At 45.8% G+C, this 57671-nt stretch carries 44 protein-coding genes and 1 rRNA gene (1 of these 45 running past the window's edge); 18 read left to right on the plus strand and 27 right to left on the minus strand.

Translation table 11 applies throughout. The annotated features are described in order from the left end of the window. A 16S ribosomal RNA gene (locus ACFSUS_RS25265) occupies positions 1 to 122 on the minus strand; the annotation flags it as partial. A 337-nt stretch (positions 123 to 459) separates the two neighbouring features. Continuing rightward, positions 460 to 2091 carry an L-glutamate gamma-semialdehyde dehydrogenase gene (gene pruA / locus ACFSUS_RS25270; protein ID WP_381527148.1) on the minus strand — a complete coding sequence of 544 codons (1632 nt, stop codon included), beginning with the start codon at positions 2089 to 2091 and terminating at the stop codon, positions 460 to 462. Between the two features lie 224 nt (positions 2092 to 2315). Here pruA and thrC point away from each other — a divergent pair, with 224 nt between their 5' ends. Beyond that, complete coding sequence (gene thrC / locus ACFSUS_RS25275) at positions 2316 to 3626, plus strand: threonine synthase (RefSeq protein ID WP_381527150.1); 1311 nt, start codon at positions 2316 to 2318, stop codon at positions 3624 to 3626. 71 nt (positions 3627 to 3697) lie between these two features. Here thrC and ACFSUS_RS25280 read toward each other — a convergent pair whose 3' ends face one another. The 5 genes from ACFSUS_RS25280 to ACFSUS_RS25300 form a co-directional block, all read right to left on the minus strand. Further along, positions 3698 to 5452 (minus strand): tetratricopeptide repeat protein, encoded by a 1755-nt coding sequence (locus tag ACFSUS_RS25280; protein ID WP_381527152.1) that lies wholly within the window; start codon positions 5450 to 5452, stop codon positions 3698 to 3700. Positions 5453 to 5987: 535 nt separating this feature from the next. Further along, positions 5988 to 6869, minus strand: coding sequence for a class I SAM-dependent methyltransferase (locus ACFSUS_RS25285; protein ID WP_381527154.1), 882 nt, complete (start codon positions 6867 to 6869; stop codon positions 5988 to 5990). Between the two features lie 76 nt (positions 6870 to 6945). Continuing rightward, complete coding sequence (gene mnmG / locus ACFSUS_RS25290; RefSeq protein WP_381527156.1) at positions 6946 to 8805, minus strand: tRNA uridine-5-carboxymethylaminomethyl(34) synthesis enzyme MnmG; 1860 nt, start codon at positions 8803 to 8805, stop codon at positions 6946 to 6948. Positions 8806 to 8952: 147 nt separating this feature from the next. Continuing rightward, the gene (locus ACFSUS_RS25295) at positions 8953 to 12255 is read right to left on the minus strand and encodes a DUF4175 family protein (protein ID WP_381527157.1); all 3303 of its coding nucleotides are present in this window, start codon (positions 12253 to 12255) and stop codon (positions 8953 to 8955) included. Between the two features lie 19 nt (positions 12256 to 12274). Then, on the minus strand, positions 12275 to 12619 hold the full coding sequence (locus tag ACFSUS_RS25300) for a hypothetical protein (RefSeq protein ID WP_381527159.1): 345 nt from the start codon (positions 12617 to 12619) through the stop codon (positions 12275 to 12277). A gap of 66 nt (positions 12620 to 12685) precedes the next feature. Between ACFSUS_RS25300 and ACFSUS_RS25305 the strand changes: the two genes are divergently transcribed. Further along, complete coding sequence (locus ACFSUS_RS25305; protein WP_381527160.1) at positions 12686 to 13393, plus strand: ComF family protein; 708 nt, start codon at positions 12686 to 12688, stop codon at positions 13391 to 13393. Positions 13394 to 13486: 93 nt separating this feature from the next. On the opposite strand, the gene ACFSUS_RS25310 is transcribed toward ACFSUS_RS25305, so the two are convergent. From ACFSUS_RS25310 to pdhA, 8 genes are all read right to left on the minus strand, one after another. Beyond that, positions 13487 to 14770: an SUMF1/EgtB/PvdO family nonheme iron enzyme gene (locus ACFSUS_RS25310; protein WP_381527161.1), complete on the minus strand. Its 1284-nt coding sequence runs from the start codon at positions 14768 to 14770 to the stop codon at positions 13487 to 13489. A gap of 39 nt (positions 14771 to 14809) precedes the next feature. Continuing rightward, positions 14810 to 18178, minus strand: a complete 3369-nt coding sequence (gene mfd / locus ACFSUS_RS25315) for a transcription-repair coupling factor (RefSeq protein WP_381527163.1) — start codon at positions 18176 to 18178, stop codon at positions 14810 to 14812. A gap of 105 nt (positions 18179 to 18283) precedes the next feature. Then, positions 18284 to 18733 (minus strand): barstar family protein, encoded by a 450-nt coding sequence (locus tag ACFSUS_RS25320; RefSeq protein WP_381527165.1) that lies wholly within the window; start codon positions 18731 to 18733, stop codon positions 18284 to 18286. Then, positions 18730 to 19281 carry a ribonuclease domain-containing protein gene (locus tag ACFSUS_RS25325; protein ID WP_381527167.1) on the minus strand — a complete coding sequence of 184 codons (552 nt, stop codon included), beginning with the start codon at positions 19279 to 19281 and terminating at the stop codon, positions 18730 to 18732. Before ACFSUS_RS25325 ends, ACFSUS_RS25320 begins: the two co-directional genes overlap by 4 nt. A 36-nt stretch (positions 19282 to 19317) precedes the next feature. Further along, positions 19318 to 19614 carry a muconolactone Delta-isomerase family protein gene (locus ACFSUS_RS25330; protein WP_381527169.1) on the minus strand — a complete coding sequence of 99 codons (297 nt, stop codon included), beginning with the start codon at positions 19612 to 19614 and terminating at the stop codon, positions 19318 to 19320. Between the two features lie 33 nt (positions 19615 to 19647). Further along, complete coding sequence (locus ACFSUS_RS25335; RefSeq protein WP_381527171.1) at positions 19648 to 20298, minus strand: alpha/beta hydrolase; 651 nt, start codon at positions 20296 to 20298, stop codon at positions 19648 to 19650. A gap of 78 nt (positions 20299 to 20376) precedes the next feature. Beyond that, on the minus strand, positions 20377 to 21315 hold the full coding sequence (locus ACFSUS_RS25340; RefSeq protein ID WP_381527174.1) for a ring-cleaving dioxygenase: 939 nt from the start codon (positions 21313 to 21315) through the stop codon (positions 20377 to 20379). A 150-nt stretch (positions 21316 to 21465) separates the two neighbouring features. After that, the gene (pdhA, locus tag ACFSUS_RS25345) at positions 21466 to 22524 is read right to left on the minus strand and encodes a pyruvate dehydrogenase (acetyl-transferring) E1 component subunit alpha (protein WP_381527176.1); all 1059 of its coding nucleotides are present in this window, start codon (positions 22522 to 22524) and stop codon (positions 21466 to 21468) included. 244 nt (positions 22525 to 22768) lie between these two features. On the opposite strand from pdhA, the gene recF reads away from it, so the two are divergent. From recF to ACFSUS_RS25400, 11 genes are all read left to right on the plus strand, one after another. Then, on the plus strand, positions 22769 to 23887 hold the full coding sequence (gene recF / locus ACFSUS_RS25350) for a DNA replication/repair protein RecF (protein ID WP_381527178.1): 1119 nt from the start codon (positions 22769 to 22771) through the stop codon (positions 23885 to 23887). 118 nt (positions 23888 to 24005) lie between these two features. Continuing rightward, positions 24006 to 24761: a TetR/AcrR family transcriptional regulator gene (locus ACFSUS_RS25355; RefSeq protein WP_381527180.1), complete on the plus strand. Its 756-nt coding sequence runs from the start codon at positions 24006 to 24008 to the stop codon at positions 24759 to 24761. 16 nt (positions 24762 to 24777) lie between these two features. Further along, positions 24778 to 26436 (plus strand): TolC family protein, encoded by a 1659-nt coding sequence (locus tag ACFSUS_RS25360; RefSeq protein WP_381527182.1) that lies wholly within the window; start codon positions 24778 to 24780, stop codon positions 26434 to 26436. 25 nt (positions 26437 to 26461) lie between these two features. After that, positions 26462 to 27592, plus strand: a complete 1131-nt coding sequence (locus ACFSUS_RS25365; protein WP_381527184.1) for an efflux RND transporter periplasmic adaptor subunit — start codon at positions 26462 to 26464, stop codon at positions 27590 to 27592. A 106-nt stretch (positions 27593 to 27698) separates the two neighbouring features. Beyond that, positions 27699 to 31139, plus strand: a complete 3441-nt coding sequence (locus ACFSUS_RS25370) for an efflux RND transporter permease subunit (RefSeq protein WP_381527186.1) — start codon at positions 27699 to 27701, stop codon at positions 31137 to 31139. A 93-nt stretch (positions 31140 to 31232) separates the two neighbouring features. Continuing rightward, positions 31233 to 31649 (plus strand): element excision factor XisH family protein, encoded by a 417-nt coding sequence (locus ACFSUS_RS25375; RefSeq protein ID WP_381527188.1) that lies wholly within the window; start codon positions 31233 to 31235, stop codon positions 31647 to 31649. A gap of 5 nt (positions 31650 to 31654) precedes the next feature. Continuing rightward, positions 31655 to 31999: a XisI protein gene (locus ACFSUS_RS25380; protein WP_381527190.1), complete on the plus strand. Its 345-nt coding sequence runs from the start codon at positions 31655 to 31657 to the stop codon at positions 31997 to 31999. A 252-nt stretch (positions 32000 to 32251) separates the two neighbouring features. Further along, on the plus strand, positions 32252 to 33532 hold the full coding sequence (locus tag ACFSUS_RS25385; RefSeq protein WP_381527192.1) for a metallophosphoesterase: 1281 nt from the start codon (positions 32252 to 32254) through the stop codon (positions 33530 to 33532). 115 nt (positions 33533 to 33647) lie between these two features. Further along, positions 33648 to 34502 (plus strand): dienelactone hydrolase family protein, encoded by an 855-nt coding sequence (locus tag ACFSUS_RS25390; RefSeq protein ID WP_381527194.1) that lies wholly within the window; start codon positions 33648 to 33650, stop codon positions 34500 to 34502. 137 nt (positions 34503 to 34639) lie between these two features. Continuing rightward, on the plus strand, positions 34640 to 34957 hold the full coding sequence (locus tag ACFSUS_RS25395) for a hypothetical protein (RefSeq protein WP_381527196.1): 318 nt from the start codon (positions 34640 to 34642) through the stop codon (positions 34955 to 34957). Positions 34958 to 35026: 69 nt separating this feature from the next. Further along, positions 35027 to 35494, plus strand: coding sequence for a YDG/SRA domain-containing protein (locus tag ACFSUS_RS25400; RefSeq protein ID WP_381527198.1), 468 nt, complete (start codon positions 35027 to 35029; stop codon positions 35492 to 35494). Positions 35495 to 35562: 68 nt separating this feature from the next. Here the strand turns inward: ACFSUS_RS25400 and ACFSUS_RS25405 are convergent, their stop codons facing one another. Beyond that, positions 35563 to 35976 carry a gamma-glutamylcyclotransferase family protein gene (locus tag ACFSUS_RS25405; protein ID WP_381527200.1) on the minus strand — a complete coding sequence of 138 codons (414 nt, stop codon included), beginning with the start codon at positions 35974 to 35976 and terminating at the stop codon, positions 35563 to 35565. A gap of 80 nt (positions 35977 to 36056) precedes the next feature. Between ACFSUS_RS25405 and ACFSUS_RS25410 the strand changes: the two genes are divergently transcribed. After that, a complete protein-coding gene (locus tag ACFSUS_RS25410; RefSeq protein ID WP_381527202.1) occupies positions 36057 to 36263 on the plus strand; it encodes a hypothetical protein in 207 nt (68 codons plus the stop codon). Positions 36264 to 36514: 251 nt separating this feature from the next. Beyond that, positions 36515 to 38329 (plus strand): translational GTPase TypA, encoded by a 1815-nt coding sequence (gene typA, locus ACFSUS_RS25415; protein ID WP_381527204.1) that lies wholly within the window; start codon positions 36515 to 36517, stop codon positions 38327 to 38329. A gap of 33 nt (positions 38330 to 38362) precedes the next feature. Here typA and ACFSUS_RS25420 read toward each other — a convergent pair whose 3' ends face one another. The 9 genes from ACFSUS_RS25420 to ACFSUS_RS25460 form a co-directional block, all read right to left on the minus strand. Beyond that, the gene (locus ACFSUS_RS25420) at positions 38363 to 38968 is read right to left on the minus strand and encodes a hypothetical protein (RefSeq protein WP_381527206.1); all 606 of its coding nucleotides are present in this window, start codon (positions 38966 to 38968) and stop codon (positions 38363 to 38365) included. A gap of 12 nt (positions 38969 to 38980) precedes the next feature. Continuing rightward, on the minus strand, positions 38981 to 40282 hold the full coding sequence (locus tag ACFSUS_RS25425) for an LVIVD repeat-containing protein (RefSeq protein ID WP_381527208.1): 1302 nt from the start codon (positions 40280 to 40282) through the stop codon (positions 38981 to 38983). A 130-nt stretch (positions 40283 to 40412) separates the two neighbouring features. Then, a complete protein-coding gene (locus tag ACFSUS_RS25430; RefSeq protein ID WP_381527209.1) occupies positions 40413 to 40622 on the minus strand; it encodes a hypothetical protein in 210 nt (69 codons plus the stop codon). 703 nt (positions 40623 to 41325) lie between these two features. Beyond that, positions 41326 to 41754, minus strand: coding sequence for a hypothetical protein (locus tag ACFSUS_RS25435; RefSeq protein ID WP_381527210.1), 429 nt, complete (start codon positions 41752 to 41754; stop codon positions 41326 to 41328). Positions 41755 to 41756: 2 nt separating this feature from the next. Then, the gene (locus ACFSUS_RS25440) at positions 41757 to 42212 is read right to left on the minus strand and encodes an META domain-containing protein (RefSeq protein WP_381527212.1); all 456 of its coding nucleotides are present in this window, start codon (positions 42210 to 42212) and stop codon (positions 41757 to 41759) included. A 2-nt stretch (positions 42213 to 42214) separates the two neighbouring features. Next, complete coding sequence (locus ACFSUS_RS25445; protein ID WP_381527214.1) at positions 42215 to 42661, minus strand: META domain-containing protein; 447 nt, start codon at positions 42659 to 42661, stop codon at positions 42215 to 42217. After that, complete coding sequence (locus ACFSUS_RS25450) at positions 42658 to 43899, minus strand: serpin family protein (RefSeq protein WP_381527216.1); 1242 nt, start codon at positions 43897 to 43899, stop codon at positions 42658 to 42660. The genes ACFSUS_RS25445 and ACFSUS_RS25450 overlap by 4 nt, the downstream gene beginning before the upstream one ends. 213 nt (positions 43900 to 44112) lie before the next feature. Beyond that, complete coding sequence (locus tag ACFSUS_RS25455; RefSeq protein WP_381527218.1) at positions 44113 to 45711, minus strand: hypothetical protein; 1599 nt, start codon at positions 45709 to 45711, stop codon at positions 44113 to 44115. Beyond that, complete coding sequence (locus ACFSUS_RS25460; protein WP_381527220.1) at positions 45704 to 46279, minus strand: RNA polymerase sigma factor; 576 nt, start codon at positions 46277 to 46279, stop codon at positions 45704 to 45706. The genes ACFSUS_RS25455 and ACFSUS_RS25460 overlap by 8 nt, the downstream gene beginning before the upstream one ends. A gap of 134 nt (positions 46280 to 46413) precedes the next feature. Between ACFSUS_RS25460 and ACFSUS_RS25465 the strand changes: the two genes are divergently transcribed. From ACFSUS_RS25465 to ACFSUS_RS25475, 3 genes are all read left to right on the plus strand, one after another. After that, positions 46414 to 47271 carry a sugar phosphate isomerase/epimerase family protein gene (locus tag ACFSUS_RS25465; protein WP_381527222.1) on the plus strand — a complete coding sequence of 286 codons (858 nt, stop codon included), beginning with the start codon at positions 46414 to 46416 and terminating at the stop codon, positions 47269 to 47271. A 4-nt stretch (positions 47272 to 47275) separates the two neighbouring features. Continuing rightward, entirely contained in the window at positions 47276 to 50350 is a 3075-nt protein-coding gene (locus tag ACFSUS_RS25470; RefSeq protein WP_381527224.1) for a PVC-type heme-binding CxxCH protein, read from the plus strand. A 123-nt stretch (positions 50351 to 50473) separates the two neighbouring features. After that, entirely contained in the window at positions 50474 to 56923 is a 6450-nt protein-coding gene (locus ACFSUS_RS25475) for an alpha-2-macroglobulin family protein (protein ID WP_381527227.1), read from the plus strand. Here ACFSUS_RS25475 and ACFSUS_RS25480 read toward each other — a convergent pair. Beyond that, a complete protein-coding gene (locus ACFSUS_RS25480) occupies positions 56920 to 57294 on the minus strand; it encodes a Rid family detoxifying hydrolase (RefSeq protein WP_381527229.1) in 375 nt (124 codons plus the stop codon). The genes ACFSUS_RS25475 and ACFSUS_RS25480 overlap by 4 nt on opposite strands. Before the next feature lie 88 nt (positions 57295 to 57382). Continuing rightward, positions 57383 to 57671: the 3' portion of a phage holin family protein gene (locus ACFSUS_RS25485; RefSeq protein ID WP_381527231.1), read on the minus strand. Its footprint extends 47 nt past the window's final position; 289 of the gene's 336 nt are visible here — the last part of the coding sequence; its start codon lies off the right edge, out of view; the stop codon is at positions 57383 to 57385.

The following is a 57671-nucleotide window of genomic DNA, read 5'->3' on the forward strand; positions in this document are numbered from 1 at the left end:
TTGTGGGCAGGTTGCTTACGCGTTACGCACCCGTTTGCCACTGCTCTTGCGAGCCGTTCGACTTGCATGTATTAGGCCTGCCGCTAGCGTTCATCCTGAGCCAGGATCAAACTCTCCATCGTAAATAGTTGTGTGATAAGTAAACCTATCACTGTGTCATTAGCCTTAATTAGTGCTAATCTACTTGATGTCAATACGTCAAAGAACTGAATCTCTTTCGAGATAGAGACCAACCTTTGTTGGCCTTATGTATTTGGGAGTGCAAAGGTACTCTTTAATTTCTGTTTAGTCAAGATAAAACTGAAAAATAATTTTTCGATGTATTTATCTAATTTCAGCCCTAATCAACTGATAATAAGCTTGTTTGTTACCACTACAAGCCCTTCTACCGTGTTTGGGAGTGCAAAGGTATGAGCCTATTTTGCTTTATGCAAGTCTACATTATAAAAAATTCAAAAATTATTTCTCTTCCATGAATGGGTAGCTGATATGTTTAGGCGCCACGAATGTTTCTTTAATAGTACGTGCTGATACCCAACGCAATAAATTAAGAGCTGACCCTGCCTTATCGTTTGTACCAGATGTACGTGCTCCGCCAAATGGTTGTTGGCCTACCACTGCGCCTGTAGGCTTGTCATTTATATAAAAGTTACCAGCAGCGTTTTCTAAAGCTTTTGCTGCTTGTCCGATAATGTATCTATCTTTTGCAAAAATAGATCCTGTTAGTGCGTAAGGGGACGTCTTGTCAACAAGTTGAAGCATTGCGGAAAACTCTGATGGCTCGTAGATGTATACTGTTAATACTGGCCCAAAAATTTCCTCACACATGGTTTTGTATTGAGGGTTTGTCACTCTTAATACCGTTGGTTCTATAAAATAACCCTTAGAGCTATCATGATTTCCGCCAGCTATAATCTCCACCTCATTACTTTGTTTAGCCTCGTCTATATATGTTGCAATTTTATTGAAGGCTCTCTCGTCAATCACAGCGTTTATGAAATTGGTGAAGTCCTCTACATCGCCCATTTTTATCTCACTTAGGAACTGCTTTATTTTAGCTTCGATTTCGGGCCATAGAGTTGATGGTATGTAAGCTCTTGAAGCTGCTGAACACTTTTGCCCTTGATACTCGAACGCTCCTCTGACTAAACCCGTAGCAACTTCGTCAGCGTTTGCGGATTCATGTACTAAGACAAAGTCTTTGCCACCCGTTTCTCCAACAATTCGAGGGTAACTTTTGTATTTATGAATATTAGCACCGATCGCTCCCCAAATTTTTTGAAAAACGCCCGTACTGCCAGTAAAGTGGATACCAGCGAAGTCGGGGTGGTTGAAGATTATTTCACCCGCTACTGGTCCATCTACATATATTAAATTGATTACACCATCAGGTAAACCAGCTTCTTTCAATACTTCCATGGTCACTTTAGCCGCCAATACTTGTGTGTATGCAGGTTTCCAAACGACTGTATTACCCATCATAGCTGCTGACGTTGGCAAGTTGGCAGCAATAGCAGTAAAGTTGAACGGGGTTAAAGCAAAGACAAATCCTTCGAGTGGCCGATATTCTGTTCGGTTCCAAACACCGGCAGCAGAATTAGGTTGTTGTCCGTAGATATCAGTTGCGTAATGGACATTGAATCGTAGGAAATCGATCAATTCGCAGGCAGCATCAATCTCCGCCTGGTATGCATTTTTTGATTGCCCAAGCATTGTGGACGCATTGATACGAGCTCGATAAGGGCCAGCAATTAACTCAGCAGCCTTCAAAAATATACTAGCTCGGTGCTCCCAAGGCAAGTTTGCCCAAGCTTCTTTTGCAGCTAGAGCTGCATCAATTGCTTGCGTAACGTGAGTAGTGTCTCCTTCATAAAAGTACCCCAACGTGTGTTGGTGATCATGAGGTGGGGTTACACGCATTTTTCGATCAGTACGGACTTCTTGCCCTCCTATATACATGGGTATGTCCGTTTCTTGCGAGCGAAATTCTGCTAAGGCTTGTTTAAGAGCCTTACGTTCAGGAGACCCAGAGCGATACTCTTTTACTGGTTCATTTGCTGGAGTAGGTACGTTAAATTGTCCAAAAGACATAGTTTGTTGAATTTCAATTGCGGAAAATTAATACCAACTCTTTTTAAGTGGCACTTTATCTTCAACAATTACGGATTTGATGAAGTGCCAAATTTTGTTAATTTATCATTAGCATCTGCCATTGTTAGTATAAAATAGACTTCACTTCTTACTTTTCTCTGTACTCCACTCGTTTTCATTGCATTGATTTACCGTACTTTGTGATCTTATTATTTTGCGTGAACATGCGTTTTTATAGCACGAATAATTCGCAGGTAACTGTATCTGCTGAACAAGCTCTTTTCCACAGCATGCCTGCTGATAAAGGGTTATACATGCCAACGCCTTTACCCTATCTGGGGGTAACATTCTTTCAAAATATTGCTAGTGAGTCGCTGGCCGATATTGGTTTTGCCTTAAGTCAGGCCTTGTTCGGTGATGAAATTGGTAAAGCTGACCTTGAAGATATTACACACAATGCTTTTTCATTTGACACACCAGTTGTTGAGTTAGAACCAGGAAAACTAAGTGTGTTAGAGCTTTTTCACGGTCCATCCCTTGCCTTTAAAGATGTTGGAGCGCGTTATATGGCTGCTCTGATGTCTTATTACTCGAAACGCAAAGACAAGGAAGTAAATATTCTTGTCGCCACTTCAGGCGATACAGGTGGAGCTGTAGCAATGGGGTTTCACAATGTTCCTGGTGTCCGGGTCTCTATTTTATATCCAAGCGGACGTGTTAGTGACTTACAAGAGAAACAATTGACTACTCTTGGTGGCAACGTGCAAGCGTTTGAGGTGGATGGTTCATTCGATGACTGTCAAGCCATTGTGAAACAAGCATTTATGGATGATGAGCTAAATGCAAATCTGTCTTTATCCTCAGCTAATTCTATAAATATATTTCGGCTCATACCGCAAGGTTTCTATTACGTTAGCGCTTATGGCCAAGTTAAAAAGTACAATAGGCCAATTGTCTTTTCTACACCAAGCGGCAATTTTGGCAATTTGAGTGCTGGTGTAATGGTTCAGCAGATGGGTTTACCGGTAGATCACTTTGTGGCAGCAACGAATCTTAACTACGTTGTTCCTTCATACATAAAAACTGGTATCTATTCCCCTCAGTCTTCAGTCGCGACGATTTCTAATGCAATGGATGTTGGCAGCCCTAGCAATTTCATCCGCTTGGCTCATTTATATGGAGACAATTACGACCGTTTTAAAAATAATATTAGTGGTTACTTCTATGATGATGAAGAAACTCGTGCCGGCATGAAACACTTCTTTAATATGTATAACTACGTATCTTGTCCACATACTGCTATTGGAATGATGGGTTTAGAGGCTTACATACGTGATACCAAACGGGACGTGGTAGGTATTGCACTGGCAACGGCTCATCCTTCAAAATTTAAGTCACTGGTAGAAGAAGTGTTGGAACGTCCAGTAGATGTACCAGAACGCTTGGCTGTTTTAGCAGATCTATCTAAAAGGAGCATACGTATCCCAGCGCAGTATGAAGTTTTTAAAGAATCGTTTTTGCATACTGTCCTGTAATATTTTTCTCAATAAGAAAGGGCTAAACCTACGTAGGTTTAGCCCTTTCTTATTGAGAAGAACCAAAGATCTTAATTTATAGTGTCTCCGCGTAACGCTCTAAAACGTTTTCGAGCTTCAGCGCCATAGATACTACCAGGATATTGGGTTAGTACTTTCTGATACGCTTCCATTGCTGCTTGTTTATCCTTTAATCGTTCTTCGTAGATTTTGCCTTGTGTAAATAACGCGTCATCCCCTAATATGTCGTTTGGATACGTAGTGATTATTTTCTTTAAGTCTTCAAGCGCTTCAGATTCTTTTCCCTGTTTCATGTATGTGTTAGCGCGTAACCACAATACCTCATCAGCTAAGCTGTGGTCAGCATACTTTGTCCACATTTGATTTAACTTATCCACAGCCTCATCCGTTTTGTTCTGGAAAAGTAACAAGTCTACAGCGGCATATTCCCGCATTGCGGCTTCAGTGCTATCCATTCCAGTGTTATCCACAATTAATAAGCTAAGCTGTTCAGCATCGTTAGCAATTTCACGAGAAGTGGCTAGCTTTAAGACATCCAAAATATCTTTCGAAACAGCAAAATCACCTTTGTAATAATGAAGTTTAGCGTTTTTGAGCTTTGCTTCATAGCCTAATAGTTCTTCTTTTTGGGATTTTTCAACTTGAGAATACAGTAGTGTCGATTCCCAAGGCTCCCCTTTTAGTAGGTATATATCGCCTTTATCGAGTTTACAACGATCTACAAAATTTTTGTCTGTTTTACCAAGGTCGATCGCCAGATCTAATACGGTTAAGGCTGTGTCCTTGCTATCGAGGTAGTTCCCATACAAATTAGCTGTGCTTCGCAAAGCCTCCAGTGTTTTGGCATTTGTACCAATTTCTTGAAGCATTCGCTGATAGTCGCTTATTAACTTACGTATTTCAGTTTTATCAACTGGATATGTGTTCTTTACTTGCTCCTCACGAGCGTTGATAACAAGCCGGCGTGCGAATGGATAAAGTTGTCCTTGTGGATAATTTGTGGTTATGTATTCGAATGCCTCTGCTGCGGTTTTGTATTCTTTATTGTTCAGGGCTAGCATCCCTAAATCATATACTTTCCCACCGTTCAACTTCAGTCTTTTATCAGTTGCCTTTTCTTGAAGTAACGCTCGACTGAATTTTTGTTTTTGTACAAAATACCATATTAACAGCTCATTGTAAGCCAGTTCATTCGGTTCTAGTTGAATTTTGCTATACAAAGCTTTTTCAACCAGCGGTTCTTCTTTTGTATTAATGAATCCTTGTAAGGACGCCAGCACCATTTCTTTCTTATCGGCCTGCTTACCGGTTGTTAATATTTCATCGATCGCTTTCTCGGTTTGACCTGTCGACCTGTACAACGTCATTAAATCTTCGCTGTAAGCCGCTGGCTCCTTTCCAACCTCTCGGGCCGTCTCCAATGATTTAATCGCCCAGCGGGCCTCTCCTGACTCAGAAAAGGCCTTGGCAATCTTTTCAAGTCTTGCTGTTGACGATTTACTCGATTGAATCGCTGCATTGTATTGTGCAGCCGATTGTATAGTGTCACCTTTCTGAGCGGCAAGCTGCCCAATCAACAGATCGTAATAGAATCGGTTTTGCTCATCACTACGCTGCTGCTTTCGCAGATATTTCAAAGCGTCTTCATCTTTATCAACTTTCTGCAAGCTTATCACATATTTTGACAAACGTGGCCAGGTCACCTCCGTTTTCAAAAGCTTAGCATACTCGTTAGCCGCTTTTTCAAACTCCCCCGCTTTATAGTACTCTTCAGCTAAGGTTGCTTCGCTTTGTGTCCAGGCCATTTTAGGCGATAACATCAACAACCCAACAATGATGATTAACCTTATTAACATTTTATATTAAGATCTTTTAAAAGAAACGTTATTATAACCATTAGCCTTGTGGATATGTGTACAAATAAGTTGTCCACTACTATTTCACCACTGTGTGGATAAAGATACCGTTTTTATTTACATCTGATCTGTACTTATCCACTTACAAATGTCTCATTTAAAAGTAAATAACATTTTATCCACAGTTTGTAAGTTTGTTATTTGTGGATTTGTGCACAAAGTTTGTCCACTAAACCAACTGGGGAAATTGTCTAGCGTAGCGGGTTGATATGTTGCTGTTTCTCCACAATACTGACGCCTTCATAATAGATTGTGGATTAACTCAGCACTAGTGCACTATGAATTAGCCCTTTATAGACACGTTATCCACCAGTATGTTAGGTTTATTCACATACTTATCTACACTAAACTTTCACTTTTTTAATTTAGAATAGACCTTTATTTAACTACAGACAAGTTGATCTTGTAAAGCTGTGTTTACATATCAACATTGCTTGAATATATAGATTAGACTCGAGTAATGGCCAGTTTGTTTTGCATAGTTGTTTGACGTCAAACCTACTCGAACACTTTTCAAATAATCTGTTTCACCCGATATATACTGGGTACTCAGCATAGCAATGTAAAAAGCATCGAATACCATTGGGCGTTTATCTATCAACTTTAGATTGTGCTTCTGAAACAGTTGTTGTATTGTTGAAGGAGTAAAATGATGTAAATGACGTGGTACATCGTATGCGGCCCAATATTGTTTGAAGAATTGTGCATCATAAGAGTCAGAATTTGGAACTGCTATCAGTAACGTTCCTCGGCTATCTAACAGCTCATGCAATTTGGAGACGGCTTCATTCAAGTCGGCAATATGTTCAAGAACGTGCCAAAGTGTAATTACATCAAATTTATTTGTATCCGAAAAATCGCTTAATCTCTGCTTTATTACTATCTGTAATTTATCGGCAGAGATTCTCCTGGCATCGTCATCCGGTTCCATGCCCATTACTTGCCACCCACCGCTTTTACAAATTTGTAAAAACGCGCCTGTGCCACATCCTACATCAAGTAAGCTACCAGCATTACCATTAAGCCGATTTATTAAATTTAGTTTTGAGCGTAGTGTGTAATTACGAACAGCTCTGTAAGCTACATTAATAAGGCCACTGCCTGAATCGTTATGGGATATATACTGGTCTGATTTATAATACGAACCTATGGATGAAGGGTCTGGTCTTGGATTCGTAAAACGAAAGCTGCAGGATTCGCATTGTTGTATTGTGAATTCTTGGCTGCTCACCAGATAATCTTTGCAAGTCATATAAGGCCTGAAGAGGTCCTTACCACAGACAGGACATTGAATTACGGTTTCCAATGGTATTAAATTGGTTTTATAAAAAAATGGTCCTAGCTGAAATATATACTTTCAGCTAGGACTTGATACACTCGTTTTACCGGCCCATATACACCAATAATATTGAAACATCCGAAGGACTCACTCCGCTAATTCGTGATGCTTGACCAATCGTTGATGGACGTAGACGCTTCAATTTTTCCTTTCCTTCAAATGATAATGCTTTAAGCTGGTCATAATCGAAGGTTGGGTTAATTGTTAGGCTTTCCCACTTATCTAGCTTTTGTGCATTTATTCTTTCGCGATTTAAATAGTCCTCATACTTAATTTCAACTACTGTTTGCTCGACAACCTCTTTTGTTACTACTGGTATCTCTGGAAACATTTGTAAAAGCTCTTCAACACTCCCGAATTCGATTTCAGGGCGTTTGAGTAGAGTATAGAGACTACTTTTTTCACGTAATGGTGCACTTTTCTTCGATTCAAGCCAAGTATTTACATCGTTAGGCTTCAGTTTCGCTGCGCGTATGTTATCAGTCAATTGCGCTACCTGTTCTCTTTTCTGAGTCATAGCATCATACCGTTCCTGCGAAGCCAGACCAATTGCGTAGCCTTTTTCCGTTAATCTTAGATCTGCGTTATCTTGTCGAAGAAGTGTTCGGTATTCAGCTCTGGATGTGAACATACGATAAGGCTCTTCAGTCCCCTTAGTTATTAAGTCATCAATCAAGACGCCAATATATCCCTCCGAACGTTTGATGATGAACTCAGCTTCTTCCTGAACATTACGATGCGCATTTATGCCGGCCATCAGACCTTGGCAAGCAGCTTCTTCATAGCCAGTAGTTCCATTTATCTGGCCAGCAAAAAACAGATTTTTGATCAGCTGAGTCTCTAAAGTTGGCTTTAATTGTGTTGGTGGAAAGTAGTCGTACTCAACTGCATACCCTGGTCTGAACATTCTGACATGTTCAAAGCCTGGGATTTTACGCATCGCATCGTATTGCACATTCTCGGGCAAGGAGGTGGAGAAACCGTTTACGTACACTTCTACTGTATCCCAGCCTTCGGGTTCGACAAATATTTGATGCCTGTCTTTGTCCGCAAAACGATTGATTTTGTCTTCAATTGAGGGGCAATACCTAGGGCCTAGCCCTTTGATTCTGCCCGTAAACATTGGAGACTTTTCGAAACCTGTCTTCAACTCATCGTGCACAGACTGGTTTGTATACGTTATCCAGCAACTACGCTGTTTATTTAGTTTGGGCGTGTTCAAGTAAGAAAATTTCCCGGGATCTTCATCGCCAAGTTGTTCTTCCATCAAATTGTAGTTCAAGCTTCTACCGTCTACTCGTGGCGGAGTGCCTGTTTTCATACGGCCTGATTCAAAGCCTAAGCTTACTAATTGTTCAGTAAGTCCACTTGAAGCTCGTTCGGCTGTACGACCTCCTCCGAAAACTTTTTCGCCAATAAACATTTGTCCGTTTAGAAACGTACCATTTGTTAAGACGACGGCGTTGGCTTTAAACTCAATACCCAAGCTAGTTTTTACGCCTGTTATACTACCTTGTTTGACTAATACCTCAGTTACGTTGTCTTGCCAAAAATCAATATTTGTGTTTTCTTCTAGTGCTTTTCGCCATTCCCAAGCAAACATATTACGGTCGCTCTGACAACGAGGGCTCCACATAGCGGGCCCTTTCGACCGGTTAAGCATCCGGAATTGAATCATGCTCTTATCACTGACGATTCCTGACATGCCACCCAGCGCATCAATTTCACGAACAATTTGGCCCTTGGCTACCCCTCCCATAGCTGGATTACACGACATCTGAGCTATGGTCTGCATGTTCATTGTAATTAGTAGTACCTGTGAACCCATTGTAGCAGCCGCATTTGCAGCTTCACAACCTGCATGCCCAGCACCTACAACTATTACATCATACGAAGAATACATCTCTGTTGAATTTATAAAAATGTTTCACGTGGAAACTTTTCACAAAGTTGATAAAAGTGATAACAACGTTTACCATCAATAATAGTTGAGCAACAAAAAACCGCCTACCTTCGTGCCAGGTAAGCGGTAATAATGATAAATCTATATTTACTTACTCACCTTCTGTAAATATTGATTAGCTTCTTTCTTATAAAACAAATTGTAGTTAGGCGTAACTGACCGTAAAACTTCAACTTGCTTTGTCTTATTTTGAAGACTAGTGGAGTCGAAAAAAGAAGGTGTACTACGTTTCGTTGACTTAGCAGTTTCAGCTTGCCGCTTTGGATCTTCTTCCTGCTGCTTCAATGCTTTCTCCGATTCAAGCAAACGAGTTAATATTTCATTTTGCCGATTGATAGTGTTCGGATTAACACGCTTGTTAACTAAGTCAGTTTCGGTTTCATCCATTTTTTCCATAAGGTCCTGAACCTGCTTTTGCTGTTGCTTACCTGCTTCAGTACCTTTTGCGTTTTCTTCTAGCTTCTTCAGCATGTTACGGATCATAGCTTGTTCCGCAGCCATTTGAGATAACTCTTCAGAAAGTCCCCTACCCGACTTACCTCCTTTTTGCATTTCTTTCATCCGGGCATTAAGCTGCTTCTGCATTTCGCCCATTCCACTGGGATTGTTACCTTTCTTACTACCTTGTCCTTGTCCAGGCATGGCCATGGCGTTCATCTGCTGTTGCATATTCTTTAGAACATCGCTAAGCATAAGAGCAAGGTTATTTATAGAAGTCATAGCAAACTGTTGTTTAGAGGCAGCCATGCTTAATCTTCGATCCTTAAGTTGTTGAACACTTTCATCCATGTATGACTTCATATTCGTCAACTCCCGAGTTACGAAAGATTGAATTTGAACGACACGGCTGGCTAATGCATTTAAACTGTCTTCTATAATTTTTGCATCATCCTGTAACTTGAGCTGCTCTTGAGAAAGCTTCGTTACTCGAGGGTCTTGAAGACTCATACCTCGAAAATCTTTCATAACGCGTTCTTGTCCGAACGATAAAGTAATTAAGTTTTCGAGTATATTACGCAGATCATCCATGTTTTCCTGCATCTCTTGCATTTCAGATGACTGCATAGACTCCTTCATTGACTTACTCATAGCGCGCATAGATTTGGCCGCTTTGCTTTGAGACGATGAAGCTTTCTTTCCTTGGTTCTGCTTCATCTGTTTCATGGCTTCTTCCATTTGCTTTTCAATCTCCTTTTGCTCTTGTTCAGTAGATTCAGGCTTGTTCAAATCATCTTTCTCTGCCTGCTTCTCAATCTCTTTGAGTTGTTCTTCTGTGTTCTTAAAATCTTCCTGTGACTTTTCCTGTTGCTTTTGCTGCTCTTCAGTAGTCTCATTCTTCTTAGCGCTTTCTTCTGCCTGCTTGTCAAGTTGTTCAGCTTGCTTCTCTAAGTTTTCAGCCACGTTATTTACCTTTTGCTCAAGCTGCATTTGTTTGAAAAGCTTTAAAGCTCGGTCTAGATCACGTTCCATATTACGTTCCTTACGGCTCAAACGATCTAGCATGTCCGATGCCTTTTCATCCTGTTTGCGTTCTAGTAACTGCTTTAGCTGTTCATAAAGCTGCTTCGATTCAGGGTCAAGAAGTTCGTTGAAAAGCTTCTGAAGCTGCTCCATTTTATCTTGAAGCGCCTGGTTTTTCTCGGCAAAACGCTGTTGGGTATCGTTAGTTTTTTGGAACTGCTCCTGTAACTTCTGCACTTCTTTCATTAGCTCTTCGCGTTTTTGAAGAACATCCTGGAGCTGTTTCTTATCCTGAAAGTCAGACGATTTTTTAGTACGCATCCGATCTTCCATCGTGTTCAATTCTTTTTTGATCTCCTGTGTCTTGCTTAACGCATTGTCAATTTGCTGCTCGGTTTTTTCAGCAGACTGATCAACCTGCTTCTGAATTTCAGCATTGGTAGGAATAACAAAATTCAACTGATTAGAACGACTTGACTTAGGACCATTTACCCCATCGTTGTCCCAAACTTGAACAAAATATTCTAAACGATCTTCTTGTCCTAACTTCAAACTGTCTAAGGACCAGTTATATACAAAATTTTGTGAGGTAGTCGAACGGTTAACTGGAATCTCCTTCGAGTATAATGGAGATTGCTTTCCGTTCCTATTTATCTTGTAATTAAGACGAAGTTTAGAGAAACCATAGTCATCAGAAACTAAACCAGATAAGGCAATGTAATTGTACGTTACTGTATCTTGTATCCTATCTACTGAAATCTGAGGAAAGCGATCTGGTATAACCTGCACGTTGTACTGAATCGTTGAAGGAGTACTGATCTGACTGTTTTTTAATGACACTGTATAAGTAGCATTTTGCATGAGTCGACGATCAACAGAGAACGTATTATCATCAATTAATCGAGCTGCCGTCGGCTTGGGATCAGTATTAAAGCGAAGCTGGAGCGAGTCGGTGTGGTCTGCCGCAAATTCCCAATGAACAACGGTTCCTTGGGGTATGAGAAGATTACCTACATTTGATAACTGCTCGGTTGGTTTATTAAGATACCCTGGATAATCAAGCTTAACGTTGAATGATAACACGGCTGGACGATCGATCAAGGATACATTATAGTTAGGAGAATTAAACCCGGCTGCTTCTAGATGAAAGTCTAAACTGCGCTGAAGATTATCAAAAGTATAGCTAAACTGGTTTCCGGATTGGTCTAACTTAAAACGAGTGCCATTCGCTACTACGTAAACTGTTTGAGGTAATACGTCGCCAGTCAGTTTCACTGTCAGCGGAAAGTCTTCGTTACGAAACGCTTTCAACGATTTATTCAATACAACAAACTGAAACGGAGCTTCCTCAACAAACTCCTTATTGTAGTTAACTAACCGGGTCGACGATTTGGTAAAAAAAGACGGATTGACAATTAAAATTGCCAGAATCAAGGCCAGGGGTGGAATCGCATACTTTAGGAATTGTCGGTTACGACTTATCTGAATAGCGCTGGCAAAACGATTGATGAGAAGTTGTTGAGACCGCTGATTTAAACTAGCCTGAAGCAGATCGCTTTGGTCAGCAGTAATACGTTGTAGTTGAAGAGTGTTTAGCAACTTATCTCCTACTTCAGGAAAATAGGTGCCAATTTGCCGGGCTGCTTCATCGTTTGATAGTGGTTTACTAAGCCCATATAAGCTCATCAGTGGCCGAACAATCAAAAGGTAGAAGCCTAGCAAAATGGCTAGCAAAAAGCCAAAAAACAATGCTCCGCGACCTACAGAATTAAATCTACCAATAAACTCGGCAGTATTAATAACCAAATAGCCTGTTCCTAATAAGGCTACAAAAATCAATATGCCTTTGACTAGCTGGTTTAAGAAGTAACGCTTTTTATATTCATCAATACGTTGCAATAACGTAGTGTAAGAGTTCGAAGACTGCATAATGATTCAGGTTGAGCGATTAAATCAATACAGATTGAAAATACCGAATGATATGTTCTTTTAAAAAAAACTCTTGGGTAAGCAAATCACCATGCGGAATAGGCTTGGCCAACTCCCACTGTGGCCATCCATCTTTGTCATATCCACTGAAGGTATAGTAACCAGATTGGCTCAACACCCGACATACAGCAATATGCATTAAGTCCTGTTTCACTTCTTTAGAAAAGCGCTTAGGACCTGTACCTAACTCTTGTACACCAATTAAAAATAAAACAGCGTTGAGGTCAGCTGGGCGCTTACCAACCAACGTTTGTAGTTGGTTGAGCAGGTCTTCCCATAACTCATCTATAGACTTTTCGTTCACAACAACTTACCTAGTTATTCTTCTTTCTAAATTACAACGATTTCTATTAATAAACGAATGCCCGCCATGTTTCGGTCTATCAAATCTCTAGTGGATGACTTCACTAATTTGCTCTTTCTAACCCCATGTATTGGGTGTGGCAATTCGTTAAGCATTAATGAAAAAATTTTATGCACAAGCTGCCGTATAAAGTTGCCAGAAACAGGTCAGCATCGTACTCCTTATGACCAAAATCTCCTCAATAAGTTTGCCGGAAAAGTACCAATCAAGTTTGTGGCTTCATACGTATATTTTTCCAAGGGAAGCACTATCCAAAAATTAATTCATGCTATCAAGTATAAAGGTCAAAAAGAGGCTGCTAAAGAGATTGCGAGTTGGTACGGATATCAGTTGAAAGCAGAAAGTCAGCTTGTTAATGACATAGACGTAATAATTGGCGTTCCGTTGCACAAGAGCCGATTGGCACAACGAGGTTATAATCAGGCCGACTACATTGCAGAAGGATTATCAGAGTCGCTAGACATACCGATGAGGACTGGTGTTCTGGTACGTAATTATTTTAAGACCTCTCAAACTCGTAAGAACCGTATTGAACGTTGGGAGAACGTGAAAACGGTTTTTAAAGTGGCAGCTCCCGAAGAAGTGAAAGATAAGAATGTGGCGCTGGTAGATGACGTATTAACAACGGGAGCTACTTTAGAAGCATGCGCTGTTGAACTACTTAAAGCTGGATGTCAGTCAGTCAGCGTTCTTACAATAGCAGCTGCTAAGTAAGCCACGCTGCATAGTCATAAAACAAAAACGGTCATTCAGCAATGAATGACCGTTTTTACATCAACTGTTAGAAATTTCTGATAATAACTAGGCTTATTTGTTTCGGCCAACACCAATCATAGCGCAACGGAAACCAATCATTGCTGTAGCCGAATCCTGATCCAAGAACCGTCGCGTACCTGGCGATAACCAATAAGCTACGTCATTCCAAGAACCACCTTTATACACACGGAGCTTATCGTCAATAAGCGACTGTTTGTTCTTGGTATCGTAGTTCTTGGCATCATCGAGATAACCGTTCCGGCGAATCGGATTCAGGTCGTTCACGTCCTGATAAGACAGTGGACGATACACGTCATATACCCATTCATTTACGTTACCAGCCATGTTATACAAACCAAAGTCATTGGCAGGGTAAGCATAAATCTCTGCGGTAATAATAGCGCCGTCATTAGAACGACCAGCAATACCAGCATAGTCACCACGGCCACGTTTGAAGTTAGCCAGCATCTGACCTTGCTTACGGCCCTTTTTGGGGTTACGTACCGATGAGCCATCCCAGGGGTAAATGCGCTGGTTAATCTGGTTTTCGTCCATGTACTGCGTTCCGATCAGGGCTTTAGCGGCATACTCCCACTCGGCTTCAGTTGGTAGGCGGTAGTCGGGCAGAATCAAACCACTCTCTAAGCTTGGTTTTGGCTTGGCTGAAGCAATTGGGTTGCCGGCCGAATCAGTGGCGGCTGCTTCTGCCAACGCAGGCTCAGCCGTTTTTGACTTACGCTTGAGGGAGAAACCACCCCCTTTTTTCTTTTCGCCCCCCCCTTTCGCTAATTCGTTGTTCACCGCATTTGACCGCCAAACAGCGTAATCGCTAGCCTGTACCCACGATACGCCCACTACTGGGTAATAGCGGAAGGCTGGGTAGCGAAGATACTGGGTTACGTAAGAATCGTTAAACGATAGCGGGTTGGCCCAAACGGTTGTGTCGGGCAGAGCTGCTTTAACTACCTCTTCGGAAGAGTCGCGGGTGATAGCGTCAAGATATTCAAGGTAGTGAACGTTCGCGATCTCAGTCTCATCCATGTAAAAGGATTGGATCGACACCGTCCGTTCACGGTTGTCACGGGTGTTCATTACGTCCTCTTCAAGGGCACCCATTGTAAAACGGCCACCTTCAACGAAAACCAGGTTTGGCCCTGCTTTCTGTCCCGCAAATTTTTTGACTTGGAAACCGTCTTTCTGGTTATAAGCAATCCCCGTCGCCGTACTCTTCTTCCCTGGCTGCACGCTGGTCGGGTGCTTGGACTTACAAGATGCCAGTGCCGCCATTGCCAGCAGCACATAAGCCGCTCGTTGCAGGTGATACTTCTGAATCATTGCTCTATTTTGTGTAAAACGTAAATGCAAAAATTGTGATTAACTCGTTAACGCACCCAAAATTTCATTTAGCTGCTCGACAGAATACACGTCGACATGTGTAATAATGGGCCTGCCTTTCGACTCTTTTAACGAACATTTGGTTGGATTTCGCTTGATGTAGTCAATTACCTTGCCAAATTGGTCGGATTTAAAGAAACTGTCCGCAGTCCGGTTATCATTCCCGTTAGAAACGAAGTAGCCCTTCATGATATTATTCTTAAGCACCAGTTTTTCAAGGTATAATTGCTCAGCTTTCCAGCGTACATTAACCATCTTAATCAGGTTCTCAACTTCTTCAGGCATCGGCCCAAAGCGATCAAGCACTTCTTGCCGAAACGCCTGAAGCTCTTCGTTGTTTTGAATACTGTCTAAACGGGTATACAGCGCCAGTCGCTCTGATATGTTAGACACATATCGCTCGGGAATAACGACCTGTAAATCGGTTTCAATGACTGTATCAGGAAGGGCCAATTTAAAATCGCCAGGTTTTGTCTCGAATAAGTCCTTAAACTCGTTCTCTCGCAGTTCCTGAACGGCTTCGTCTAGTACCTTATGATACATCTCGAAACCAAGGTCATTTACAAAACCACTTTGTTCTGCCCCTAGTAAGTTCCCCGCTCCCCGAATGTCGAGGTCACGCATGGCAATCTTGAAGCCCTCGCCAAGATCTGAAAAGTCTTCGAGGGTTTGAAGCCGCTTACGAGCATCAGCGGTTAGTACAGATGGCGGTGGCGTCATCAAATAACAAAACGCTTTACGATTAGAACGTCCGACACGACCGCGCATCTGGTGAAGATCAGACAGGCCGAAGTAGTGAGCGTTGTTAATAATGATCGTATTCGCGTTCGGAATATCCAGTCCTGATTCGATAATGTTGGTCGAAACCAGAACGTCATATTCACCTTCAATGAAACGAGTCATTACGCGCTCCAGCTTATCGCCTTCCATCTGTCCGTGAGCTACGCCGATACGTGCTTCCGGAACAAGGCGCATAATTAGGTTACCAATTGATTCAATGTCATTAACACGGTTATGAACAAAGAAAACCTGCCCACCACGTCGAATCTCGTAACTGACAGCATCGCGAACGGTTGCCTCATTGAACGGATGAACTTCCGTTGTAACAGGCTGGCGATTTGGCGGTGGTGTTGCAATAACCGATAAGTCACGAGCACCCATGAGCGAGAAATGGAGCGTTCGGGGAATCGGCGTAGCAGTAAGTGTCAATACGTCTACCTCAACGCGCATTTCTTTCAAGCGATCTTTTGTCTTTACGCCAAATTTCTGCTCTTCGTCAATAACTAAAAGACCTAAGTCTTTAAACTTAATGTCTTTATTAACGATCCGATGCGTACCGATGAGAATGCCAATTTCGCCCGAAGCTACGCCCTTTAAGATCTCTTTTGTCTGAGTAGCCGTCCGAAAGCGATTTATGTACTCAATTTTCACTGGAAAGTCGGCCATTCGGTCTGTGAATGTCTTGAAGTGCTGCATGGCCAAAATGGTCGTTGGCACTAACACAGCTACCTGTTTATTATCCGTCACGGCTTTGAAAGCAGCTCGAATGGCAATTTCGGTCTTGCCAAAACCTACATCGCCACACACTAATCGGTCCATTGGGTGTGGACGTTCCATGTCGTCCTTCACATCGTTAGTAGCCTTGGCTTGGTCCGGAGTGTCCTCGTATAAGAACGACGATTCAAGCTCCGCCTGTAGGAAACTGTCACGGCTATACGCATAACCCGGAGCCGTGCGACGCTTGGCATACAGAGCAATCAATTCCCGGGCAATATCTTTAACCTGCTTCCGGATGCGTGACTTCTTCTGTTCCCATTCCTGCGAGCCAAGCTTACTCATCGTTGGCGGACCACCTTCACGACCACTGTATTTAGCGATCTTGTGCAGACTATGGATACTAACGAGCAGAATGTCGTTGTCGCGGTAAATTAAACGAATGGCCTCCTGTTCGTTGCCAGCATGGTCTACTTTTTCAAGACCCGCAAATCGGCCAATACCGTGGTCAACGTGCGTAACATAGTCTCCCGGCTGGAGTGTTTTTAACTCCCGAAGGGTAAGCGCTTTTGACTTGGAAAACTTGTCCTGAACGCGGTATTTGTAGTATCGGTCGAATATCTGGTGATCCGTGAAACAGGCTATTTTGAGTGCATCATCAATGTAACCTTCACGCAAACCGATGTTCATAGGCTGAAACTTCACGAACGGGTCAAGTTCCTCGAAAATGGTTCGTAGTCGATCGAGCTGTTTGAACGATTCAGCCGCAATAATATTTGTATAGCCTTTCGACTGGTTTTCGCCCAACGTATCAACCAGTCGCTTGAAATCTTTATTAAATGACGGCTGAGGCTTGGAATTGTATTGTTGACGGCCTTCGGTTTTGAAATAAAACTTGCGACCAAATTCTACCGTTCGAAATCGCTTTACCTCGTTAAGGAAAGTCCGGCGGGTTTCAAACAAATCGCCAGGGTCTGAAACGACTTGAATACCGCCACTATTAGCCACTATAGAAGCGAAGCTTTGTTCAGCTTTCTCATAGCACTTCTCAATTATTTCCAGCGTAAACTCAACATCTTTCGCCCAAATCGTAGTGGCTTCGGGTAAGAAGTCAAAAAATGGCTCTCGGGTTTCTTCAACTAGCTTAGTTTGGATATTCGGAATAATGTTGATAAAATCAACGGGGTCGGTTGATAACTGCGATTCCGGATTGAATTTGCGAATGCTTTCCACCTCGTCGCCAAACAAATCGATTCGAAATGGGAATTCACTGGCAAACGAGAATACGTCAATGATTCCACCACGTACCGAAAATTGACCGGCTTCGTAGACGAAATCAGTTTTTTCAAATTCGTAGTTCTGAAGAAGTTCAGATACGAAATTAGTGTCAAGCTTCTCCCCCACCCGAATCGTCAGCGTATTGGCCTGTAACGATCGTTTGTTGATAACTTTCTCCGATAAAGCTTCTGGATACGTTACCATTAATAAGCCATCCTTAGGAGCCGGATTAAGCTTGTTAAGTACCTCAGCCCGCATTAGTACGTTGGCGTTTTCAATTTCCTCGTACTGGTACGGCTTTTTATAGGACATCGGAAACAGCAACACCTCTCGACCCAACAAATTCTGCAAGTCATTGAAGAAGTAAGCAGCTTCATCTCGGTCAGTCAAAACATACAGATGATTTCCTCCAACCGACTTAAAAATAGTCGATGCAAATACAGCGTCTAAGCTACCGGCCAACCCTTTGACCTGAAGCCGTTGCGGATCGCTGGACGGCTTGCGACTAAAGGGCTCAGCCAGCAATTTTATAAAACTATCGTCGGCATAAAGGCCGAGCAACTCATCTGGTTTCAAGCTATGTTCAGGTTGTAATTTTCTAACACGAAAAGCCGCTGGAAGGCTAGTTCCGGCGGCATTAGGTTAACAGCAGCTAAAGGAAATTTGTTGCAGTTTATAAGCTTAGTTCACATCCGCCAGCATAGCGTAGTCAATGCTTTCCTGATCGAGCGCCTTTCGGATACGGGGGCTGTCTTCAAAAACGACGACGATCTCCTTTTTATCAGTTGTTTCGTCCTCATCATCAACCCATTTCCAGTCTTCCGCGGTTGCGTCGAGGATGTTTAATACACTGCCCATCTTGGCTGGATCGCGCTCTTTGCTAATCAAGTCATTGGTGTTGGTGAAATACAGAACAATCCGTTGGTCTTCAAGCCATTGCAGATCATTTAACGAATCATTGAGCGCATCCAAATTGAAACCAAAATCAGGTATTTCGAGCAGATCAGCCATTTCCTCATAAAACTGCCGGAGTGTAAGCGTCTTTCGTCCGTCGATGTGAGCAATGAAGTAGTCGGAAAAATGGGCTTCTAGTTCGCTTTCAGACTGACTAATAAATACGTTTGGTGTCATTTGATTTCAATGAATGAGTTGTAATGATCTCGGGTAAAATACGCCCGGTTATCTGAACCAGTAACTAAGCGTTCAACACCTCGGTTTTGCCCTTTTATTTTTGGATTAACATCCCACTCCTGGTATCTAATTCGTCGACCCGATGCATCCGTTTTAGGTAAATGGTTTTCAAAATTACCGAATGTGCGCCCGCCAACGTAGCCATTAGGAGCGCGCCCGTTCTGACGAATATAATCTAGCACCTCCAGCACCTTTGCCGGAACGTCGCCTATCTGAGCATCAGTTGTTGTTAAGGACTCCTGAGCCTGATACTTGTTTTCAGCAGATTTTTGATTGTGCCGGTGATGTCGATGGTGCTTTGTATGACTACCTGCCGACTTGTTCTGAGACTGAGCGGCTTCGGTTGTACGCTCGTGTTGGTCGGTACGACAGCCGGTACTGAGTAAAAAAAGGAGTAGTAACGTAATGTACCAGAAACAGCGAAAGGAATAGGTAACCATGGCTCCGTTTAATAACGAGCCAAAGTTGATTAAAAACTCTTCGTCCACAAAAAAAGCCCTCTGTTTATGAGGGCTTGGTTTGTATCAATTTAGTGAGAAGAGTGGAATTCGAGCTGCGACCATGTTATGGAACATCAGCTCAGTAATCATTGGCGTCATGTATTTGATGAGTGGAAATTCAGAAATCGATTCCATAACTTCTAATTCCGAATCAGCCTTGAAGATGCACCAAAGTTTCTGCCGATCTACTGATAGTGAGTAAGAGAGCAGAAAGCCTTTTTCCATCAACTCTTCCACTTTAAGCCGCTGTGCGGGGATGCGGTTCGCAAAACCTTCGTCCATTACATTCGGAAGGTCGAATTCTACCATATATTGGCTCATAAGCAGTATTGTTGAATGTGAGCCCAGCGGCAGTTAGGCGGCCAATCCCTCCTGACTGCCCCCAGCTATAAGCAAGTTAACAATCTTTAGCTCATCTTCGTTGATCGAATGCGGAAAATTTGGATACAGTTTAGTCGTTACGTCGGCGCCCATGACCTGAAATACGGCCTCTGATTCCAGAACACGCTCTTTCGGAATATGCGAATCTGTATCACTGCATCCCAAAAAGATTGGAGTCTTATTAAACGACCCGTCATAACGCCGTGGAGTACCTGGCGGACCAATCAAACCACCACTTAAGCCAAAAACTCCTCCATATTCCATTGCATTACGAGCCACAAACTCCAGCATCAGGCAAGCGCCCTGGGAGAAGCCAAACCAATGAATCTGTGGCGGTTTGAAGTTGAAGTCCGATTGCAAACGAGCACGGAGACTGGCCAAAACCTGCAAAGCTGACGATAAAGAGGGTTCGTTTTCCTCTAAGGGCCGAATGAATGAGTAGGGATACCACGTATTGTTAGTCGCTTCGGGAGCGATGAAGGCAAAATCTTCGTCTTCTATGTATTGCGACAACGACAGGATATCCTGCGCTGAACCTCCGCGTCCGTGAACCATCACCATCACTTTACTGGCTTCTTCAAGTGGCTTCCCGGCGGTACGAATATTATTAGGGTTATGAATCATCCGAATACAGTTTTTAAACACATAGAGAATACAGAGATCTTTCTATGTATTCTCTATGTATCCTCCTTCTCTCTGGTTTTATTTAACCTCTATTTTGGGTAACTCAGCTTCCAGTGTAGCGCGACGGGGCTCATATTGAGGAGGTAGTTTCAAGTTAGTACCTAACTCTGCAACTGGCTCATCAACGGCAAATCCTGGAGGGTTTGTAGCCACTTCAAAAAGAATTCCACCCGGCTCCCGGAAGTAAATGCTGTGAAAGTAATTCCGGTCCTGAACTGGCGTTACGTGGTAGCCCGCATCAAGCAAGTGTTGCTGAATAGTAAGTTGAGTTTCATCAGTGTCTGTCGAAAATGCGACGTGGTGAACCGAACCCGCACCCTGCAATGCCCGTGGTTCGTTAGAGGAATGAAGGACATCTACGTAATTGCCAGGCCCGCCATTGCCAGCTTTGAACCGAAAACGACCTTCCTCCTCCCCTACTAATGTGTGTTGCATTGTCTCGGTAAGCAGTTTGACTGTTCGATCAGGATTCGCTTCGTTCAGGGTAACTGTGTGGAAACCACGTACCGCGTATTCGGCTGGAATACGGCCGTTGTCCCAAGCCGGGCGTTGATCTTCATCGTTGAAAACCAATTCAATGCCCATACCGTCGAAGTCTTCGAACCGCAGATACGTTTCCGAAAAGCGTTTGTAAGGTCCAGCGTAAGGAATGTTACGTTCCTGCAAGCGGTCCATCCAGAAGCTCAAGGATGCGGTTGGCGCTGAAAACGCAGTATATGTTAGCTGTCCAGCCCCTTTACGACCGCGCGGGATGCCACCATACGGAAAGAACGTCAGGATTGTACCGGGTGAACCAGTTTCGTTACCGTAGTAAAGATGATACACATCTGGTGCATCGAAATTAATCGTTTTTTTGACTAGGCGTAGGCCAAGAATGTCTGTGTAGTAATCTACGTTACGTTGTGTGTCACCGGCTAAGGTTGTAACGTGATGAAGGCCATTGATGAGGGTTTCCATGCGTCTGAAAGTTAGAAATGGTTAAAAATGTTTTAATTTGAGATTTATATGTAATTACATTTGATGTATATACATTTAATATGGCTAAATTGTTCCATAAAAAAAGTCCGAAGTGTAAGCTCCGAACTTTTTATGATAAACGAGTGCTGATTATTCCATCAGAAACGGATAATCGGGCTGCATATAAACGTCTTTGTATGCTTCTTCTGCTGGAGGATACGGTGATTCTTCGGCAAATTTGACCGATTCATCTACAATCCCCTTAATTTTCTGATCAATTGCATTTAGCTCATCTTCTGAAGCAATCCCTTGCTCTAAAATCCGGGTGCGAATTTGTTCAATTGGATCGCGCTGCTTATACTGCTCAACTTCTTCTTTCGAGCGGTATTTTTGAGGATCGGACATTGAGTGGCCCCGGTAACGATACGTGCGGAATTCTAAAAAAGTTGGCCCTTCGCTGGCACGAGCACGTTCTGCCGCGCGGCTAACGGCTTCGTGAACTGCCTCAACATCCATGGCATCTACCGGCTCCGACGGCATGTCGTAAGCCTCAGCCAGTGTGTACAGGTCTGTTACGTTCGATGTACGAGCTACCGACGTTCCCATGGCATAACCGTTGTTTTCAACAACGAAGATGACAGGTAGTTTCCAGAGCATGGCCATGTTAAAGGCTTCGTGAAACGCTCCCTGCCGAACAGCGCCATCGCCCATAAAACAAATGCAAAGGTTGCCGGTCTTGTTGTATTTCTCGGCAAAAGCGATGCCTGCTCCCATTGGAACCTGAGCACCAACAATGCCGTGGCCGCCCATGAAGTTTACCGACTTGTCGAAGATGTGCATCGAGCCGCCTTTACCCTTCGATGAACCCGTTTGCTTAGCGAATAACTCCGCCATAACGGCTTTCGGATCAGAACCGAGGGCAAGTGGAATGCCGTGGTCACGATAAGCCGTTATCCATTTATCATCTTTTGTCAGAGCCGAATATGACCCCGACGAGGCAGCTTCCTGACCAATATACAAATGGCAAAAGCCCCGAATCTTCTGCTGTCCGTAGAGTTGCCCGGCTTTCTCTTCGAATTTCCGCTGCAACTGCATAGACTCATACCAGTACATATACCGCTCCTTCGGGTGCTGCGCTTTTGCAGCTGCTGGAGCCTTGCCGTTCTGTTTGGCGGTTCCCCGCTCGGATTTCTCTTTGACGCTTGCCATGAGGAATGAGTTCGATAAAATCAGCAATCGCTGTGCTGACCGTCTATGAGGTCAATTAACCTAACAAACCGGCCGTATCTTTGTTGCCAACAAATAAACGTCATTAAATAGTCACCAAGTGGTCATTCATCGTCATTCGCTGTTGTTCGTTCAAAATATGAATGACAACAATGACCATGAATGCTTGTAAATGACATTCCTGACAGCCGCGAAATTACGCAATCTCGCGTTATGAGCCATACGTATGCACCTTGAAAAGCTGAGTCTAACTAATTTTAAAAACTACGAAGACATTCGGTACACGTTTGGACGACAAGTGAACGTAATTGTGGGCCCAAATGGCAGCGGTAAAACCAATCTGTTAGACGCAGTTTATTTCCTGGCACTCAGCAAAAGTGCGTTTCAGAGCCAGGATGCGCTCAGTATCCTGCACGACGCTGATTATTTCATTATTGACGGCATTTTCGAGGAGGATACTCAGCCTGGACACGAGCGGCCCGTGCAGATTACGATTAGCCTTCAACGCGGGCAACGGAAGGTGTTGATGGCTGACAAAAAGCCCTACGAGCGCGTTAGCGAACACATTGGTCGATTTCCAGTCGTGCTAATGGCGCCTAACGATACCGACCTCGTGCGTGAACATAGCGAAGATCGGCGGCACTTTTTTGATGGCGTTTTGTCGCAACTCGATCCTGATTACCTGCGCGATTACTTAATGTATCAGCAAGTTTTGAAGCAACGTAACAGCTTATTAAAACTTTTTGCCGAGCCAGATCGCCGGACCGGAAATCAGGTCGATAATGATCTACTGGATACATACGATAAGCCTTTGCTGGAGATCGGCCAGCGAATTCATGATCGGCGACAGCAATTTGTATTGGAGTTTCTGCCAAGCTTTCAAAAGCACTACGCTTATTTGAGCGAAGAGCGCGAAGCTGTAGACATCGTATACGAATCGGAAGTAAGCAATCCTGATTTCGCCAGCGAGTTTCGGCATTTTCGTCGTCGCGATACGGTACTTCAACGTACAACGATGGGCGTTCATAAAGATGATTATAGCTTTATCATCGGCGGGGTTCCGCTCAAGAAGTTTGGATCGCAGGGACAGCAAAAAACGTTTGTGATTGCATTAAAGCTGGCCCAATTCGACCAGTTAGAAGCTAAGAAAGACATCAAACCAATCCTGCTGCTGGACGATATTTTTGATAAGCTCGACGACCGACGAATTAGTAAGCTTATTCAACGTATGGATGAGGGCGCCTTTGGGCAGCTTTTTATCACTGACGCCCGGCCAGAACGCACTCGTGAGCTTCTTCATCAAGTTAAAGCCGACGTTCGATTTTTTGAAACTGGACGGAGCTAGCTCTTTGCTTCCTTATTACTAAAACACTCCAAAGGTTTACATAGCCGACCCTCTTTGCTATGATCTAGGAAAAAGCACATGAGGTCTTTGACGCTGGGCTAGGTTGTATCCGAACATCATGTCTCAAGCCCTTTTAAGTCCGAAGTTCATCGGGTCTTATGGTCACTTCACACCCCTATTTAGGCCGTTCGTCATTAACGAAAAGATAAACTGGAAACTGCGAACTATCTTTGAGTTTCCGGAGTTCACCTGGAAAAAGTTCTATTTCAGGATGAAGGAGCGAATCTTGTCAGAGGCCGAACAGCTATTCTGGAAGTATGGCGTGCGGTCGGTGACAATGGAAGACATTGCTAAGCGACTAGGGATTTCTAAGAAGACAATCTATCTACATTTCAGTGACAAAGAAGATATCTTATCTCAAGTAATTCAAGGGAAGATAAACGAAGATGTTTCCGAAATGCACTGTATGGTAGGTAAGTATGACAATCCGGTCATGGAAATTATGATGGTGTTGGAGATGATGCGCAAAAGTACCGACCAGGTTAGCCCTAACTTAATCATTGACATCAGGCGTCACTATCCGCAGGCGTTTGCTCTCTTTAAGCAGCACAAAGAACAATACTTAATGAAATCAATTCTTGAAAATATACAAAATGGTATAAATCAAGGATTGTACAGGAGTGACATAAATCCGGCCGTTTTAGCTCGTTTGCGAGTAGAGCAAATCGAGTTGGCCTTTAACAATGACATCTTTCCTCTAGACCAATATAATATGCTCGACGTTCAGCGCGAACTGACCCATCATTTCGTACGGGGCATGCTCACCGAAAAGGGCTTTAACGTCTATAATCAATTTGTAAGTAAAGTAGAATGAGTACAACCTATTGTCTATGAAAACAAACTATATACTTCGTACAACAGCGCTATGGTTGTCGGCAGGTTGGTTCGGGATGGTGGCGTTTGCCCAGGTTCCTACCCAGCCATCCGTCGGACAGCAACCTACCGGGGCAGCCGCTAGTGGTCAGCAACCAGGTGCCCAGCAGCCAGCCGGAACCGGAGCGGTGGTGGCGCAACCGGGTACTACACCCGGCACCGGTGTGGCAGTGCCTTCGCAACCTGGGGTCAACACAACAGGTAGTACGCCCGCATTGAATCCGGCAGAAGGGCCAGTCAATCTCCAGCCTAATGTCATTTCAACGTTTAACTCTGGGTTGGGGCCAGCGCCTACAGGGCTAACGGCCAATGGCCAGCAAGGTACGGGCCGTACGTATACGTTACAGCAAGCCATCGACTTTGCTGTTCGTCAGAATGTTAGCGTCCGTAATGGACAACTCGATGCGGTGAGTGCCGAAGCGCGAATTCGCGAAGTAAAATCGTCAGCCCTTCCGCAAATTGCAGCCAGTGCGTCGTTGACGGACAATTTGATAATTCAACAGGCATTTTTACCAGCTAATACGTTTGATCCTTCTGCTCCCGCGGATGCTTCCGTTGCTGTAAAATTTGGTGTTCCCTATTCAGGTAATGCATCAGTTAGCTTAAACCAAGTCGTATACAGCGCCAGTCTGAATGTCGGTTTGCGGGCTGCGGCTACCTATCGCGAGCTGGCTCAACGAAACTTGCAGGCGACTAAAGTTACCGTGGCTGAGCAGGTTGCAAAAGCGTATTACGGGGTGTTGGTAGCCGTGGAGCGGGCCAAATTACTCGATTTCAACATTGCTCGTTTGGATACAACGCTCAACGAAACGCAGGCGCTTAATCGACAGGGTTTCGTTGAAAAATTAGATGTGCAACGGCTTGAGGTACAGGCGAATAACCTGAAGGCTGAACGGCAAAACGTACAGAATCTGCTTGATCTGAGTTATACGCTGCTTAAGTTTCAAATGGGGTTGGGTATCAACGATGAGATTGTGCTGGCTGAACAACTACAAGACCGTAACGTTGATGACCTTCGTCCACTGGTAGCGCCCGACCCGACATTCCGCTATCCAAGTCGTATTGAATATTCGACTTTGGAAACGCAGATTAAACTGGCCGAACAGGATATTGAGTTAACACAGAAAGGCTACTATCCATCGCTGGCTGCTTTTATCAACTACGGGTACAACAGTGGACGTAACGTTTTTAGTCAACTCGTTACAGATCCCTGGCTTAACTTTTCGACGGTAGGATTGAGTTTGCAGGTACCCATCTTTGACGGATTTTTGAAAAGAAGCCAGATTGAGCAAAAGCGCATCACGTTGCAGAAAGCACAGAATAGTGGTGAGCTGCTGCGTAACTCGATTGATCTGCAAATCCGTCAGGCGAGTATTGTGCTTAACAATGGACTGCAAACGCTCCAGACCCAGCAACGCAACCGCGATCTGGCGCAGGAGATTGCCCGTGTTACCCGCATTAAATATAGAGAAGGTGTTGGGTCGAGCATTGAAGTGCTGAATGCAGAAGCATCGCTTCGGGAAGCTCAAACTAACTACTTCGCGTCCTTATACGATTTCTTTATTGCTAAAGTTGACCAGGACAGAGCGCTTGGCCGGCTTTACACGGGAAACTAAATTATATCACTTGAAAACTTTACCAATGAAAGCATACTACGCAATAGCCTTATCAACAAGTCTGCTAATCGCTTGTGGAGGTGAGAAGAAATCGGATTTGCAAAGCAAACGAGAAGAGCTTGCCCAGCTTAAGTCGCAGCAAACCGAACTGAACACGAAGATTAAGACGCTGGAAACCGAGTTGGCGAAACAAGACCCTAAAAAGTCCAACGAGATTCGTTCTAAAGATGTAACGGTGGCACCCGTGGCCGCAACAACGTTTCGCCACTTCGTTGAACTGCAAGGCACTATCGATGCGAAGAATAACGTACAGGTTTCGCCAAAGTCTGGCGGAGTAGTTACGGCAGTCTACGTAAAAGAAGGCGATAATGTGCGGGCTGGACAAACGATCGCTAAAATCGACGACCAACTTCTACGCGAGTCAATTGCAGAGATTAAAACGCAGTTATCGCTGGCTAACACAGTTTACGAAAAACAGGCGAACCTCTGGAAACAGCAGATTGGTACCGAAATTCAGTACCTCCAGGCCAAGAACAACAAGGAGTCACTGGAGCGTCGGTTGTCTACGTTGAATGCGCAGTTAAGTCAGTCTAACGTAACGGCACCTATATCAGGTGTGGTCGATCAGGTAAACGTAAAAATTGGTCAATCTGCAGCACCAGGTGTTGGGCTGGTTCGGATTGTAAACTTGTCGCAACTTAAAGTTGTGGCTAAAGTGGCTGATACGTATTCGGGTAGCGTTCGCAAAGGCGATGGGGTTATAATTCGCTTTCCGGATATAAACAAAGAATTGAATTCGCGGATTTCGTTTGTGTCAACCACAGTGGACCCCTTGAGTCGAACATTCACAATCGAGGCTCCCCTACCCTCAGATAACGCTTTGAAGCCGAATATGTTGGCTCAGGTGAAAATCAACGACCAAACTCAGGCAAATGCAATCGTAATCAATCAAAACCTGATTCAAAGCACGGAAAATGGTCAGCTTGTGTACGTAGCTGTCGATGAAGGCAATAAGAAAATAGCGAAGGCTCGGACGGTTAAGACTGGTCAGGCATACGGGGGCAAAATTGCGATTACGCAAGGTTTGCAGGCAGGCGATAAAGTTGTTACGGCTGGATACCAGGATCTGGTTGACGGACAACCCATTAATTTTTAAATGAGTTTTTGGTTTTCGGTTTACTGTTTTCAGTATGCGAAACGGTCATGAACCATCCCACGGAAAACAGTAAACCGAAGATCGAAAACCGAAAACCCGTTTTCAGATGAAATTTGAACAGTATAAAACCCTCGGCTTTACCAACTGGTGCGTCGAAAACCGGACGGCGATCTACATTTTCACCGTTCTGATTACACTCGGTGGGCTGTTCGTTTACAACAACCTGCCTAAAGAGCAGTTTCCCGACATTAAGGTGCCACAGGTGTACATCAACACGGTGTACGTTGGCACTGCTCCGGCCGATATTGAAAATACAATCAATAAACAGATCGAAAAGCAGCTGAAGTCCATTTCCGGGGTTAAGCGCATCAAGTCAAATGCGTTGCAGGACGTATCGGTTATCTTGGTGGAATTTAACCCCGATGTACAAACAGCGGAGGCTTTACAACGGGTGCGTGATGCTATTGATAAAGCTAAGCCAGATCTACCGCAAAAGCTTGATGCGGGCCCAACGGCGCAGGACGTAAACTTCTCCGAGTTTCCGATCATGAACATTAACATGGCCGGTAACTTCTCACTGAAGCAATTGAAAGAATACGCTGAAGATTTACAGGATGCTATCGAAGCCATGCCCGAGATCCGCCGGGTAGATATTGTGGGTGCTCTAACGCGGGAGATTCAAATTAACGTTGATCTACCCCGGATGCAGTCGGCTGGTCTGGCGTTTACCGATATTCAGCAGGCTGTTCAGGGCGAAAACATTAACGTATCGGGGGGTGAGTTGAACGTTGATGGTGTACGCCGGACTGTACGGGTAAAAGGCGAATTTACCGACGTGAACCAGCTTCAAAACCTGCAGATTCGTACCGCAACCGGAGCAACTGTGCGGCTAGGTGACATCGCTGACGTTGCTGACAGCTTTGAAGAACAGCAGGACTTTGCACGACTGAATAACAAGTCGGTTGTGACACTGAACGTCATTAAGCGGGCAGGTGCTAACCTGATTTCTGCATCGGATAATATCGAAAAAACGATTGAAGAGTATAAGCAGGAGCGTTTTCCGCAAGGGTTGGACGTTAAAGTAACGGCTGACCAATCGGAACGGACACGGGCTGACTTGCATGATCTGGTTAACACCGTTGTGCTCGGCTTTATCTTCGTGGTGTTGGTGCTTATGTTCTTTATGGGAGTCCGCGACGCCATATTCGTCGGTTTATCGGTGCCACTTTCAGCCTTGGTTGCGTTCGTCCTGATGCCCGTTGTGGGTCCGGTGGTTGGAACGGCGTTTACGCTGAACACCATCGTATTGTTTGCCTTCCTGCTGGGCCTTGGTCTGGTGGTTGACGATGCCATTGTGGTTATTGAGAACACGCACCGACTCTTCAATGAGAATAAGAACTGGAACATTAAACAATCCGTAAAGGCAGCCGCTGGCGAAGTGTTCATACCTGTGTTATCAGGTACGCTCACGACGATTGCGCCGTTCTTCCCATTGTTATTCTGGCCAGGTATTGTGGGTGAGTTCATGAAGTTTCTGCCCTTAACGCTTATTCTCACCCTATTCTCATCGCTGTTCGTTGCCTACGTCATCAACCCCGTCTTTGCCGTGTCGTTCATGAAACGTCATGACGAGGGAGGCCATGTTGAAAAACCAACGTTCAAAGAGATACAGCGCCCGCTAATTATCATGACTGTACTGGCCGGTATCGGGTACGTTATCGATCGTGGTATTGGTAATTTACTGGTCTTCTTTGCGGTTCTGTACGTCTTTAATCATTACGTACTGACGCCCAAGCTGATTATTCCATTCCAGGAGAGCTTGTTACCGAAGCTCAAAAATGGGTATCGCAAGGTAATCTCGTTTTTGTTGGTTGGCTGGCGTCCTGTGTGGGCGGTTTTAGCGATGGTTGGCTTGTTCATTTTTACGTTGTTTTTGCTCGGTATTGCTCAACCTAAGGTAATTTTCTTTCCCAGTGGTGAGCCAGATTACGTGTACGTTTACAACGTAATGCCCGTGGGTACGGATGCTCGCGTGACGGACTCCGTAACGAAGGTGATCGAAAAGCGGGTGTTTAAGGTGTTGAAGGATAATAAAGCCGAGGACATCGTTAATTCTGTTATCTCGAACGTTGGTAAAAACGCGGGTGATCCTACCAATCCGGACCGAGCGGCTACACCTCAGAAATCGAAAGTGACAGTCGCCTTCGTGAAGGGCGAAGAGCGGCATGGCATATCTACTGACTCGATCCTGAGCAAAGTACGTACGGCTATGCAGGGTATTCCCGGAACGGAGATTTCTGTTGAGCGGGAATCTAACGGGCCACCAACGGGTAAACCAATCGCCATTGAAATAGCCGGTGACGACTTTAAAGTGCTGAACGATCTGGAAAAACAGATTCGTCAACGCATTACGCGGGCTGGCATTCAGGGTATTGACCAGTTAAAGTCTGACCTGATTACAAACAAGCCCGAAATCGTTATCGATATTGACCGGGACAAGGCTGAACGTGAAGGTATTTCGTCTTCACAAGTAGCACTGACTATTCGGACAGCGCTGTTTGGAACCGAGATTTCAAAGTTTCGTGATCCAAAAGATGAGTACCCAATCATGGTACGTCTCAAACCCGATGATCGTAGCCAGATCGACCGCTTACTGAGTCTGAACGTCGTGTATCGTGACATGAACTCGGGTGGTCAGCTACGTCAGGTACCAATTACGTCGATAGCTAATATTAGCTATTCAACGACGTTTAGCCAAATTAACCGTAAGAATCAGGAGCGGTTAGTAACGCTGAACTCAGACGTAGTGCCAGGCTTCAACGCCAACGAGATCAACCAGCAGATTCAGCAGGAGGTCATTAACCAGATGGAATTACCAAACGGCTATACGGTTAAATTGGGTGGCGAGCAGGAAGATCAACAGGAATCGTTTTTATTCCTGGTATCGGCGCTGGGTATTGCAGCCTTGCTGATCTATCTGATTTTGGCCACTCAGTTCAATTCAGTGGTGAAGCCGATCATCATTTTTGTCACAATTCTTTTATCGTTCATCGGGGTATTCTTAGGCTTTATCATCTTCGATAAAACGTTCTCAATAATCATGTCGGGTGTGGGTATTATTGCCCTGGCCGGTATTGTGGTGAAGAACGGTATCTTATTGATCGAGTTCATTGAAGAGCTGCGTGGCCGGGGTGTTCCGTTGCGCGAAGCCATCATTGAAGCAGGCGGTATTCGTTTGACTCCCGTGTTGCTAACCGCTTCAGCTGCCGTTTTAGGTTTGATTCCGCTGGCGTTGGGCCTCACTGTCGACTTTGTTGGATTATTTAGAGAGTTTGCTCCACACATCATTGTGGGTGGCGACAGCGCTGTGTTCTGGAATATTCTGGCTTGGACAATTATCTTCGGATTAACGTTCTCGACCGTGCTAACACTAGTCATCGTACCATGTATGTATTGGATCAACGAACGGATTCGGATGAAGTGGTTCGGTAAAAAAGACCCGGCTCTGGAAATGCGTAAACACCAGCCTCAGGAAGAATTGGTGTAGCGCTTAAGTGATTATTAACAGCTTAATCTACTAACCCACACAGGTTGGTAGATTAAGCTGTTATATTTACTCTAAATCCGTAACCTGTTTGTAATGGCAAAAGATTTGTTTCATGAATCCGTGAAAATTGCACTCCAAAAAGATGGTTGGCAGATTACGCACGATCCTTTTTATTTGGAAGCGCTAGGTACAGATATTCAAATTGACCTTGGCGCTGAAAAGTTAATTGGAGCGCAACGTGGCAAAGAGTATATAGCAGTTGAGGTGAAAAGTTTCATAGGTCCATCTTTAGTCTATGACTTTCACCTGGCATTAGGACAGTACATGAATTATGCACGGGGCCTTCGAAAGGCTGATCCCGATCGTGTACTCTTTTTAGCTGTTCCCGAAGGGGCATATGTCTCATTCTTTGCCAAGGCAGACGTGAAAGAGTCAGTAGAGGAATTCAGGCTTAATTTGTTAGTGTATAACGATTTGCAACAAGTGGTTGTTAACTGGTTAAAAGTATAAGAGTAATGGACACTAAGCGCGATCGATATAGGCAAATATTATTAGATTTATTAAATCACTGGGCTGCTTACACACCGGTTAATTTGAGTGAAGCTGAAGGCCAAGTTATTGCCGATTTACAAAGAGACCACTTTCAATTGGTTAGAATTGGTTGGCAAGGCGATGCCTTTATACACAATACTATATTTCATTTTGATATAAAGAGCAATGATAAAATCTGGATACAGGCCAACTGGACAGATACTGATATTGCCGTTGAACTTATTAATCGCGGAGTTGAGAAAGACGACATTGTTTTAGGATTCCAACCGCCCCGTTATCGTCCTTATACCGGTTACGCTACCGCCTGACCTGCTTATACTAGTGATTGTGCTGTGTATTTACTGGGTCAACGAGCGCATATGGATGAAGTGGTTCGGCAATAAAGACCCAGCTCTGGAAATGCGTAAAAAGCAGCCTCAGGAAGAGCTAGTATAAAGTTTTGTCAACAGAAAGCAAAAAGCGTAGGGCCCAGAACTCTGCGCTTTTTGCGTTTGGTCGCACAGTTCGTTTGCAAACAAAGTATAGTCTACTAAGTTTACTACACACTCAAAATAGCTATTATGAACCGCACCGCGTTCCTATTCATTGTTCCCATTTTTTTGCTGCTGATTGACGTTTATGTTTATCAAGCAGTAAAAACGCTTAGTCGATCAGCAAGTGAAAGCACTCAGCGAACCATTGCTATTATTTATTGGGGGTTTACGGCTTTGAGCCTGTTGCTGTACGTTGTCATGCAGTTGATGCCGCCTGACTCCATTAGCCGTAACACCCGAACGTTTCTTTGGGCTAGCATTGCCATTCCCTATTTTTCAAAAATCTTTGCTGTACTCATTATCTTTATTGACGACATAGGCCGGTTCTTCCGCTGGATCGTCTCACTGTTTTATAAGCCTGAAGTACGCGAAGCCGTCGAAGATACTACCCGTAAGACACTCCCTCCTACTGATACAATTTCGCGCTCTGATTTTTTGATGAAGACCGCACTGGTAGCCGGTGCAATACCACTAGTTGGCTTTTCATGGGGTATTTTGTCGGGGGCGCACGATTATCGCATTCGGCGTATAAAACTACCGCTCAAGAACCTGCCGTCTGGTTTCAACGGAATGACGATTGCCCAAATTTCAGATATTCATTCCGGCAGCTTTTTCAATAAAACGGCCGTACGAGGTGGGGTAGATTTGTTGCTAAAGCAAAAGCCGGACATGGTATTTTTCACCGGAGATCTAGTCAATAGCCATGCTGAGGAGGTAAACAGCTACATCGACGTATTCAATAAAGTAAAAGCCCCGCTCGGTGTCTACTCGACGTTGGGTAATCATGATTACGGTAAATATGTTCAGTGGCCAAGTGCCCAGGCTGAGCGACAGAATGTGTTAAACGTTATTGCCGCCCATAAGCAGATGGGTTGGAACATTATGCTTGATGAGAATAAAATCCTGGAGCAGAATGGCGACAAAATTGCCTTGATTGGCGTCCAAAACCTTGGCTTTGGTCCGGCGGCACTCCGGGCCGGCAACTTGGCTAAAGCCTATCGTGGCACAGAAGAATACCCCGTTAAACTGCTTCTATCCCACGACCCAACGCATTGGGACGCAGAGGTAAGACCGCAATATCCGGATATCGACGTTCAGTTTAGTGGACACACGCATGGTGCACAATTTGGTGTCGAGATTGGCGATGCACGCTGGAGCCCGGCGCAATATTTTTACAAACAATGGGCTGGATTATACCAAGACGGTAATCAACGGCTTTATGTTAATCGAGGCTATGGCTACATAGGTTACCCCGGACGTGTCGGTATTCTGCCAGAAATAACAATTTTTGAGCTTATGAAAGCTTAATTTGACTAGAGACGATAAAAGATTCATCGTATTTACATTAAATTTTTGGTTTGAATAACCATTTAGATAGTCAACTCGTTTCCCGTATGATTCAATCAACCAATCACTATTAACTATGAAAATCGTTTTCATAACTGGCGTTTCCTTCTTTATGTCGTTGTTCTCGATGCTAGTTCCGAAGAAAGAAGAAACCAAAATTCCACTTTGCCATTCGGCAGGTAACGACATGTCGGCTATGGCCGCTGATCCAGCCTTCCAGCGGTTGCACATAGCTCCCCTATCTTTTATCTACAAAGGTGCTGGTGAAATGATTAAGTTTTCGACGCCCGATGGTCAGCAGGCAAACGGCTTTTTGCTAAAAGCAAAGAAACCGTCCGACAAGTGGCTACTAGTGTATCAGGAGTGGTGGGGATTAAACGATAACATCAAGCAGCAATCGGAAGCCTTTTACAACGATCTCAAAGACGTTAACGTCTTGGCCGTTGACATGTATGACGGGAAAGTAGCCACCGAGCCTTCCGAAGCGGGGAAACTGATGCAGGGAGCTGACAAAAACCGGTTGAGCAGCATCATGAAGGGCGCTATCGCTTATGCGGGTCCAAAAGCTGAGTTTGCTAGTGTGGGCTGGTGCTTTGGTGGTATGTTGTCGTTGCAATCAGCCATGTTAGAAGGTAAACAGGCAAAAGGTTGCGTGATGTACTATGGCCGTCCAGAGCAAGATGTCGAAAAACTGAAAACGCTTGAAACCGATGTCCTGGGTATTTTTGGGAGTCAGGACAAAGGGATCTCGCCAGAATCGGTGAAACAATTTGAAGAGAACATGCAGAAGGCTGGCGAAAAAGTTACGGTAAAGATGTATGATGCTGGGCATGGCTTCGCGAATCCAAGTAACCCGGTTTACAACAAAGAAGCTGCTGCTGACGCCTATAAGCTGGCCTTAAACTATTTGAAAGGCAAACTGAGTGCCTAATCGAATTGTAACGTAAGTAAAAACGACCCCGCCGGTGCTAAGTCGCTGCGGGGTCGTTTTTTTAGATTTTGGTTTAAACCTTTCGGCTGCTGGTTTGTCTAATACTAAATAGTTGATGATTTAAAACGAACTTGACTATGAAAACGATAAAGCTAATGCCTCTGCTGACAGCAGCTTTGCTGATCGTGTTGTTGGCAAGTTGTGGACCAGGCTATGTAGGTGTTAACACAGGCCCTGCTTACGGTCCAGGATACTATGGCCCTCGTCCGTATTACGGTTATGGGTACCGTCCTTATCCCTATTACCGTCGTCCGCCGGTGATTGTTCAACGTAGAACGTACATTGTACCTCGTAATCGATACTATAGCCGACCTTCCTATAGCCCAAACGCACGCGCTGGTGGTTATGGAAACGGAGCTTACCGGGGGGGCGGTCGTTCCCGTGGACCAAGATAAGTTGATGTATAGTTAATCGAATTTTTCAAGAATACCGGCTCAAAAGGTCGGTATTCTTGTTTGTAACCCATGTCGTCAAAGCCTTGGTCGGTTCCTACTCCTTTGGAAAATTTCAAGCCTGGCGATTGGTTTGCCAATCGTATAGAGCTATCGTTGAGTGGGCTTCATCGACCACGAAGAGCGGGAATTGGGGGTACAATACGCAATGGAAGTGATTCAATTGTCTTATCGGGAGTATACGAAGACGATGTAGATCTGGGCGATGTTGTCTGGTACGTAGGCCATGGTGGTCGCGACGCAAAAACGGGCCGTCAGATAGCCGATCAAACGCTCGATCGTTATAACCTGGCATTGATGCGTAGCTACGAAACAGGTAGGCCTTTGCGCTTAATTCGTGGCGCTACTCTACAAAATCAATTCGCTCCTGAAACAGGCTACCGTTACGAAGGTCTGTATCGTGTAGTAGAGGCCGAACGCATTGTTGGTAAATCAGGCTTTCGGGTTTGGATGTTTAGACTTGTACAACTAGCGCCATAATTAAGCTTTACGGATTATAATCATTTGTTAGTCAGGCATTTATGCCGTGTTGTATTTGTTAAAAGTAATCATAGTCCTAAAAACTGTGCGTAATCGCCCGACTCAATCACCCGCTTACCATCGATCGGCCAGTTGTAGAGATAAGCCCAGCAGTCCAGTATTGCGTTAGTACAGTAAACCGGAATCACGGAGCGGACATATTCTGTAGGCTGCTCAAACCCTGAACCTACACCTTCGTAGGTGTCCAGGTAACGGAAAACAGTTTGGCTGTAACGAGTAACATCGTAAACTGTACCGTATACGTTGGTTATACTACCCTGCTGGTGAATGGCACCTGGGTAGTTTCCTATATCCACAAGTAAACCCGAGAACTGGCCATCACCGATGTATTGACCGTGTTTCCGAAGAAAAGTGGCATATGGATTGTCAAATTGCGGCTGTAATGTGCCGTAGACAATCAGGTAGTCAGAATTAGTAGACATTCAAAGCTTTACCAGAAAAAATTTTGTCATTCTGTGACTAACCTACTTAAATTCTCGTTAAGCACTAAACAGCTTTACCAATGAGAAAAACAACAGTACTTCTAATGATTGCTGCATCAGCGGTGCTGGTTGAGTTGCCAACAGAAACCCTGGCCTCCAGCAGCAAAAACAAAACGGAACTAAGCTCGATAGGCCGTAAGCGGAAAGGATACAAACCCAAACGGGGTGGACTGTTTAACACAGGACTTTTTCGCAAGAAAAACCCTTGTGGTTGCCCCAAGCATTAAGCAATTGTTAAGAAATTGTATTAATAACATAATCAGGCCCTTAATAGGGCCTTTTTTCGTTTAATTAGTTGTAAAATTCTGTGTTTCAGCGTAAAATTTTGTACCTTTGCGGCTTGATTACCTGAACCAGATTTCGTCAGATTTTGTCATTCAACTGATTCTGTTTCTCAGGCTCAACATACTAACAAAATCCGGCACATCTGTTCAATCAGTGAAATGCCGGCGGCCCGGCGTTCCGGTTTAAAGATTGTATGCAATCAATTCGCAACATAGCAATTATCGCCCACGTTGACCACGGCAAAACGACACTGGTTGACAAAATTATTCATGCGTCAAAGCTCTTTCGGGACAATCAGGAATTCGGCGACCTGATTCTCGATAACAACGATTTGGAACGGGAACGTGGCATCACGATCGTTTCGAAAAACGTATCAGTACGTTACAAAGACGTTAAAATTAACATCATCGATACCCCAGGCCACAGTGACTTTGGTGGTGAAGTGGAACGTGTACTCAAAATGGCCGATGGCGTTTGCCTGTTGGTCGATGCCTTCGAGGGGCCAATGCCGCAAACGCGTTTCGTACTTGGCAAAGCTTTACAATTAGGTTTAAAGCCGATTGTGATCGTCAATAAAGTCGACAAAGAAAACTGCCGCCCGGACGAAGTACACGAACAAGTATTTGACCTGATGTTCAACCTTGGCGCTACCGAAGATCAGTTAGATTTTCCAACGGTTTACGGTTCGTCAAAACAGGGCTGGATGGGTCCAGACTGGAAGACGCCAACCGATAATATCACGTATCTGCTCGACACGATCGTTGAGACGATTCCACCGGCGCCTATGAATGAAGGCCTGCCGCAGATGCAGATCACTTCGCTTGATTACTCCGCTTTCGTAGGGCGAATTGCTATCGGACGCGTGCATCGCGGTACGTTGAAAGAAGGTGCTAATATGGCGCTCGTAAAATCGGATGGGTCGATTAAGAAAGTAAAGATCAAAGAATTGCAAACCTTTGAAGGGCTTGGCAAGATGAAGGCAACGGAAGTTCCGTGCGGTGATATCTGTGCCGTGACAGGTCTGGAAGAGTTTGAGATTGGTGATACGCTTACTGATCTCGAAAAACCCGAAGCATTAACGCGCATTTCGGTCGATGAGCCAACGATGAATATGTTGTTCACGATCAACAACTCGCCGTTCTTCGGTAAGGAAGGTAAGTTCGTGACATCACGTCACTTACGTGATCGTTTATACAAAGAAATTGAGAAAAACCTAGCGCTCCGTGTTGAGCCAACCGATAGCGAAGACCGCTTCCTGGTATATGGCCGTGGTATTCTGCACTTGTCAGTTCTCATTGAAACAATGCGTCGCGAAGGCTACGAACTACAGGTTGGTCAGCCACAGGTGTTATATAAAGAAGACGAGAACGGTCACAAGCTGGAGCCAATCGAAACACTTGTGGTAGACGTACCTGAAGAAACCGCGGGTAAAGTAATTGAACTGGCCACGCAACGTAAAGGCGAGTTACTAATTATGGAGCCCAAAGGCGATCTGCAGCACTTAGAGTTCGAGATTCCGTCACGGGGTCTGATCGGTCTACGTTCTAACGTACTGACCGCTACGTTCGGTGAAGCGGTGATGAGCCACCGGTTTAAAGAATACCAGGAATACAAAGGACCAATTCCCGAGCGGATCAATGGTTCGTTGATCTCCATGACGAGCGGAGCAGCTACGGCTTACTCAATTGATAAGCTTCAGGACCGCGGTTCGTTCTTTATTGATCCAGGTGACGAGATCTACGCAGGTCAGGTTATTGGTGAGCACAACCGCCAGAACGACATCGTGGTGAACGTAACAACGGCTAAGCAATTGACTAACATGCGGGCCTCCGGTTCGGATAATAACGTCAAGATAGCGCCGAAAATCGCTTTCTCTCTGGAAGAGTCGATGGAGTATATTCAAAAGGATGAATACCTCGAAGTGACGCCGAAGTCGATGCGGATTCGTAAAATCTACTTAGACGAGAACGAGCGCAAGCGGAATCAGAGCAAGTTTGCAATGGCATAGTAAAAAGTCCCGGTGGAAGCCGGGACTTTTTTATTAGAAACTAACCCCCAGACGTAAAGCCAGTCGATTATAAATTCTGGCCTCATCGCGGCTGATATCATTACCTACAATGGGTTTTTGTACCGATGCATACTGTCGCTTGTAGCTTATAGAAAGTACAAACGCTGAACCTGTTGGAGGGCCAACTCGTAATCCCACACCCGGATTAATCATCCAGCCGCCTTCCGTCTCGTAACCAGTTGAGCCTTTGTGAAGCCAGGCGAAGCCATAGCCTGCGTCAGCAATCCCGAATACGCGCACATTTTTGCGGGTGTGTCTGGCAAAATCAAATCGAATGCCTGCACCAACCGGAAGTAATAAAGCTGCTTTGTACCAATCAATGCCTACAATTCCGCCTACTGCCAGTTGCTTCGTTAATTGAACGCCATTAAATGTCTGCGCAGTCAGGCTGACCTTGTTTTCCACTGTTTCCTGGGCTCCATTCTGGTTGATTGTGTAAGCTACACGCCCAAACAATCCGCCCAACTCAGTGTAGTTGACATAAGGCCGACGTGGAATTGTAATTTGGGCTTGCGTAGAGCTAATGCAAAGGCACCAACTAAACAGCAGCGTTATCAACCCTATAATGCGTGTTTTCATGCGAATACGGGGTTAATAATACGACGGACGACTGACTGGTATTTTACTCAACAATCGCAGCTGGCGTGGATTCTGGTAGTCAAATTGATAAAAACCATCTTTCCCAATCATTAATAACGTCTTGTTACCAGCACTGGAGCTACCCAGCGGAATCACATCGTAAGCGTCCATACCTTCGATATGTTGCAACTGGTTTTTATCAATGTTAAGCATGTCGCTCGCGTTAAATGACTTTAGGCCGTAGGCACCCTCGCAAATGAACAGATTAGGGTAATCGACACCTAATCCGTGCGGATTCCGCATGGGATAACTTTTCAGCAGACGTGGGCTTGTTATGTTTGAAATATCAACCACGTCGAGTTGGTTCGTAAAGCCTTGGCAAGTGCTTCCCGAACGTAGCGTAACATAAGCCGTGTTTTCATGGACAACCACTGGGTCGCAGACACGAGCGTGCTGAAAGGTTGAAAGCTGTACGGGCTTCTCTGGGTTCGCATTATCATAGATATGCATACCCGTTTGAGACCCAATAAAAAGCTTATCTCTGTAAGGAAAGATGGTCTCAATTCCCCAACTCATTTGAATCTTGTTACCTACTTTCGGGTCGGCCGGGTTCTGCACATTAAACAGCCGCATTTCACTGTTATTGACCGCATACAGGTATTTATCATACAAGGCAAATCGAGCCATTGACCCGGCTACACCGTTGGTCGTATTGACTTTACTGGCATCAAAATTTGCAGTCTGAGCAAATGAAAGTAAAAATGGCCTCCCCCAACCACCACCCGGTGTAGGACTCTCTTCGCAGTTTGTTGAAATCGTCTCGGTGACGTAGTCTACGTTCTGGTCATTGATTATGCCACTTTGACCATTGTAAGACCAATAGCCGCCTTCGAAAATCCCGCTTGGGAAAACACCGTCTACCCGCTTTACGAGCTTAATATCATTGACATCGCTGATATCGAACGCAACCAGGTCCATGTAGCTGTCAGCGTATAGGATACTGTTACGAACGGCAATGTCTCCGTTTCCGGGAACGCGAAGAAACGCTATTGACTTCGGAGCAGATGGATTGCGATTGTCAATTACGTGGATACCTTCTTTTAGTTCATTGATAAAGAGAAAACCGTCTTTCGTGTAAATTTTACCCGGTTTAACCAAGGCTCGGGCCCCTTCGGTCCGAACGTTCTGTCGTACTTGATAAGCGGTTAACGATACGGGCGTGTACCGGCGAAAGGTTCGGGTTTCTTCGCATTTGTCGGTGCAGCTTGTTAGCCAAAGCAATGGCAGTACTAAGAAGACGTAAAGTCGTTTCATGAACTTTTAGAAAAGATAATGGTTGATTACCTTATGATCCTAAAGCTGATGCAACGGTTGGAATGGACCCAAAAAAGCCCGGTGGTTTAGATCCATCGGGCGGCAATAAGATAAACGGCTTAACGTCTGGTTATAAGGGTTTTACTAGTTGAGTGGCGTATAACTGTTTGTTCGAAACGGTGTATGATTGCGGTTGTACGTCATTTACTGAATTAGCCTGAACATTAACCGAATTAGAGTCGGCCGAATGGGCCGAAATGTACTCAGACTGCCGACGTGTATGGTAGTAGCCAGCTACGAATAGCGCAACACCAATGACAGTCGTGACGATTCTTTTCATAACAATTGTGTGTAGAAACAAAAATTTAAATAAGTTGATTTTAAAAACGTGTATCTGGGTTTAGCACTCAAATTTTACTAGCCGAAGTAGATAGTTGCTTTTTTATTTAAGACAGGTCTTAGTTGACTGACTAAACAAATACGGATCTAAAATACTTCAACTTATGCCGCGTAATCAATCTTCATCATGCGAATAAACATCTTCACTAACCTCCAACAGTTTATACGATAAAAGTGGAGTACGTTGCCCTCTAATTTGTAAGAATGCTTGAGTTATTGCTGACACAAATTTGTTGAGCTAGCAGGCTAACGAACAGTCTACGCTTAACGATAGACCCCTGATAACCTAAATACCAAGTATGTAACTGGATCTCGCCTGAATTGTTAACTTAACATGGTTTGCCAATTTAGTTTAAGGTAAAAATGGTTATGGATGTTAAATTGGATAAAGACGCATTGGAGCAGGCTGGATACTAATTTGTATGTTTATAGAGCGAAAAATTAGATACTTTCTAAGTTTTTCTGCCCATAACTGCTCTTTCTCATCAATGTTAAACTAAAGATTCGGATTAAACCAAAAAGGTTGTAATCCGGTAAAAATTAAATTGCCCGGCTGTCTTATAATACGGCCGGGCAATATTAGTCTTACACAAAAAGTCAGCGATAAAGTCAGGAATAGATTGTCGTTATTAATGAAGTAACGACTACCTACTATACTCATACGTTGAACCATCCGCAATCGTGGCACCGATGGGAGTTCTTTCCGATAAATATAGCTGGTTATCAACCAGGCGGAAGCTTTGTTGAGTTGAGTCAGAATCAAAAAACAACTGGCCCTCCGTGATACCACCTTTAGGGAAGCTAAGTTTATAGGTACTACGTTGAACGGTGATGCCGTTACGCATTTGTCTGTAGTCGCCGGAGCCTGTGTACCCACCAAACGATACTGTTTCTGAGTAACCAGCTTCAGTTGCTGTGACCGTTTTTTGGGTTAAACCATACGTAATCTGTGTTAGTGTCCAGTCGCCTTTTAACGGTGATTCCGGGAAGACGCACCCACACATCTTTTGTTGGCAACCAAATACCAAAACGACCAGAAAAGCCGCGAACACCAAAATCTTAGAGCGAGTCATAACTACTTTATTTTTTCGTACACTAACACTCCTGGTTGATCACCGCCGTAATAGAGCCGAAGCTGGTTGCTGCCAGTTAATTCGTATCGGTTTACGGCCATCAAGTTAGCAAAATACAATTGTTCAAACTGCATCGCTTCTGAAGGACCACCGCGTTTGGTGCTGATAATTGGAGCTATGCTAATCGTACGCTGGTCGGGGGCTTCGTAGCTTATCCTTGAGCTGTAAATGTTTACGGCGGATTCTCCCGATAAGTTAAATGCTTTATCGGGTAGCCTTTCCCAGGTCTGAACAACAGGTTCAACAACCAGCGTTACGTTAAATGCCCCAGGTTCAAGTAGCTTCCAGCTACCAACCAGCTGTTGAGTATCGGCTGGAACAACCTCCTCATTACGCTCACAACTAAAGCTGTACAGTAAAGTTGTAATCAGCAGTAAGCTAACAAGGCTCTTGTACATAGTCAGTTTATCTTTTTGTAAACCAATACGCCCGGCTTTTGGCCTCCATGATACAGCCGAAGCCGATTTTTGTCAATTACTTCAAAACGAACTACGGACCGCAAATTATCGAAGTAAGCTTGCTCAAATTGCGTTACTGTGGGCGAACCTGCAATTTCTGTACTGCCTAGTCGGACAAAGATCATGAGTCCATCTACCGCAGCCGATAAAAAACCATCATAGCTGTTAACCGCTGCCTGACCGTTCGCTTTAAACGGCGTCACATCATTGGGTGGATTCGCGGTGTCGAGCGACAGTTGTAGAGTCACTTTGTACGAAGAATCCGGTTCGACGAGTTGCCACGTACCAACCAGCTGAGCTACTCTTTCCGGCAAGTAAGGTTCTTCTTTTGTGCAAGCCTGAAAGGCAAAAAACAAGCATACTAAGGCAACTACGGTTGTTATCCTCATGAGTTAGTTTTTGTTGGATCGGCAATTTTACCGACAAACAGCACCGTTCCCGACGTTTTTTCGTGAATGACGAACACAAATGGACGGTCGCACAGATACGGTACCGGGGCCGACGTAACAGAAACAGCGCCTGTTGTAACGCCAGCCGCTTCTGTGCCTTTCTCATCCACTGCGACAAAGGTGTTCTGCTTCACAAAGCTAAGCGTAAGTCCGCCTTTAGTATTAATTTTTGTAAAATCTGCCTGATCGGAGAAGGCCGTAGTCATACCCATTGCGTTCAGCACATTGTTCAGCTTAACTTCGTAGCTCATGTTGAACTTGGGTAGGCCAATGTCCATTTTACCCACAGCCATGTCTTTTTGTAGCTGACTCCAGTCCGAGCCGGTTAGGTTATTAAGCAGCGTTTCAGGAGTTGTATTGCCCGTTGGTAACAAAACCGTCATGGCAAAACGATCGGAGCCGTAAGGAAGCTCAAACGCGGTGTACTCAGGCTTAATGGCCCGGCGGAGGTCGGTCATAAGCCGCATCATCCGGACAGGTGTTTCTTCGCCACTGGCCAGCTTAAACGGTAAATCAAGGGTTTGATCAGGGTTGAATGGAGTCTTCCAATCACCTTTAAAGTAAATAGCGTTGAGCAGAAACATGACGTTATCTGGTTCAATCTGGTCAATCACTTTCGGAATTTTACCGTTTGTTTTCTGGCTAGCCCAGGAGTTGATCTTGTTAACTGTCGATGGATCGTTGAAATCCTGTGCCGAAACGTCCGCTCTGAACGTTTGCTTCAGCACATCCTGGAATGAAGTCTCTACCGGAAACGTATTTCGATTCCAGACGGAATTTGCCAACGTAAGGGTTACCATCGAGTCCACCGCAGGCAGGTTATCTATCAGGTTTTGATACGTTTGGTTAGCTTCTGCCAGCGTCTGAGCATCTAATTTCAGCGTTTTCTGAATCTCCTGGGCAGTTTGGCCGTTCGCACCGTTCATGATCATTCCCAAAGCTATGTGCAAACTCAACGGGGAAATGAAAACGTTTTTGGCTTGGCCATCCTGCGTATTTACTCGCTTAGCCAGGTCAAAGGCAAATTGTGTGGTCTGATCGGCGAACGGAGCCGATACGCGTAAATCACCCGTTGCCGTTCCTGGTCCAGGTGATACGCTAGACGTTGTGCAACTAATGGCTGTTAACAAGAAACTGGTTAAAACAGCCGTCAGACTAAAAAAAGGGTTCGTTTTCATAGCACGAATCATATTGGATTTAAAAAGCACCAATGTGCGTGTAGAAATCTGGCATATAGTAAAGAAATGATTGGTGTTGATCTAAGCTATTCCGTTGATCAGATAGCCCAGATCTGGTAAAACATGGTGGCCACTGCTTAAAGGCCGCACGTTGTTTATAAAAGGCTCGGCCAAAGTCGCTAACTCCGGAATTACTTTGATAGCCTTGTACGTTTAAAAATGATAGTCTACTCCGAAACTCATGCCGGTCGAGGTCGGTCGGCTTTCTACTTGTGAACCTGTCTGAGTACCCAGCCCCAACGAAGGCTGATAAACACCGGCTACCGAAGCTGACCACCGGCGCGACGGCCTATACCGGAACCGGGCTCCCATGGTAGCAGCGAACGAAACCGGGCGATACACGCCATCCTGTGCCGTAACGACCAGGTCGTCACCTACCGTATTACGGACAAAAATGTTAGTCAATAAGCCACCTAGCACGGCCATGCTTAGCCGCTTGCGTGGGCGGATTTGGTAACCCACCTGAACCGGTACCTGCACAAACTGGTAATTGTTCGTCAGCACCTGCGACATCTGCGCATTGTAATTATTAGAGAGAGTATAGTTGTTGTTACTTGATGCTATGTCTAAGTACGACGACGACTTAGCAATGCTATTCCCGGTACTGTTGCGTAAGGCATCAACATACAGATTACTGACCGGAAAATCACGCCTAGGACTCATCGACTGAATGTTAGCCGCAGCAAACTGCCCCGGACTTTCGACGGTTGAACGACCAGCCAAATACCCGACGCCTGATTCTATAGACCAATGTTCGGTCAGCTGCACCCCTGCGCCGGCTTGGTAGGCCACCGAAAAGTTAGCCCGGCTGTTAATTGAAGTTTGATTCGTTTTGCTACCGGCACTCGAGGCTAAAGCATAGGCAGGTTGTGCCTGGCGTATGGATACCGATGGATTATATGCCCCCGGCATCATACTGACTGACGCCCAAACTTCTCTCGACTCACGCGATGATTGGCTTATCTCTGCTTCTAATGGTGCTTCATAAGGCCGGAACCACACAATCCGGTGAATCTGCCCTAATTCTCGCAAACGGAGTGGTTGCCCGACGAGTGGCTCAAGGTTCAATGTCACGTTTAAGGGCATCTCTGTCGAGGCCACTACATCCCTATTGACGACTGACACACGATTAGAAGCCGCCGAGGGCGCTACGTGCTCAGTAGGCAACAAAGCAGTCCTGTCTTGTTGCATTGCCATTGTGCCAAGCTCTATTGCCGATGACGTCGGCTTCGTCTGAGCAATAGTATTATCAGCCTGAGAGCGTGGTCGTTGAACATCGCGTAAAACTAACTCTTCAGCGGATTGGTCTGGTGATAGCACGCGTATGCGGCTAACACGACCTTCTAGTGATCGCTCAGGCCGCTTTGGTTGCCTGTTTGCCGATGCAATCGCTTCGGGGTTTGGCTCAACTTGCTTTCTAGAAGCCTTTGTACTGCTCGGAGCGGGTGTCGTTGCTACGTTCTCGGCTGGATTGCCACGTTTTACGCGGGCAATCGGTTGGTTTGTCGACTGAGGGCTCATTGCCCACCAGCCGACAAGCAACAGCGCTACTGTTGCGGCTATACCGACACCCCAGACGAACGGCCGCGACGATGCCAGGCCCGTTCCCCACAGTGGCAGAATTTTTGGTCCGTCCGACTCGTCTAACCGGCGCTCGATGTTGTCCCACACGCGGGGTGGGGGCATCTCGTTGGCTTCTTCAAAAGCCTTTCGCCAGTAGTCGTCCGGTACGTTTTTTTCTAACTCACTCATTTCGTATAGGTTGTTCATTAGGTCGGCCTACACCAGAGAGTGCGTCCGACTGTAGTTTTTGCTGCAACAGGCCCCGCGCCCGGGCATATTGCGATTTGGATGTTCCTTCGGCGATGTCGAGCATTTCGGCGATCTCCGGATGGTTGTAGCCTTCAATGGCATACAAGTTAAACACCGTTCGGCAGCCTGGCGGTAGTTCCTGAATCAATTGCAGCAAATACTGATAATTCAGTGTCGGCAGACTTTCGTCGGCCTGTGGCAGCACCGGAGCCAGCTCCTGTACGTCGGTGGTGTGTTCCCATGGCTTCTGTTTTCGCAGATGCTTCAGGGCCGTGTTAATGACCACACGCTTGAGCCATGCCTCCAGTGGACACTCAAATCGGAACGACTCGATGTGCCGATATATCTTCACAAATGCATCCTGCAAGACGTCCTCGGCTTCGTCGGGGTCTTTCACGTACCGCTTACAAACAACAAAGAGCTTCCCGGCAAACCGCTCATAGAGCTGTCGCTGTACAATTCGGTCATGCCGCCGGCACCCTTCGACTAATGCGTATTCATCCTGCATATCAACGTTGACAATACCATGACTCTGCCTGACTAAAAACGGTTGGAATTATTATAAAATATTTTTCAATTAGGGATTCATCGCAGATTAGTACTTTTCTAACCGTAATTTTGATAAATCCTTTTCGTTCACCTATGAATCGCAGAGATATACTACGGTCAATGGGGGTTGGTGTGGTGGCTTTGTCATGCCCGACTCTTGCGCAAAACGTGAGCCGCCCCGTTTCCCGTTTCAGCGTTGGGGCCTGTGACTGGTCGATTGGTCCGGCTGGTGACATCAAAGCATTCGCCATGGCTAAGGAGATTGGGCTGGACGGCGTGCAGATCAGTTTAAATATAAAAGCCGACCACGAGCACTTACGTCGGCCCGATACGCAACGTACCTACAAAGATGCGGCTGAAAAAGCTGGAATTCGTATAGGTGGTTTAGCGATCGGTTTACTAAATAGCATACCGTATAAGTCGGACCCGCGCACCGAACAATGGGTATACGACAGCGTAGACGTAGCTAACGCGTTGGGTGTGAAGAATATTCTACTGGCTTTCTTCAGCGACAACGACTTGCGGAATGACCCGAAAGGGACACAGGTAGTTGTTGATCGGTTAAAGGCAGTAGCACCGAAGGCCGAAAGGGCGGGCGTCGTGTTAGGAATTGAGTCGTGGCTGTCGGCTCCTCAACATCTGGCAATTATTGACGCCGTTGGGTCGTCGGCCGTGAAGGTATATTACGATGTTTGTAACTCATCGGATATGGGCTACGATATTTTTGAGGAAATTCGCAGCCTTGGTAAAGAACAAATCTGCGAGGTTCATTTGAAAGAAAATGGCTATCTGCTGGGCAAAGGCAAGGTAGATTTACCGCAAGTAAGACAGGCATTAGATGACATTGGCTATTCGGGCTGGCTGCACATAGAAGGTGCCGTGCCGAAAGGCAAACCAATGCTGGAGAGTTATATTGAGAATACGAAAACTGTGCGATCGATTTTTGTGTGATGTTATGAAAGCAACCTTATCCTTTACCACTCTACCCCTGGCCCTCACAATGGCGGGTTTTTTGTACCTAGCTGGGGGCGTCTTCCAGCCTAAACCAAACGTGGGAGTAACGCCAACACCTGAACCTTTTCAGCGGTACGGAGCCGTGCTTGGCGCTGATTCGTCGAGTACATTGTATTTACCCGACGATCTGGAAGCTACACTATGGGCCGAAGCTCCCATGTTTCATAATCCAACGAACATGGATATCGACGCCAATGGCCGGGTATGGGTGACCGAAGCCGTAAACTACCGGAAGTTTAACAACAAAGCACAGGAACGGCTCGATCATCCGGAAGGCGAACGGATCATGATTCTGGAAGACACTAATGGCGATGGTAAAGCCGACGAGAGTAAGGTATTTGTGACAGATCCTGATCTGGTCTCGCCTTTAGGTATTGCCGTTATCGAAAACAAAGTCATTGTCTCTTGTTCACCCAACCTGGTTGTGTATACTGATAATAACGGCGACGATAAACCTGATAGCAAAGAGGTACTACTGACCGGTTTTGGTGGCTTAGATCACGATCATGCATTACATGCCGTAGTTGCCGGTCCCGACGGAAAATACTACTTCAACACTGGTAACGCTGGCCCGCATGTCGTAACGGATAAAGACGGATGGAATCTGCGTTCGGGGAGCTTGTACGTTGGGGGAACGCCCCATAACAAAATTAATCACGGCAACCAGGTTAGCGACGATGGTCGTGTCTGGACGGGTGGGATGGCGCTACGTATCAATCCGGACGGCTCAAACCTGAAAGTAATGGCCCATAATTTTCGCAATAACTACGAGACCGCGCTCGATTCATACGGGAATATGTGGCAGAATGATAACGATGATCAAGTCGTGGCCTGCCGCACTAGCTGGCTCATGGAAGGCGGCAATGCCGGGTATTTTAGCAACGACGGTACGCGCTACTGGCAGGCCGATCAGCGCCCCGGTCAAACCATACCAACCGCCCATTGGCACCAGGATGATCCGGGCGTAATGCCGGTTGGCGATATGACCGGAGCAGGATCGCCCACGGGTATGGTCATGTATGAAGGTGACGAGCTAGGCCCACAGTATCGGGGCATGCTGCTGAGCGCCGAAGCTGGCCGAAACGTGATCTTCAGTTATAAGCCCGAACCTTGGGGAGCTGGCTACCGTATGCCACGTACCGATTTCATTAGTACGTTCCCTAAAGTAGACGAAACGTACAAATGGAACGACGTCGACAATGATACACGGAAGTGGTTCCGGCCGAGTGATGTAGCGGTTGGCCCCGATGGAGCCTTATACATCGCTGATTGGTATGATCCGATTGTTGGGGGCCACCAAATGCAGGACCGTAAAGGATACGGCCGAATTTACCGCATCACGCCAAAAGGTAAGACGCTGAAAGTGCCCAAAATTGATTTGCGTACCACGCAGGGCCAGATTGCCGCATTACTCAATCCAGCCGTAAACGTTCGGATGTCGGGGTTCGACGCACTTTTAGACCAGGGCGAAAAAGCGGTAGAACCTGTCATGGCCCTTTTGTCGGCCCCAAATCCGTACCATCGCGCTCGGGCTATTTTCGTGTTAGCGCACCTTGGCGCCGAAGGGCAGTTTGAAGTAGAGCGGCTACTCAAAGCGAACGATGCACCCATGCGCATTGCTGCACTACGGGCCTTACGGAGCATTACACCTGAAAATTCTAAGTCTACTCCGGCCTTAACCCCTTCACAGCGGGCGTTGTTGCCGTTACTGGGTAACTTATCAACTGATCCCAGCGCGGCTGTTCGGCGGGAAGTTGCCATTGCTATACGAGACATTCCGTACGCTGATTGCCGATACATCTTGTCAAACCTGGTGAAAGGCTACGATGGTCAGGACAAGTATTACCTGACCGCCTTAAGTATTGCTGCTGATGGTAAAGAAGAGGCTGTATTTGCTGATTTACGCCCATCTATACCCACCGACCCGCTTGAGTGGGATCAGCGAACGGCTGATCTGGTTTGGGAGTTCCATCCGGCGTCGGCTGTACCGATGTTGAAAAAACGCGCCGAAGCTCAAACACTCAGTGCCGACGCCCGTAAACAAGCTATTACAACCCTTGGCTTCATTAACAACCAGCCGGCGGCTAAGGCAATGGTGGAGCTGGCCAAATCGACAGATAAAGACGTAGCCGATCAGGCTATGTATTGGATGGGTTTTCGGCGGGGTAACGACTGGGCTACGTTCCTGAATTGGGATGAAATAATGCCGAATAAGGTTTCGCCCGACGAGCAGAAAATGCTGGCAAAACGGCAAGTGCTGTTGGACGAATACAAAAGTGAGACCGAAAAACGTAAAGTTGCCGTCGAAATGTCCCGCGATGCTGAGGGAGCAAAGCTGTTAATTGGGTTAGCGGCCGACAATAAGTTATCCGATGATCTCATTAAGGCCGCCGGGCCCGGTATTCGCACGAACGCAGACCAAACCGTTCGGACAATGGGAAAAGAATATTTCCCATGGAAGCCCAAGCCAGATAAGTCGGAAAAAACAGAAGCAATCAGCCCGACCGAAGTTGCTGCGACAGCTTCTGCGGAGACCAAAGAGCCGGCCCCTCCAGCGGTGGCTACTACGACGAACGTTAGCCCTGATGTAGCCGAAATAGCCGCCCTTACAGGCAACGAACGATCCGGCCTGACCGTATTTAAAACGAAATGTGCCACCTGCCACCGCCACGGTCAGCAGGGAAACGACGTTGGACCTGAACTGACGAAAATTCATCAGAAGTTCGATAAAAACGGGTTGTTAGATGCCATCATACACCCCAGCGCGGGTATTGCGTTCGGCTATGAGCCCTGGTTGATCACCACTAAAACGGGCCAAACGTATTATGGCTTCCTGGCTAGTGACGGCGAGCAGTCAATCGTTATAAAAGGGGTGACAGGGCAAAAGCATACGGTTCCAGTCGACAAGGTTTTTTCGAAACGACAATACAAAACAAGCCTTATGCCCGATCCGGCGGCAATGGGTTTGAAACCACAGCAACTCGCCGATTTAACGGCATTCCTGCTGAAACAATAGAAAAGGAATAACGAAAACCCGGCCTAATGAGACGCCGGGTTTTTCTTTTTTGTGGAAAACTAAACCATTGCGCATCGAAAAGAATCAATGGGCTATTGGCCGATGACTTACCCGCCACGGATTATGAACCGCACACTCGTCTTTATCCTACTTTTTATCACCGTCTGTCTGGCTGCTTCGGCGCAAAACCGGCAGGCGGATGCGAACCTGACCGCGCGGTCGCCCCTACCCGATTATGCCCGCGATTGGCGGCAGGCGGATTCATTAGCTGCCAAAGGCTTACCAAAATCGGCTTTGACTATCGCAAACCGCATTTATAAAGAAGCCAAAGCCAATCAAAATTATCCGCAGGTAGCCAAAGCCGCTATTCATCGAATGATATTCCGGAGTTATTCCGACGAAGAGGCCTACGTTGAGCTCGTCCGTTCTATGCAGACCGATATTCGGGATACGCCCGAACCTGCCCGCTCGGTGCTTCAATCCGCCTTGGCCGATATTTACTGGCGGTATTTTCAGCGGAATCGGTATAAATTTTACAATCGGTCTATAGTAGGCAAATCGGCAAACGGGACAAAACCGGGAGCTGATTCAACAAATGACTTTACTACCTGGGATGCTCGTCAATTAGTCGAGGCAGCTACGGCGGGTTTTCTGGCGTCTGTACGCGACAAAGAAGCATTGCAGAAAATACCAGTTTCCCACTACGACGCATTGATCGACAAAGGCGACGCGGAAACTCGGCCCCTACGCCCGACGCTGTATGATTTGCTTGCCCATCGAGCCATTGACTTCTTTCAGAATACAGAACCTGATCTGTTAAAACCTGTTTTTCGCTTCGAGCTGGATGAGGCTACTTACCTGGCTAAACCCGAAACGTTTGCTCAACTGGCGCTGCAAAGTAAGGATTCGCTGTCGGGACGATATCAGGCATTGCGGCTCTATCAGCAACTACTAGCGTTTCATTTGTCGGACGCTGATCCGTCGGCACTGGCCGACGTTGATGTGTTACGTTTATCATTTGTGCATCGGCACAGCGTAGTGTCGGACAAAGACTCACTTTATCGGCAAACGTTAAGACAACAGGCTGCGCGCTTTAAAGGCCAGCTTGCCGAAGCTATCTACGGTTATCAGCTGGCGGAGTTCTTATCGAACAGAGGTACGCCTGTTCGACCATTGCAGGGAGACGACAATGAGGCTGCCGACGATCAGCCTGATCCCAACCGGTGGAACCGCAAACAAGCTGCCGACTTATGTCAGACTATAATCAAAAACTACCCTAAGACGTTTGTTGGCAAACAAGCAAGCCTATTATTAAACCGGCTGCTCCAGTCCACTTATTCTCTTAATGTAGAGCAGGTTACTATGCCGAATTATGCTTTTCGGGCGCTTGTCTCCTACCAGAATGTTAGCCGAATTAAGTATCGAATTGCCAGGCTTAGTGCTTTTGAAATGACTCCGAATCGTCCTCGTTATACCCGATCGGAAGAAGAACAACAGACTATAGTAAAGTATTGGCTGAAACGTTCAGCGATGACGGAAGGAACAGTTTCTTTACCCAATGATGGTGATCTGAACCTCCATTCGGTCGAGATACCGCTTGCGGGTCTACCACTTGGGCAATACGTAGTGTTCATAACAGCTGAGGATACGTTTAAAGAAGACACGGATCTATTTCAATACGCAACATTTGCGGTATCATCACTTGGCTACATTATTCGCAATGATGTTCGATCAGGAGGGCACACGATCTTTGTGGCAAATCGTCAAACCGGCGAACCGCTAACCGGAGCAACTATTAATCTGGTTCTGGGTAGCAAAGCGCTGGGCAGTAGCGATGCAAAGGTGCTACGTACAGATGCTACGGGTAAAGTTAACTTGCTTCGTAGTGACGTACCATCGCAGGAAAATTATCAATATCTACTGACCGTTGGCAAAGACACATTGCTTTCCGATGTTCAGTACAGCTCTGGTTATTACAACAATACTGATGATCCAAGCGTACAACAAACCCGGCTATTCACAGATCGGGCCATTTACCGGCCGGGGCAACTGATCTATGTTAAGGGATTGGTTTATGAAGGCAAATCGAATCAGTACGAAGTAATTGCTGATCAGCAGGTGAAGATCGAGCTACGCGACCAGAATGGCGAGCAAGTGGCCCAGCAGACGTTGAAAACAAACGAGTTTGGTACGTTTAATACCAGCTTCACTGCGCCAGTCGGACGTGTGACCGGTGTAATGACCCTTCAGACGCCGTTCGGTAGCACAGCTATTCGAATAGAAGAATACAAGCGGCCAACATTTGAGGTAGCTACCCGAGCTGTACGGCAGTCGTTTAAGTTAGGGCAAACCATAACCGTAACGGCCGATGCCAAAACTTTGTCCGGTGCAGTTGTTGATGGTGCACAGGTTCGTTACAGGGTAGTGCGTAGACTCCGGCCACGTTGGGATTGGTACAGTTCCTGGAAAAGAGGGTTTTCCCGAACGGGTGAAGCCGAGGTTAGTAATGGAACGGCTGTATTGGATGCAAAAGGAAGCGTTAGCTTGTCGTTTCTGGCAACGCCTGACCGCGACCAAAAGCCAGCTGATAACCCAATCTTCGATTTTGAGCTAACGATCGACGTAACTGATCGGGCTGGCGAAACCCGTAGTACAACAAAGGTCTTTCGGATTGGCTACTCGGCCCTACAGACTGAACTCGCTATTCCGGCACAAGTTGACAAGGGCGAACCCGCTGCATTTCCGCTACGGATTATCAACCAGTCGGGCGAAAATGTACGGGCAACTGGCCAGCTTATGGTGTATCGCCTTCAGGCCCCTAATCGCCTGTTACGTAATCGTTTGTGGGCACGCCCCGACCACCAGCTATTGAGTCGTGGCGAGTACGAAAAACTGTTTCCGAACGATATTTATGCCACCGAAAATAATCCAAGATCATGGCCAAAAGGCGAGATGGTTCAGCAATTGGCTATCAATGCTCCTGCTGACTCACTCATTAAACCTGAAATATCGAAATACCTCCCTGGTGAATACGTAGCAGAAGTAAAGGCCACGGATTCTACGGGAGAAACAACCAGCGAACGCGCTTTTTTTACGGTTGTGGATGGCCAGCAGCCTACGGCATCTAAACAGATAGAGGCTTGGGTGCAGGATCGCAAAACAACCGCCGAGCCCGGCGAAAATGCGCTGTTCTGGGTCGGTAACGCGCAACCAGGTTGGGTATTGATGAGCGTGGAAGAAAACCACAGAATCGTTCGGCAGGAATGGCTTAAGACCAACGGGCAACCGCAACGGGTAACCCTACCCGTTACCGAAAAACAGCGGGGTGGTTTCGCCGTGCATTTCGCAATGATACAGAACGGGCGGTTCTACGAAAAGACGTACCCGATCACCGTACCGTTGACCAACAAGCAATTACAAATTACTACCCAAACCTTCCGCAGCAAACTGAAACCCGGCGAGCGTGAGGAGTGGACGTTGGCTATTGCCGGTCTGAATAAAACACCTGCTGAGGTGATTGCTACGCTGTATGATGCTTCACTGGATGCTTTCGATAAGCTCGATTGGCCGACAACTTTTTATCAGTCTTACTATCCTACTGATGATAACTGGCAGGTTATAGGGTTCCTTACCCAGCAAAGTAATTCGGTACGCTATCAATATCAGCCTCAATTACCGACACCCGCACGACGATATGATCAGTTAGGTTGGTCAGGATACCGGCTTTCGTTGAATGGGGGACGTCCGTTCGGTCATAGCCCCGTTGGGCCGTTTGGTGTTTCCGACCAGGCGCTTCGTGTTACGGTTCGGCGAGTGGGTAAGGTAATTACCGGAACGGTTAAAAACCCCAACGGGTCAGGAGCGCCGCGTATCAGTGTTATGATCAAAGACGCAACCGTCGGCGTTACAACTGATCAGAAAGGAGCCTTTTCGTTATCCACTGCTTCGGAAAGCAAACCGGTTACCCTCGTTTTTGCGGGTATCGGTTACGTAACCAATGAAGCAACAATTAAGCAGAAACCTATTTCGCTTCGATTGCAGCCAGATGTACAGTCGCTGGATGAGGTTACTGTTACCGGTTATGCAACTCAACGAAAGAGTGATGTAACGGGAGCTACATCGATACGATTAAGTGGGGTAGCACGAACTATGGCCGCTGAAAGCGCAGCCATGCCAGCCGTGATGGAATTAAAAGAAGCGGTTGCTGCTGAACAAACGAATCGTTCCAACAAAATTGATCAACCTGTCAGCCCGCGTCGAAATTTTAACGAAACGGCGTTCTTTTTTCCTGAGCTTAAGACAGACAGCCAAGGGCGAATTGTTCTGAAATTTACAATGCCCGAAGCACTCACGCGGTGGCGGTTGCTGGCCTTCGCGCACACCAAAGACTTAAAAACTGGCATGCTGGAGCGGGAAATCATTACGCAGAAAGAGCTGATGATTACGGCCAATGCCCCCCGCTTTTTCCGCGAAGGCGACACAATTCGACTAACGGCGCGAGTTAATAATCTAACGAATAAAAAGCAGTCAGGCACGGCAAGCTTAGAATTAACAGATGCGCTTTCCGGCGAACCAATCAACCCTAAGCTTAAGCTCGCGAATTCGCAGGCAATTATTGCCGTCGACGGTGGGCAAAGTCAGTCGGTTGGTTGGACATTGATTGTTCCAGCGGGTATTGAAAGGGTAACCTGCCGCCTGACGGCTCGTGCTGATGGCTTCACCGATGGCGAAGAGTTTACTGTTCCGGTGCTACCCAATCGAATGTTGGTTACTGACACGCAGCCTTTCTGGGTAAATGGCTCGGAATCGAAAGAATTTAAGCTGAAAGAGCTAACGAATTTAAACCCCGAACTACCCATACAACACGAGCGACTCACGGTTGAAGTAACGAGTAACCCGGCCTGGTACGCGCTGCAATCGCTGCCTTACCTGATGGAGTACCGCTACGAATGCGCTGAGCAGCTATTCAGCCGGTTGTACGCTAATAGCCTGGCTGCCCACATTGTTAATAGCAAACCGGCTTTTCGGCAGGTTATTGCTGAGTGGCAGAAAAATCCGCCCCGCAATCCGCTCCAGGCTAACGAAGAACTTAAGGCTGTTACACTAGAAAATTCGCCTTGGCTGGCCGATGCCCGGTCAGAAGCCAATCGCCAGGCACAGCTGGGCCAGTTGTTTGACCAGAATCGTATGAACGATGAGCAGCAACGGACGTTCGACAAGCTACGGCAATTACAAACCGAATCGGGTGGTTTCCGGTGGTTTGGCGGGATGGAGCCTAATCTGTCTATAACGCTACATATTTTGAGTGATCTGGGGCATTTACAAAAGTTAGGCGTCAAGTTTCCGGAGGCCATACAGGCCCAGATCGTCGAGATGCAAACTAAAGCGATCCGGTATGCCGATGCCGAGATGAAACAGTTGGTTGCAGATCAGCAAAAGCGCAAACCGGGCGATACCTGGTCTTTTGGCGAAGTGCAATATTTATACGCCCGAAGTTTTTATGTGGATCAGCCAATAAACAAAGACCTACTGACCTACCTAAAACAACGGGTGAGTACCAACTGGCTGAAGCAGAGTTTGCAGGGGCAGGCTTTTGCAGCCCTGGCACTTGCCCGGTTCGGCGATGGAAAAACCGCTGATGGCATTTTACGTTCACTCCTCGAACGTACCAGAACCTCAGAAGAGTTGGGAACATATTGGCCAGACAACCAAAGCGGTCTGCGTTGGTACGAAACCCCCATTGAAACACAAGCGTATCTGATCGAGGCTCTCGATGAACTTAACCAGAACCGAACGCTTATCGACAATATGAAACGTTGGTTAATTCGGCAGAAGCAAACGCAATCGTGGTCTTCAACAAAAGCGACCACGGAAGCTGTATATGCTTTGTTGCTACGTGGCAGCGATTGGCTCGATACAAAAAACGCGCCCCGATCTAATGTACAAGTTAGCGTAGGCGGACAACCCATTGAAAGCCGGGCAAGCAAGACGGAAGCTATTATGGGCTACCAGAAAGTAATCTACGCAGCCGCTGAGATCAAGCCAGAGATGGGGGCTGTCAAAATTGTTAAGAAGACTGATGGCCCAGCCTGGGGTGCTTTGTATTGGCAGCATTTTGAATCTCTGGATCGGGTGATGCCGGGTAGCGCAGGTTTGTCTATTCAAAAAGCCTTGTTTGTACAGCGCGATTCGCCAGGCGGTCCGGTTATCACGCCTGTCTCTCCACAAACGGCGCTGAAACCCGGTGACCTGATTAAGGTGCGGCTAGTAGTAAAGACCGACCGGGCGATGGAATATGTTCACTTGAAAGACGGCCGTGCATCAGGTTTTGAGCCCGTGGCTACTTTATCGGGCTACAAATATCAAAATGGTATCGGCTATTATGAGTCGCCCCGCGATGCGTCGACAGATTTCTTCCTGAGCTATCTGCCAGTGGGTACGCACGTTTTTGAATACGATTTACGCGTAGCACAAACGGGCGACTTCTCGGCGGGTGTGGCCACTGTTCAATGTTTTTATGCACCAGAGTTTTCGGCGCATTCCGCAGGTGAAAGGGTGCGGGTGAAACCTTAAAGGAATGCAATTGCCTCTAGCTCAATTTCTAGCCCATAGTGCAACGGTAGCACCGGTACGATAGAGCGGGCTGGACGGTGATCACCAAAAAACTGTGTATATGCTTCGTTGACAGTGCTCCAAGCATTCATGTCTGAAATAAACACAGTTACCTTAACGACATTTTCGCGTCGACTGCCCGCGGCTACGAGAATAGCATCAAGGTTAGCTAGCACTTGTTCCATTTGTTCAGCTATCGTAGATCCAGTAAGCTTTTCGCCTATTGGTGTAATAGGTAGTATTCCAGATAGAAACGCCAGGCCATTATGGACAATTGCCTGTGAATAGTGACCGCCTGGTGCAGGAGCGTTAGGTGTATCGATGATGGTCATGAAAAGTTCGTATAGGCTGAGATTGCAATAGCAAAGCCTGCCAATGAAAAATCATTTGACAGGCTTTGCTTAATATACCTAATATCTTTTAAACGATAGCGTCGATCAACGCCGTCACTAATGAGACGACTATACTAAACAACAACGCGGCAATGAACCCGCTCACGGCAAAACCACTTACTAACGAATCCGTGAGATAAACCATTAAAACATTAAGCACCAATAAGAACAGGCCTAACGTAACAATTGTAATAGGGATAGTTAGGACTGTCAGTATAGGCTTAATAAAAGCGTTTAGAAACCCCAGAACAATGGCCACAATCAGGTAGGTGCCAATGCCACCAGTAACAGTAATGCCCGGAATAAATAAACTGGCG

Source organism: Spirosoma soli, assembly GCF_042684525.1.
Taxonomy (GTDB): Bacteria; Bacteroidota; Bacteroidia; order Cytophagales; family Spirosomataceae; genus Spirosoma; species Spirosoma soli.

Excerpts from the sequence above, each read along its gene's own strand:
- ACFSUS_RS25470 (WP_381527224.1), top strand. The coding sequence starts at position 47,276 with ATGAAAGCAACCTTATCCTTTACCACTCTACCCCTGGCCCTCACAATG.
- ACFSUS_RS25335 (WP_381527171.1), bottom strand. The coding sequence starts at position 20,298 with ATGATTCATAACCCTAATAATATTCGTACCGCCGGGAAGCCACTTGAA.
- ACFSUS_RS25480 (WP_381527229.1), bottom strand. The coding sequence starts at position 57,294 with ATGACCATCATCGATACACCTAACGCTCCTGCACCAGGCGGTCACTAT.
- recF (WP_381527178.1), top strand. The coding sequence starts at position 22,769 with ATGCACCTTGAAAAGCTGAGTCTAACTAATTTTAAAAACTACGAAGAC.
- ACFSUS_RS25400 (WP_381527198.1), top strand. The coding sequence starts at position 35,027 with ATGTCGTCAAAGCCTTGGTCGGTTCCTACTCCTTTGGAAAATTTCAAG.
- ACFSUS_RS25445 (WP_381527214.1), bottom strand. The coding sequence starts at position 42,661 with ATGAGGATAACAACCGTAGTTGCCTTAGTATGCTTGTTTTTTGCCTTT.
- ACFSUS_RS25280 (WP_381527152.1), bottom strand. The coding sequence starts at position 5,452 with ATGGCCTGGACACAAAGCGAAGCAACCTTAGCTGAAGAGTACTATAAA.
- mnmG (WP_381527156.1), bottom strand. The coding sequence starts at position 8,805 with ATGTATTCTTCGTATGATGTAATAGTTGTAGGTGCTGGGCATGCAGGT.
- ACFSUS_RS25380 (WP_381527190.1), top strand. The coding sequence starts at position 31,655 with ATGGACACTAAGCGCGATCGATATAGGCAAATATTATTAGATTTATTA.
- ACFSUS_RS25425 (WP_381527208.1), bottom strand. The coding sequence starts at position 40,282 with ATGAAACGACTTTACGTCTTCTTAGTACTGCCATTGCTTTGGCTAACA.
- ACFSUS_RS25375 (WP_381527188.1), top strand. The coding sequence starts at position 31,233 with ATGGCAAAAGATTTGTTTCATGAATCCGTGAAAATTGCACTCCAAAAA.
- thrC (WP_381527150.1), top strand. The coding sequence starts at position 2,316 with ATGCGTTTTTATAGCACGAATAATTCGCAGGTAACTGTATCTGCTGAA.
- ACFSUS_RS25455 (WP_381527218.1), bottom strand. The coding sequence starts at position 45,711 with ATGAGTGAGTTAGAAAAAAACGTACCGGACGACTACTGGCGAAAGGCT.
- ACFSUS_RS25370 (WP_381527186.1), top strand. The coding sequence starts at position 27,699 with ATGAAATTTGAACAGTATAAAACCCTCGGCTTTACCAACTGGTGCGTC.
- ACFSUS_RS25475 (WP_381527227.1), top strand. The coding sequence starts at position 50,474 with ATGAACCGCACACTCGTCTTTATCCTACTTTTTATCACCGTCTGTCTG.
- pdhA (WP_381527176.1), bottom strand. The coding sequence starts at position 22,524 with ATGGCAAGCGTCAAAGAGAAATCCGAGCGGGGAACCGCCAAACAGAAC.
- ACFSUS_RS25435 (WP_381527210.1), bottom strand. The coding sequence starts at position 41,754 with ATGACTCGCTCTAAGATTTTGGTGTTCGCGGCTTTTCTGGTCGTTTTG.
- ACFSUS_RS25330 (WP_381527169.1), bottom strand. The coding sequence starts at position 19,614 with ATGAGCCAATATATGGTAGAATTCGACCTTCCGAATGTAATGGACGAA.
- ACFSUS_RS25390 (WP_381527194.1), top strand. The coding sequence starts at position 33,648 with ATGAAAATCGTTTTCATAACTGGCGTTTCCTTCTTTATGTCGTTGTTC.
- ACFSUS_RS25320 (WP_381527165.1), bottom strand. The coding sequence starts at position 18,733 with ATGACACCAAACGTATTTATTAGTCAGTCTGAAAGCGAACTAGAAGCC.
- ACFSUS_RS25385 (WP_381527192.1), top strand. The coding sequence starts at position 32,252 with ATGAACCGCACCGCGTTCCTATTCATTGTTCCCATTTTTTTGCTGCTG.
- typA (WP_381527204.1), top strand. The coding sequence starts at position 36,515 with ATGCAATCAATTCGCAACATAGCAATTATCGCCCACGTTGACCACGGC.
- ACFSUS_RS25295 (WP_381527157.1), bottom strand. The coding sequence starts at position 12,255 with ATGCAGTCTTCGAACTCTTACACTACGTTATTGCAACGTATTGATGAA.
- ACFSUS_RS25365 (WP_381527184.1), top strand. The coding sequence starts at position 26,462 with ATGAAAGCATACTACGCAATAGCCTTATCAACAAGTCTGCTAATCGCT.
- ACFSUS_RS25355 (WP_381527180.1), top strand. The coding sequence starts at position 24,006 with ATGTCTCAAGCCCTTTTAAGTCCGAAGTTCATCGGGTCTTATGGTCAC.
- ACFSUS_RS25410 (WP_381527202.1), top strand. The coding sequence starts at position 36,057 with ATGAGAAAAACAACAGTACTTCTAATGATTGCTGCATCAGCGGTGCTG.
- ACFSUS_RS25450 (WP_381527216.1), bottom strand. The coding sequence starts at position 43,899 with ATGAAAACGAACCCTTTTTTTAGTCTGACGGCTGTTTTAACCAGTTTC.
- ACFSUS_RS25395 (WP_381527196.1), top strand. The coding sequence starts at position 34,640 with ATGAAAACGATAAAGCTAATGCCTCTGCTGACAGCAGCTTTGCTGATC.
- ACFSUS_RS25305 (WP_381527160.1), top strand. The coding sequence starts at position 12,686 with ATGTTTCGGTCTATCAAATCTCTAGTGGATGACTTCACTAATTTGCTC.
- ACFSUS_RS25405 (WP_381527200.1), bottom strand. The coding sequence starts at position 35,976 with ATGTCTACTAATTCTGACTACCTGATTGTCTACGGCACATTACAGCCG.
- ACFSUS_RS25440 (WP_381527212.1), bottom strand. The coding sequence starts at position 42,212 with ATGTACAAGAGCCTTGTTAGCTTACTGCTGATTACAACTTTACTGTAC.
- ACFSUS_RS25310 (WP_381527161.1), bottom strand. The coding sequence starts at position 14,770 with ATGATTCAGAAGTATCACCTGCAACGAGCGGCTTATGTGCTGCTGGCA.
- ACFSUS_RS25340 (WP_381527174.1), bottom strand. The coding sequence starts at position 21,315 with ATGGAAACCCTCATCAATGGCCTTCATCACGTTACAACCTTAGCCGGT.
- pruA (WP_381527148.1), bottom strand. The coding sequence starts at position 2,091 with ATGTCTTTTGGACAATTTAACGTACCTACTCCAGCAAATGAACCAGTA.
- ACFSUS_RS25430 (WP_381527209.1), bottom strand. The coding sequence starts at position 40,622 with ATGAAAAGAATCGTCACGACTGTCATTGGTGTTGCGCTATTCGTAGCT.
- ACFSUS_RS25460 (WP_381527220.1), bottom strand. The coding sequence starts at position 46,279 with ATGCAGGATGAATACGCATTAGTCGAAGGGTGCCGGCGGCATGACCGA.
- ACFSUS_RS25420 (WP_381527206.1), bottom strand. The coding sequence starts at position 38,968 with ATGAAAACACGCATTATAGGGTTGATAACGCTGCTGTTTAGTTGGTGC.
- ACFSUS_RS25360 (WP_381527182.1), top strand. The coding sequence starts at position 24,778 with ATGAAAACAAACTATATACTTCGTACAACAGCGCTATGGTTGTCGGCA.
- ACFSUS_RS25465 (WP_381527222.1), top strand. The coding sequence starts at position 46,414 with ATGAATCGCAGAGATATACTACGGTCAATGGGGGTTGGTGTGGTGGCT.